The following is a 54,810-nucleotide window of genomic DNA, read 5'->3' on the forward strand; positions in this document are numbered from 1 at the left end:
CCGGACAGAACAACTTGAGGACAGCCCAGCAGGGCGTCAGTCAGTGCCCGAGCCACGGCCACCGGAACCTGAGTATCAGCATCAATGTCAGTGCCCGCAGGTAAGTTCGATCGTGTCCTGCCGTTGTGGCGCGGAAGTCGCCATGGTGCACATAGGAGTGGTGCGTTGTCAGACTGGGAGAGGTCGAGCACGGCACGGGTGACAGCACCCGCACGACCGCGCAAGCTTGCCAAGGTCCCGTTCGTCGAGCTGGCCGACGGACGCCTGCAGGGTGTGGTGTCCAGCGGCTCGGACATCGGGCGGGTCTATGTGTCGTCGGTCGCCGCCGGTACGTACACGTTCGCCTGCAGCACCAACAACAACCGGCCCTGCGGCGGCGCGCGGGGCTCGTTCTGCAACCACATACGGGCGCTGATCAACGAGGCGGTGCTGCAGTACGGTGCCGAGCGCGTCGCCCGCTACCTGAGAGTCGAGTCCGCGGACGGGGAGCCGAACGCGCACAGCATCACCGCCGGCATGAGCGACACACGTCCGCCGCAGGGTGACACCAAGGCCGCCGCACCCGTATTCAGCCGGTTCCTGCGCCACCTCGCCTACCTGGAACTCACCCCGACCACCTCACCGCTGCCGGAGATGCAGTGGTTCCCGAGCACCAGGGCGGTGGCCTGATGCGCGCCGGCCCGCTCTCGGAGACCATCGCCGGACTCGACGAGGCCCTGACGGCTGTCGACGCCTTCGACCAGGCGCTCGTCGCCGGTCTGCTCCGTCCACAACCCGCCCAGAACGCCGGGTTGACGGGACTCGCCCACGCGGTCGCCGGGACCCCGCTCGCAGCAAGGGTCGCCGAGGCGGCGGAGAAGGCGGCGGGCGGAGCCGCGAGCGAGGACCACTTCGTCGCCCTCGCAGCGGCCCGCACCGCACTCCTCGGCTCCGCCCATGACGCGCTGATGGCCCGCATCGAGGAGGCGACCGGCCGGCCCCGCCACGAGGAGACCGTCCCGCAGCCCGCCGGACAAGAAGCGGTGAACCTGCTCGCCGCTGCCCGCTCCTGGCTGTCCGACCTGGCGCGCTCCGGTTGGCAGGGCATCGACCACGATGTGGTCTCCGGGGCGTCGCCGGTCGTCTCCGCCATGCTCCTGGACCCCGCGCTGCGCCGCCTGGCGACGCTCCTCGACGGCTTCGCCGCCGAACTGGCCGCGTCCTGCCCGGGTGCTTCACTGGAGAGAATCCCGGCACGCCGCTGGGCCGACCTGTGGTCCCGCGCACTGCTGCTGACCCTGCCCGGTGCGGCCGATGTGCCCGTGGTGGGGACGGTCACCGGCCGTCTTCTGCCCCTCGGCGTCGACGTCCAAGAACACGCGACGGCCGTACAGGCCCAGGTTCACGCCGTCTTCGAGCCCGCGGACGGCGGCACGCCGCGCCTGGTGCGTGCCGGGGCCGCGGTGCCGAAGCCGGACACGGTCGTCGGAGCGGGTCTGTGGCAGCTGCTCCGCCCGCACATGTCGCTGCTGGCCGCCGTCGGCGAAGGCCGCTCGATGGACCTCACCGACATGCCGGTCACCGCCGAGGGTGACCTCGTCTGGGACGACGGGCACGCACGCCGGGGCAAGCCCGCCGACGCCTTCGCCACGGCCCGCGTCGCCCTGCCCACCGCCACCGCCGCGGCGACCGCACCTCTGGACCGGCATCCGGCGCGCATCGCCGTCCCTGTGTTCCTGGAGGGATACTCCTCCCACGAGGAAGGCGACGCACTGACGTTCACCCTCGCCGGAGGCCCGCTCGTCGTCGACACCGACCGCATACCGACCGCCGGCCCCCTCACTCCCGAGGCAGTCGCGGCATCCGGTGCGTGCATCGGACTGCTCCGCTGGGACGCCGGGACGTACCTCGTCCAGCCCCTGGCCGTCGAGACGACCGTACGGAAGAAGGCCGTCGCTGTTCACGCCGGGGGATGGGCCGGGGGCACGACCGACAAGGCCGGTGTGAAGGCCGAGAAGGCCGCCACCGATGCCGTGGCCGTGCTCCGGGAGCGTGCGGGAAGGCTGCTGCGGAAATGACGGAGCACACGACGGAACGAACCGCCGGGAACACCAACCCACAGAACCCGGACATCCAGCAGTGCCAGGAGGACGCGCAGAACCCGCAGAACCCGGAGATCCCGCTGAGCCGGGAGACTCCCCAGGCCCCGGAGGCGGACCCCGACGAGAACCGCCGACAGGTCCTGTACTGGCGGCTCCTCTCCCGCCTCTTCGACCAGGAGGAACAGGGCACGCTGGAATCCGCGAGCCTCGCCGTCGTCGAGAACATCGGCCTGCCCTCCGCGCTCCTGGACCCACAGGCATCCGTCGACTCGGTCGTCCAGCGCCACCCGGAGCTGGCTGCCGAGTTCGACGGGCTGATGGCACCCGCCCCGGATCCCGACGGAGACGGCACACGCGACCGGGCCGCTGAGGTACGACGGGCGGCGCTGGTGTCGAAGGTGCTGCTCAATGTCTTCGCCTCGGCCCCGGGCACGGTCACCGCCGGACAGCTGGCACGCTGGCAGTCCGACGCGGGCTGGCTGGAACGCGCGCTCGGCTGCAAGCCGGGCGAGCTGCGCGGCGGCCGTGCCGGGGGAAGGGCCGCAGGGCCGGGGGTCAGCCCGACGGGGACCGGCGGTGGCGGCACGAACCCCGACCTCGGCCGGCTGATTCCGGCAATCGGCCCGGAACTCGGCAGCATCGAGGCCGAGCTCGTCAAGCGGATGCGCCTGCGCGAAGTGCTGGCCGACCCCGCGCTCGCCGCGCAGCTGACCCCGAGCATGTCACTGATCGAACAGCTGCTGCGCGACAAGAACAACCTCTCGGGCGTGGCCCTCGCCAATGCCAAGGACCTCATCCGCCGCTTCGTCGACGAGGTCGCCGAAGTGCTGCGCACACAGGTGGAGAAGGCCACGGTGGGCGCCCTGGACCGCTCCGTCCCGCCCAAGCGGGTCTTCCGGAACCTCGACCTCGACCGCACGATCTGGAAGAACCTCACCAACTGGAGCCCGGAGGAGGAGCGGCTGTACGTCGACCGCCTCTACTACCGGCATACGGCCCGCAAGACGACACCCCAGCGGCTGATCGTCGTCGTCGACCAGTCGGGCTCGATGGTCGACTCCATGGTGAACTGCACCATCCTGGCGTCGATCTTCGCCGGGCTGCCGAAGGTGGACGTCCACCTCATCGCCTACGACACACAGGCCCTCGACCTCACACCGTGGGTGCACGACCCCTTCGAGACCCTGTTGCGCACCAACCTCGGGGGAGGCACCGACGGCACGGTGGCCATGGCACTGGCCCAGCCGAAGATCGCCGAGCCCCGCAACACCGTCGTGGTGTGGATCTCCGACTTCTATGAATGGCAGACCGAGCCGCTGTTCGAGAGCATGGCCGCCATCCACCGCTCGGGAGCCAAGTTCATACCGGTCGGCTCCGTCACCAGCTCCGGCCGCGGCAGTGTCAACCCGTGGTTCCGCGAACGCTTCAAGGACCTCGGTACGCCGGTGCTCTCCGGCCACATCCGCAAGCTCGTCCACGAGCTCAAGACCTTCCTCGCTTAGACGCTCAACGCTCATTCGCTCAGAAAGGCCCTGTCATGTCCGACTTGTTGCGCGCCCCCGCCGAGATCAAGTACGCCGAGGAACTGGAGTGGCTGGAGTCCATCGACGACAACCCCAAGCCCTTCTCCTGGCGGCTGTCCCCGAAGATGGTCCGCCTGTTCGTCCTGGGCTCCGAGCGCTCCGACGGCCTGGACCGGGAGATCTCGCAGAAGTGGTACGGCGACCGCAGTTTCGTCGAGCGCTCCATCGTCACGCTCGCCTCGGACCGCGGCCTGCTGCTCATAGGTGACCCCGGCACGGGCAAGAGCTGGCTGGCCGAGCTGCTGTCCGCCGCGATCTGCCGCAACTCGACACTGGTCGTGCAGGGCACGGCCGGCACGACCGAGGACCACATCAAGTACTCCTGGAACGTGTCGATGGTCATCGCCAAGGGCCAGTCGCGGGAATCGATGATCCCCTCGCCGATCATGACCGCGATGGAGTCCGGTGCCATCGGCCGCTTCGAGGAACTCACCCGCTCCACCAGCGACGTGCAGGACGCGCTGATCTCGATCCTGTCCGAGAAATACATCTCGGTTCCCGAACTGGACAGCGACAGCATCGTCTTCGCCAAGCCCGGCTTCTCGATCATCGCCACCGCGAACAGCCGTGACCGAGGCGTCAACGACCTGTCCTCGGCGCTCAAGCGCCGCTTCAACTTCGTCCGGATCCCGGTGGTGACGAACAAGAAGAGCGAGGTGGAGATCGTCCGCTTCCGCACCGAGGAACTGCTGCGCCGTCACCAGATCGAACTCGAAGTGCCGCCCACGCTCCTCGACGTACTGCTGCAGAGCTTCGCCGACCTGCGAGCCTCGGCCGCCGCGGCCGGCAGCGACGACGAGAAGCTGGAGTCCGCGCTGTCCACCGCGGAACAGATCGGTGTGCTCGAGGACGCGGTGCTGCACAGCAACTTCTTCGGTGAGCGCGCCCTGACCGCCCGCACGCTGGCCTCTTCACTTGTCGGGTCGCTGGCCCGGCGCGAGCCCGAGGACCTGGCCATCCTCAACAAGTACCTGCACGGTGTCGTCGAGCCGCGCAGCAAGGAAGAGGGCGGGTCCTGGCCGGAGTTCCTGGAGGGCGGCCGCGACGCGATCGCCACCCTGTCATGAGCGGCGGCGCCCACGAAGGAACCTTCGAGGGACTGCGTGCCCAGCTCCAGGAGGCCGCCGCGACATTCGCCGACGGGCCCGACGCCCTGGAGGGCATCCTTCTCGGTATCGTCGACGACGTGGACCACGCGGTCCGCGAGCCGCTCGAAATCTTCCCGGTCTGTCATCACTCGCCCGCCTCGGCGATCGCCATGGCCTGCCGCCTGCGGGAGAAACAGCCCAAGGTGGTGTACCTGGAGCTGTGCGAGGACATGGCACCGCTGCTGACCGAACTGCGCAACTGCAAGCTCCCGGTGGCGGTCCAGTCGTTCGCGACCGATGTCGACGGCTTCCCGGCCGAGTGGTCCCCGCTGTCGGTGGTCGCACCGATCACCGAGGCCTCCGCCGAATACCAGGCGATCGCCTACGCACTGGACACACCGGGCGTCGAGCTGGTCCTCGTCGACCGCTCCTCGGACCACGTCTTCCAGTGGGACACGCAAGGAACGGCGACGCCCGAGCCGGCCGATCCGGATGCCCCGCCCGTCGAGGAGGAGGCCGCGCTGCACGGCGACGCTGTCGGCGTGGAGATCGGCGACCTGCGACCGCGCTTCGCCGAACTGGAGGAGCACCTGCTGCGCCACGGCAAGGTGCGGCACTGGTCGGAATGGTGGCACCAGTACGTCGAGCTGCCGCTCGGCGACAGCGACCACGACACCTACCGCCAGGTCATGCTCCTGATCGGAAGCCTCTTCCGGCGACTGGCGCCCGGCGATCCCCAGCGGGTCCGCGTGGACGAGGACCGCGAACGCTACATGTGGACCAGGATGCGCGAACACCTGGCCGCCACCGGTGCCGACGCCGCGGACTGCCTCTACGTCTGCGGCGCGTTCCACGCGGCCAGCCGCGTCGCCGAGTTCGGCGTCCACGGTACCGACACCTTCGAGATCGGCCCGCCCACCGCCACCACCTGGCAGCACGGTCTGATTCCGTCCAGCCATGCGGCGATCGAGGCGCAATTCGGTCTCGCCGCAGGCTCGGTGTCGATCGCCGCGACCGTGTGGGCCAAGAACATCAAGCGCGCACGAGTGGAGCCGTACCGCCTGGCGGGACAGGCGGGTGCGAAGAAAACGAGGGCCAAGAAGGCCGTGGCCGCGGTGGATCCCGTACCGGATCTCCCGCCCTCGGACAAGCTGACCGGCTTCCTGCAGCAACCACCCGCCCTGGACCGGCTGGACGAGGCCGAACTGCTCGGCTGGTCGGTGGAGATCGTGCGCGCCGCGCGCCGCAACGGCTACCTCTCCTCCACCGCGGACGCCATCGCGGTGTTCGAGACGTCGATCCTGCTGGCCGGAATGCGCGATCGGGCCAGGCCCACGCCGTACGACTTCCAGGACGCCGCCGTCACCTGCATCGAGAAGGACACCGTGCCCGGCCGGCGCGATGTGCGGCGCCTCGTGGAGATCATGATGGGCGGCGACCGGGTCGGCCAGGTCGGCTACGACGCGCTGCCGCCCCTGGCCCGCGACGTGCACGACCGCCTCGCGCCGCTCGGCCTGAAGCTCCAGCAGAGCGGCGTCAAGCGAGCACTGCTGGACATCGCCTCCCAACCGGAACTGCAGCGCTGCTCCGACGTGTTGTGGATGCTGCGCCACCTGATGCCACAAGGCGCCGCACGCCCGATCATGGGCGAGCGGAAGCTGGGGGAGCGGCCGATCCAGGAATCGTGGGACCTCGCGCTCGGCACCCACCAGCGGGCGCTCATCGAGCTCGGTTACGAGGGCGTCAGCATCGAGCAGGTGCTGGAGCAGCGCCTGCGCCGTACGGCGTACGACCGGCGCGCCACCGCGGCGACCGTCCTGGAGACCGTCGAGGACGCGACGCTGTACCTGCGCAGCCGTCGTCTCGCCGACGAACTGGGCACACACGCCCTGGAGGTGCTGTCGGCCGAGCGCAGTGTCGACGGCGCGCCGGAAGTACTGCGCCGTGTACGGAGGCTGCTGGCGTACTACCGCACCAGCGAGCCGGTGCTGCCGCCCTGGATCGAGTCCTTCGTCAAGGCCGGGTACGCCCACTACTGCACCCTGCTGCCGACGGCGTTCACCGACGAGGACGCCACCGTTCGCCAAGTGGCTGCCATGCTGGGCTTCCTGTTCAGCATGGAGAGCCTCGCGCTGTCGCTGGGATGCGACCGGACCCAACTGGAACTGGCGGTGGGCCAGTCGCATCCGGAGGAGCCGGCGAAGACGGCTCTGCTGTGGGCGGCCCAGGTGCAGCTCGGGCGCCTCTCCCGTGCGGACCTCCGCGCGAGGTGCGACGAACTGCTGGGCAACCCTTTGGTAGTGCCTGCCTATCCGCGCTACCTCAGCGGCTTCGTACAGGCGCTGGATCCCGTCCCGGGCCTCACCGACTTCGTGGTGGAGACGGTGTCGAACGCGTTCGGACGGCTGCCGGACCCGGTGCTCCTGCCGTGGCTGCCCACCCTGATCACCACTTTGCGATCGGGCGGCTCGGAGCTGGCCCCCCTGCTGATCCGTGAGGCCGGGCGGACCTTTCCCGGCCGGCTCGCGGCGCTGGACTCGTGGGTGCCACCGTGGCGGGCGCGGCCGGAGCCGGAGGTGGTGCGTCCGTCACACCGGGCGGAAGGCGGCCACGGTTGCGCGCTGCTTGCCGCGCATCCTGCGACGTGCGATGCGGTGGCGAGTCTGCTGGGTTGCGAAGGGGAGTGGGAGACGACGGATTCCGGCCCGGCAGGCGTGGCACTGACCGGCCGCCATCCGGAGACGGCAGCCGCGCTGGAGGCGCTGCTGGCCGGCACATGAGCTGGGGCATCGAGGCCCACGCGGCGGCCCCGCTGACGATGGCAGCAGTCCGCGACACCCAAGGACAGCCGGCTGTGCAGCAGCCGGCTGCCCTCGGGCCGGCTCAGTGCACCTCGCCGCACCGAGCCGGGTGGATGACGGCACCCGCCGCGCAGGGACCCGAAAGGGACGTTCCTGCCAGCCGCAGACATGCTTCGCCGGTCTCGTGGTCCACGGGGTATTCGAGAGCGACCGACGCCAACCGTGCCGTTCCACCCGAATGATGAATCTCTCCGCCTGGCGGGGGCGTCGGGATCCGGCCGCCCAGCACACCGAGAGCGAGCGTGTCGTTCCCGGCCACGACTGCTTCGTGGACCTCGAAGCGCCAGTGCTCGTCGCTGTTCTCCATCAGGGACAGTCCAGGCCTGCCCAACGCCGAGACCGGTGCACGCCGCTGTCGAACGAGTACGGCGACGGCGCAGCACAGCGGGGTGGCAAGACGACCGTCAACAGCGGTGGTGCGGTCGAAGCCCGCGAACGGCAGCGATTCCATCATGTCGCCGAGCAGGGTCAACGCCGCCCGACGTGCCGGAGCGAAGTCGTGCCGCTCGGCAATGTCGAGCAGGAACGGCGCCGCCACCACGGCGGCCGGGAACACCGCCCCCATGTGACCCCACAGCACAGCACCGCCGGCCAGAAAGGATGTGGCGGCGGCGACCTGCGGCAGACTTCCGGCAGCGGCCAGGGCGAAGAGCCCATCGCGCGGGCTCGGAAGGTCACACCACTCGGCATGACCCCGATGCGCCCGTGTCATGCGCAATCCCGGTGTCGGGATCGAGCGCCAATCCACCGCATCCAACTCGTCGAGGAGCATGCCCACATGGTCGCACCCACGCACCCTCGGTCCCGGGAGTGCCCGCCTCCTACGGCCGTACCACGAACCGGTGGACCGTGGAATCGCGGGCCTGGAATCCCAGCCGCTCGTACAGTCGATTCGCCGCCTGCCGGGAAGGGCGCGAGGTGAGATCGACCGTCCGGACCCCGGCCGCCTCGGCCAGGCGCAGTGCCTCCTGCGTCAACACCGCTCCCACGCCGTGCCCCCGGGCCGTCTCGTCGACCACGACATCCTCGATGCGGCCCCGCAGTCCGGACGGCAACGGAAACACGATCAGAGTCAGCATGCCGATCGCTCGGCCATCGACCCTGGCCAGGAGCAGTGTGTTGGCGTCGCTGTGCAACAACCCGGTCACCGCCTCCCGGTCGGGCGCGCCGGCCGACCTCGAGAGCTGGGGCAGGAGGCGGGAGACTGCTTCGACCACTTCATCGGTCGCCTCGCGGACGACCTCCACTTCGACGCTCATGGACGTGACCCTACCGACGAGCCCCGCAAGGGCGGGGATGGCGGCCCATCGGTCACGGGCGCCAGTACAGCGACGGGTCGGGGTGGTCGGTGAAGCCGAGCTCGCGGTAGAGCGGTTCCCCTTCGGAGGAGGCGTGGAGGTCGACTCGGGCGACGTCGCTCTCCCGGAACCAGCCGAGCAGGCCACGCATGACAGAGCGGCTGTGACCGAGCCGCCGGTAACCCGGGTCGGTGATCACACCGATCACCTGTCCGATCCGGCCATTGCGCAGGTGGGGGCCTGGCAGCCGTTGCTCGATCGTGCCGATGCCACAGGCGGCGAGGCCGATCTCACCGTCCACGACCAGGATGCGTACGGCATCCGCGGTCAACTGCTCCTTCAGCACCACGGCCAGGGCGTCCAGCCAGTCGTCGCCGCCCGACACGGGGCTGAAGAACTCGCCGCCGAGGTTCTCGAAGAGCATCGCCCGCAGCCGTACGAGCTCCGGAATGTCGCTCTCCACCGCTTGCCGTGCTGCGTCGTGGTCTCCAGTGCGCTGTCTCATGCCGGCCACACTGATGTAATGACCTTATGCATCTCAACCCTTACGGCGAGGATGTGGTGAACCTCGCCGCGGATCTGGCCAACCGGCGCCCGGCCGACCCCGGGGAACTCGCGGACCGCTGCCGCGCGGCAGGCCTGGTGGTGGAACTCCCGGTCACGCCGCAGGACCTCGTGCGCACCGGAGAAGTCCTGGACGCGTGGGAGAGGGCCGTCGATGCCGACGACGAGCACGAGCGCGCCGAACTGCTCAACCGGATGCTGGCGGCCGCCGCCGCCTTCCCGCGGCTGACCGACCACGCCGGAGACGGCTGGCACCTGCACTTCCGCGACGACCGGCAGCCGCTCGGCTCCCTGCTGTTCTCGCTGATCTCCGTCGGCACCGCACTGCACCTGGCGGGGCGGGGCATGCACCGGCTGCGGCGCTGCGCCGTGACCGAGTGCACCACGATCTTCGCCGACACCTCCCGCACCGGGCGGCAGCGCTACTGCTCCCAGCGGTGCGCCAACCGCGACGCGGTACGTCGACACCGCGCGCGAGCCGCCCCCTGACCGTATGGGGGCCGCGACGGGGTACCCCCGGCCCCATCGGGGACGGGCCCGGGCGGCGGGGCCTGCCGCACCGCGTACGTTCCAGCCGGTCCGAAATCCGGTGGCCCGGGTGCGCCGACGCACGGACACTGACTGGTTATGCCTACCAAGCCCTCAACCGGCCCGATGTGTACCCGTGAATCGCTCGCCTCCGACCTCCGCACGCTGGGCCTGCGCCCCGGTGAGACCCTCCTGGTGCACTCCTCGCTACGCTCGCTCGGCTGGGTCTGCGGCGGTCCCGCCGTCGTCGTCACGGCGCTGCTCGACGTTCTCGGCGACGCCGGGACGCTGGTGGTGCCGACCCACTCCGGTGGCAATTCCGATCCGGCGGACTGGGGGAACCCACCCGTGCCCGAGGCGTGGTGGGCGGACATCCGGGCCTCGATGCCTCCCTTCGACGCCCGGATCACTCCCACCCTCGGCGTCGGCGTCATCCCGGAGACCGTCCGCAACTGGCCCGGCGCCGTCCGCAGTTGCCATCCGCAGACGTCCTTCGCGGCGGTGGGCCTGCGTGCCGCCGCGATCGTCGACGGCCACGCACTCGACTGCCGGCTCGGCGATCACAGTCCGCTCGCCCGGCTGGAGGCAGGCGGGGCGCGGGTACTTCTCCTGGGCGCAGGCTTCGACTCCTGTACGGCGTTCCACCTGGCCGAATACCGGATCTTGTCGCCGCAGGAGGACAACTCCTTCGCCGTCATGACCCCGCAGGGCCGCCAATGGGTGACCGTACGCGATGTCTCGATCTCTTCGGACCGTTTCGACGAGCTGGGTGCGGCCTTCGAGAAGGAACATCCGGTGGTACGCGGCGCGGTGGGTGGTGCGGCGGCCCGGCTGTTCGACCTGGCGGACGCCGTCGCCCACGCCGAGAGCTGGCTGCCCGAACACCGGCCGCACACTGCCACGACCTGATCGCAACGGCGCCGTTTCCGGGCGCCGTCAAGTCCTTTTGTTGCTGGTGAGGAGCGCTTCGGCCGGTGGCGGCGCGGGATCGGGCGCGAGGGATCGGGTGCTGAGATGCGGGGGAGAGCCCCGGGGTACACCGTTGGATCACGAACTCGACCCCGCCGATCGCCGTGCATCCGCGTCACCGGCCGGGGTACACCGTGCGACGCTCGGTCACGGGGACGGGGACGAGTCCGTCGGCCTGGCCCGTTCCGGCCTCGATGTGCTGCTCTTCACGGAGCGGGCCGACCCCGAAGAACCGGAGGCGATGCTCGGCCCGAGTATCAGAGGATCGCGGAACTCACGGCGGACCGTGGCTACGTGGGGAGCCGTTCGCGCAGGTCGAGGCGGAGCCGGTGAGCCAATGGCGGCGGGAAACCGAAGGAGCATCGAATGGCGGCCCTCGGAAGGATCAGGCCCGTGAGCGGAGCTCCCTGTTGGGTCAGTCTGCCGACAGGCGATCTGCGTGCGGCCCAGACCTTCTACGTTGACGTCATGGGCTGGGAGTTCGTTGCCAGCGCCCTCGGCAGCAACTTCTGCGTGGCCATGGAGCACGGTCGGCCCGTCGCCGGGATCGGCTGCTGCTCTCCCGCCGCCAGACCGCCCGCCGTCTGGATCCCGTACTTCGCGGTGGACGACGCCGACGAGACCGCGGACCGGATCAGGGAGCGCGGTGCCACGCTCGCCGTCGGGCCCGTGAAACTGGGCGTGGGCCGTGCGGCGATCGCCGCCGACCGTGACGGGGCCGTCTTCGGCTTCTGGGAAGGCACGACCCTTGCCTGGTCGGTGGGGCAGGGCAGCGCCCCCGCACGGCTGGACCTCCAGACCCGACATGCCTTCGAGGCCGCAATCTTCTACGCGGAGATCTTCGGCTGGGCCGAACCGCCCGGCAGCTGCACGGTCGACTACGCGCAGGAGCACGTACGCGTGCAAGCCGAAGGGCGCACGGTCGCCACCCTGCGCGGCGGAGGCATCGAAACCGCCGCGGACCCCAGAATCAGGCCCCGTTGGATCGTCGACTTCCGCGTCGAGGACAGCGCACGGGCTGCGGCCGCCGCCGTCGATGCCGGGGGCGAATCGTCATTGGTTCCCGCACGCGACGGGCCTTCCAAGGACGCCTTCATCATCCGTGACCCGGACGGCGCGCTCTTCACCGTGTCCGGCCCATGACACCGACCGCCGTGCCGCCGATCCCGGCCGGCGCGACGCACGCGGCCCGGGAACAACAGGGCGATTCCGGGGCCGTGGGAGACGCGCCCGGCACGCCGTCGGCCGCGCCCGAAGAAGCCGTCCGGTCTCGACCACGTCCGGGCGGATCCTTGGTGCCCGCTTCCCATTTCCCGCTCCCCGACCCCCTGCACACCTCTCCCCTCCCAAACCCTCACAATGCCTGCATAACCTCCTATACCTCGACCACGCTCCGAAGTCGCCCCTCTACACTGTGCTGAAATCTCGGCTGACATCTCGCGGAGAAGCGAGGTACTTGAGCATCACGGGGGCCCCATGGGATTCGGCTTCGGGCAGCGGCGCAGTGGGCAACCCCCTGGCGAGCGGACCAGTTTCGTCGGACGTGCCGAGGAGATCGCACTGATTCAGGCGGCCTTCCGCGAGGCGCGGCTCGTCACCCTGGTGGGCCCTGGTGGCGTCGGCAAGAGCCGCACCGCGCTGCGCGCGGCGGAGGGGCTGCGGGAACGGTTTCCGGATGGGGTGTGGCTGGCGGAGCTGTCGGCCCTGTCCGATCCGGAGCTGGTCCCCGCGACCCTCGCCACCGTGCTGGGGGTCCCGGAACACGCCGGGATGCAACCCCTGGACGCGGTCGTCGCCCACCTCCAGGGGCAGCAGCTGCTCATCGTGCTCGACACCTGCGAGCACATGGTCGACGCATGCGCCGTACTCTGTGACGTCCTCCTGCGCGAGGCCGCCGAGGTATGCGTCCTGGCCACCAGTCGGCAGCCGCTCGATCTGGCCGACGAGCAGACGATGCCGATCGCCCCGCTCGGAGTGGGCGACGCTCTGGAGCTGTTCGCACAGCGAGCCGCCCGCGTACTGCCGGGCTGGGCCGTCACCGAGTCCAACCGGGTGCAGACCCTGGCGCTGGTGGAACGGCTCGACAGGATTCCGCTCGCGCTCGAACTGGCCGCCGTGCGTCTGCGCGTCGCACCGCTGGGCGAGTTGGTGGCCCGGCTGGACCGCCGGTTCGAGGTGTTCACCGGCGGGCAGCGTGCCGCCTGTGCCCGCCATCAGACACTGCGTACGACCATCGGCTGGTCCTACGAGCTCTGCACCCCGGCGGAGCGGTTGCTGTGGGCGCGCCTGTCCGTCTTCGCCGGGCCTTTCGAGCTGTCGGCCGCGGAACGGGTCGGCGGGGGTGACGGACTTCCGTCGGACGCGGTCCTGGAGGCGCTGTTCGGCCTGGTGGACAAGTCGGTCGTACAGCGTGTCGGCGAGGACGGCGCGCGCTACCGGCTGCTGGACACGATCCGCGAATACGGTGCCGAGCGCCTCGACGAGGACAGCAGCGCGGCCTGCGTACGCGGACGGCACTTCGAACACCATCGCGATACGGCCGCCCGCCTGTGGAACCAGCTGATCACGCCCGCCCAGGCAGAGCTGCACCAGGTGGTGCGCAGTCAGATCGCCGACATCCGGGCCGCGATGAAGTACGCCTTCACTGCCGCGGGCAGCGCTGCGGAGGGGCTGAGCCTCGCTGTGCGGCTCGCCCCGCACTGGAGGGCGACCGGCACCCTCTCCGAGGGGCGGTACTGGATCGACAAGGGGCTCCGTCTGGTGCCCGAGGACTGCGCGGAGCGGGCCTGGGGTCTGTTCATGACCGGAGTGTTCGCGACCTGGACCGCCGATCTCGCAGAGGCGCCGACCTTCTTCCAGCAGGCGCGGGAGTCGGCGCTGAACTGCGACGAACAGCGCGTGGCGCTGTTCACGGAACCGTACATCGGAGCGATGCGGGCGCTGTGCGGCGAGATCGACGAGGGACTGGCCGAGCTGGAGCAGGGGCGTCGCAGGATCGTCGCCGTGGGCGACTTGCTGGGCATCAGCATGGTCCATTACGAAGGCGCGCTGCTGCGGGCGGTGCTCGGGGACACCGACGGGGCCCTGGAACTGTGCGAGTTGGGGCTGGCCCATCTGAACGGCACGGGTGACCGTCAGTTCTACGGCTCCACGCTCATGGCGCAGGGCCTCATTCTCTGGCTCGCCGGACGCCACGAGGAAGGTGCCGAGGCGCTGCGGCAGGCCCTGGACGCCATGAGCGAGATCGGTGACGTGCTGGTCGCGGCACTCTGCTGCCTGGGCCTGGCCTGGCATGCCGCACAGCAGGAACGCCATGCGAGGGCGGCGTGGCTGCTGGGGTACGCGGAAGGCGCACGGCGGCTGAGTGGCGACCCGGTGGCCATGCTGACATCCGTGCTGGAACAGCAGGAGGCAACCCGCGACGCCGTGCGGGAGGCGCTGGGAAACGCGGAGTACGAACGATGGCACGGTGTGGGTGCGCGGTTGTCGGGGACCGAGATCCTGGAGGCGGTGCGGGCGGACAGCGACAGACCGCCGACGGCACCGCGTCTGCCCCGCGGCCGGCGGGAGCCCATGGCAACCGAGGAGCTCACCCCGCGGGAACGGGAGGTCGCCGCACTGGTCGCGCAAGGACTGTCCAACCGGGAGGTCGCCGAGCATCTCGTGATCTCCAAGCGGACCGCGGACACACACGTCGAGCGCATTCTCACCAAGCTCGACATCGATTCGCGCACGGAGATCTCACCGGTGCTGAAAGCCCGGGCCACGGCTTCGCCGCAGCCGCGCCGCGGCGAGTGACCGCCCGTTTCGGAACCGCCCGGAGCACAAGGCGCCGACACGGCGGTACGTATGCCCGTCCGGCCTCCGGTACGTATGCCGACGCCGGGCGGGTGACGGGGGCCGACCGCACAGATACGTGTACCGACCTGCGATTCAACGCCCCTCGGGGGACCGTGCCGTGCGGCAGGCTGGGCGTGCCGCTGGGGGCATGGAGCATCTGCACAGCATGGGTGGGTGCGGCTGTCGTAGGCCCGAGTGCTCCCGACCCCAGCGGCGCCGGAACCATGTGCCCGCGCTGTCGGCGGTGCAGGCGCATGATTCCGGCCGCTGAGACCTACGCCCGGGCGGGAGAGCGGGGAGGCCCTGATGGAGGCGTGAAGGCAGGCGGCTCACCCTCGGGCGTATCCCGGCGGCCCGGCTCCGAGCCTCGCCTACTGTCGGCGGATCTCGACCATGAAACAGCCGAATTCCACTGCGCGGACGTGCACCAGGGCCACCGCCGGATCGGCGAACACCTCGTGCAACGCGTGGTCCACCTCGGTGGCCCGATCCCTGGGGATCTCGATCAGCCGCCCACCGAGGATGTGCCCCTGAGCGCTGTAGGCGCGCAGCACCCGGCGGGCACCGTGCAGTTCGACCGGATAGCCGGGGCCGGAAGCCGGCCCGCCGCACTCCTCGGCGTGAACGAACACCGGACCGCACTCGTCGTACGGGCCCGGCTCGGCACCGGCCTCCACCGCCCAGCGACGCAACGGCGCGTAGGAGACGAGGACAATCCGCTCACCTGCCTCGCTGTGCCGCAGACAGCAGCGCAGCGGGGCACCGCCTTCCGGATCGGTGACGGGTGTCCGGGTGCGACCGGCGTCGTCCTGTTCCCGCAGTTGCTTCAGCACGGCTGCGTCGATGGCCCGCGCCTCATATGTCGTGGTCATGGCTCCAGCATCCGCGGACGTGCGCTCCCGGGCTGGCGGAAATCCGACATCGCGCTGAGGGTGCCGGTGCCTCCATGGCCACCACCTGACACCGCCTCCGGTCCGGCTGCTGCTCCCGCTGCCCGCCGGCAACGCTCAGCCGGATCCCAGGGCGTCGCGGACGATGGCGGCGGAGGCACGGGCGGCGGTGTGGACCGGGGCCGTGTCGTGGGCCGCACGGGCGAGCATGAAGGCCCCTTCCAGCAGGGCGATCACCGAACCCGCGGTGTCCCGGGCGTCGTCCGCCTCCATGCCCGCACCGGCGTAGAAGCCGGCGAGGGCATCGATCCACGAGGCGAAGACCTCTGCCGTCGCGCTGCGCAGGCCCTCGTGCGTACTGGCGACCTCCAGGGCCACGGTGGCGATCGGGCACGGGTCCGTGAAGTCCAGCTCCCGGAGAGTCTCCGCGGCGCCCGCGAAGGCGGCGGCGGTCGCGGTGGCCGGATCGGCCTCCGGGTCGGCGAAAAGGCGGCCGATCAGCTCCAGGTAGCCGGCTCCGGAGGTGCGGACCACCTCCTCGCCGAGCTGGGCCTTGCCACCGGGAAAGAAGTGGTATGCCGAGCCGTAGGGAGCCCCGGCCTCCGAGACGATCTGCTTCATGCCGGTCGCCGCGTAACCCTGGCGCCGGAAGAGTTCGGTGGCGGCGGTGACGATCCGCTGCCTGGTGTCGCCGGTGGTCCTCATGCCGGATAGTCTCTCACTAGATCGGTCTATCAAGTAGCGGTCACGGGGAGGCCACGCGATGCCGGAGATCGAACTGGGCGCCGGAACCATCGAATACACCGACACCGGGAACGGCACGGGCGGGACCGTGGTGCTCGTCCATGGGCTCGCCTTCGACGAGTCGGTCTGGGACACCCTCGTGGAAGACCTGCGCGAGGATTTCCGTGTGGTGGTTCCCGTACTGCCGCTCGGCAGCCACCGCCGCCCGATGCGGCCGTCCGCGGACCTGTCGGCCCAGGGCGTGGCGGACCTGCTCGCCGAGTTCCTGGAACGGCTGGACCTGCGCGAGGTCACGCTGGTGCAGAACGACGCGGGCACGGCCCAGCTCCTGCCCGGCGTGCGCGACGAACGCATCGCCCGACTGGTGCTCACCTCCTGCGAGGCGCTCGACAACTACCCGCCGGGTGTCCAGGGCCGCACCCTGGTGGCCGCGAGCCGCGTGCCGGGCGGCCTGTTCCTGCTCCTCCAGTCCTTCCGGGTCCCTTTCCTGGCCGCCATGGGCAGCTCGCTGGGCGGCATGACAGCGCGCGGGATCCCGTACGAGCGGGTGCGCCGCTGGTACCGGCCGCTGCTGACCGACCGGGCGATCCGCCGGGACCTCGCCCGCTTCCTGCGCTCCACGCAGAAGGACACCTATCTGCGGGCCGCCGAACGGCTGCGGCACTTCGACCGGCCCGCGCTGGTGGCCTGGGGTGCGGAGGACCGGATGATGCCGTCCGAGACCGGCCGACGCCTCGCCGGACTGCTGCCGCAGGGGCGATACGTCGAGATCCCCGGGGCCGGAACGCTGGTCCCCCTGGACAACCCGGCGGCACTCGCCCGCGAACTGCGGAGGTTCATCGGGGAGAGCGGCTGAGGGCAGGAGGCCGTGGGTCCCTGCCGGTGCCGTTTCCTCGTGCCGTCCGGTGCGGCGCCGATTCACTAGGCTGTACGGAGCTTCACCGCGGCGGGGAGGAGCCGCCACCCCGCAACCGCTTCGTCGGTACGCCCCAGCCCGAAAAGAGGAAGCACCGTGTCCTTCGCTCCCCTCGGCCGGCACAACGGCGAGCACAGCGACTACTGCAACACCAGTCTGTGCTGCCGCTGCCAGCAGCGGAACTGGACGACCCAGCAGGGCAACGAGCGGCTCTGCGGCCTGTGCGCGGCCTGCTGCCGTGAATGCGGCAGGGCGCCGGCACCCCACCTGGACGGGCTCAACGACGGGATCTGTGTGGACTGCCGCGGACTCTGCATCCGCTGCCACAACCCACTGCCCGACGGAGGCGTCTGTCACTGCCAGCAGTGGAAACAGAGTCCGGGCAGCGACCCGATGCGCTTCATCATGCAGGGCTTCCCCCAGCCACTGCTCCAGGCCCTAGGACACCGGGTACCCCGCACCCTCCCCGACATCCTGTTCGAGGAGCTCGCGCACCGGACGGCCGCCCAGCTCCTCGACCGCGTCGAAAGGCGCTGGAGCAACCGCTGGTCCCACGCGATCCACGAACGCGACGAGGAGAACCGCCGCCGCTGGGCACCCCAGGAGATCGCCGAGGCCCTGGTGAGCCCCGGCGCCTGCTCGAACCGGGCGTGCGAGGACGGCTACCTCCTCGCCGACGGCGCGCCCTGCCCGTACTGCCGGCAGCCGGCCCACCGCTTCGTACCCGCCACCGCCGACGCGGTCTCCACCTCGGAGCATGCGCGAGCGACCGCCGCGCAGATCCGGCAGGCGCTCATCGGCAACCGTTCCGCCGGGAGGAAACCCGAGCGAGGGGCGCAGCCGGGCTCCCGGCCGGCTGCGCCCGCGGGCTGAACCGGAGAAGGACGCAGGCCGCCGTGCGCGGCACGTCCTCACGCGTACGCCTCGTCCTGCGCGTCCGCGGAGTCCGGCCGGTCACAGCGGCCTGTGTCCTTCTCCGCGTACCCTCCGGGCTCAGTGCGCCGGGGTGGCCGGGGTCTTCGCCGCGGCGGCGTTCTCCTGAGCGAGCCGTTCCATGCCGCTCTGCGTCTTGAGCGGCTTCTCCTTGATGAACAGCACCGCGACCAGGGCGAGCAGCGCGAAGGGGGCTCCGATCAGGAAGACGTCCGCGGTCGCGACCCCGTACGCGTGCTCGACCACCTGCCGGGCCGGTTCGGGAAGGGTGGACAGGTCGGGGACACCGTGGCCGGCGCCTCCGTTGTCCGCCGCACCGCCGAAGCCCTTCGCCATCTCGCTCGCCACCCGGTGGCTGAGCACGGCGCCGAGCGCGCTCGTGCCGATCGCCCCGCCGAGGCTGCGGAAGAACGACAGCACCGAGGTCGCCGCGCCGAGCTCCGCGGCGGGTACGTCGTTCTGGGCCGCCAGCACCAGGTTCTGCATCAGCATGCCGACGCCGACGCCGAGCACCACCATGTAGACGCTGAGCAGCCCGAACGAGGAGTCCGCGCTGATCGTGGAGAGCAGGCCCATGCCCGCGGTCATGATGATGCCGCCCGCGATCAGGAAGCCCTTCCACTTGCCCCGGGCGGAGATGATCTGCCCCGCAACGGTCGTGGAGATCATCAGACCGAGGATCATCGGCAGGCTCATCAGGCCCGCGACGGTCGGCGTCTTGCCGAGCGAGATCTGGAAGTACTGGGAGAGGAACACCGTGCCGCCGAACATGGCCACGCCGACCAGGAGGCTCGCCACGGTCGTCAGCGTCACGGTGCGGTTGCGGAAGATGTCCAGCGGGATGATCGGTTCCTGGACCCTGGACTCGACCAGCACCGCGACCGCCAGCAGGACCACACCCGTGGTGACCAGGGCGGCGGTCTGCCACGAAGCCCAGTCGAAGCGGTTGCCCGCGAGGGTCACCCACAGCAGCAGTGCGCTGACCCCGCTCATGATGAGGAGGGCGCCGAGGTAGTCGATCTTCACTTCCCTGCGGACCGTGGGCAGCTTCAGGGTCAGCTGGAGCAGCACGATCGCGAGCAGCGCGAACGGCACACCGATGAAGAAGCACCAGCGCCAACCGAGCCAGGAGGTGTCCACGAGTACACCGCCGATGAGCGGTCCCGCGACGGTGCCGACGGCGAACACGGCGCCGAAGATGCCGGAGTACCGGCCGAGTTCACGCGGCGGAATGATCGCCGCCATCACGACCTGGGCGAGCGCCGTGAGACCGCCCGCGCCGATGCCCTGCACCACACGGCTCACGATGAGCAGGCCGACGCTGTGCGAGAAGCCGGCGACGAGCGAGCCGACGATGAACATCGAGAGGGACAGCTGGATGAGCAGCTTCTTGTCGTAGAGGTCGGACAGCTTGCCCCAGATCGGGACGGTCGCCGTCATCGCCAGCAGCTCGGCGGTGACCACCCAGGTGTACGAGGACTGGCTGCCGTGCAGGTCGGCGATGATCCTGGGAAGTGCGTTGGAGACCACGGTGGACGCCAGGATGGCCACGAACATGCCGGCCATCAGGCCCGACATGGCCTGGAGTATGTGACGACGCGTCATGGCTGGTGCGGCCCCCTCGGGCGCACCGGCGGTACCGGATTCGGGTGTGACGGCAGCGCTCATCGGCTGGCGTTCCTCATTCTCTGGATTCTCGGTCGACCGGATGGTCGGGATGATTCGGTGATCGGGTGCGAGCCCGGTGGAGGCCCGGGGGCAGCCTTCAGTCGTTCAGACCGGCGGCCAGCGAGGCGAAAGCCTCGTGATAGATGCTCTGGAACGTACGGGTACGGCCGGAGGCCACCCAGAGCTCGACGGCGGCGCGCACGGCGGCGATCGCCACGTGCGCGAGCAGCCTCGGGTAGAGATCGGACTCGGGATCCTGGCCGAGTCGCTCCGCCACGGCAGCGATCAGTGCGCGCTCGTCCGCACCCTGGGCGGCCAGGAAGCCGGACAGCAGAGAGGGGCTCGTCCTGAGCACCGCCATCTGGAGTTCCCAGCGTTCGTGGTCCTCCTCGATGTGGGCCAGCTCCTGGCCGATCGCCTCGCGCAGGGCGATGAGCGCCGTGAGTTCGTCCGGCGCGTTGAGTACCGCCCGACGGGTCCGCTCGGCGTTGTCCTGGGCGGGGCGGGTGATCGCGTCCTCAAGGCACGGGAAGTAGTTGAAGAAGGTGCGCACGGATACGCCGACCGCGTCGGTGACCGCTTCCACGGTCACGTTCTCGATACCGCGGTCCGCGGCCATGCGCAGCGCGGCGTCGGCCAGGGCGTCACGCGTCGCGCGCTTCTTGCGTTCACGCAGCCCGAGAGGCGGGTCGGGGGCACTCATGAAGTGCATGCTATGCAAGTTTGCGTGTAGTGCAAAATTCTGGGGGCGGCGGGGGCCACCCCCGCCGCCCGCTCCGGCCCGATGAGCCGCTCAGGGCGTCTCGTGCGCCGAGGCCGGGTACATCATCCCTTCCACGGAGAGGAGTTCGGTGATCCGCTCGGTGAGGTCCTGCCCGAGCAGCGGCCCGCCGTCCGCCGAGCGGATACCCGGGGTCTCACCCGTCAGTACCCGGCCCACGCGGCCGCGCCCCGCGCTCAGCACCTCGCCCGTGACCGGCACGTCGTCGGCGAGCAGCGCGGCCACCACCGGCGCGACCGCCTCGGGCGGTGCCTCCTCCCGCATCCGCTCCAGCACCTCGGGCTCCACACCCTCGGTCGCCGCCGACATCCGCGACCACGCCACCGGAGCCACGGCGTTGACCCGGATGCCGTGCGGGGCCCCCTCGGCGGCCAGCGTCCGCGTCAGGCCCACGATCCCCGCCTTGAGCAGGGAGTATGCGGCGTTCCCCGCCATCCCGTACAGACCGGCCGCCGAGGTGACCAGGACGACCCGGCCCCGGCCGCGCTCCGTGAAGCGGGGCCAGGCCGCGCGCACCAGACGCCAGGCGCCGAAGGCGTGGATGGCCGTCATCCGCTCCAGCAGGCCCTCGTCGATCTCGGTGAAGTCCAGCCCCGGCCGGTAGATCCCGGCGTTCGCCACGACCCCGTCGACCGAACCGAACTCGGCACACGCCAGGTCGATCAGGGACCGGGTCCCCCCGAGACTGCTCGCGTCCGCGGTACTGGCCACCGCCGTCCCACCCGCCGCCCGGATCTCCTCGGCCACCCGCGCCGCCGGGCCCGAGTCCCGCCTCCCGGAGCCGTCCGTCGCCGTCCCGAGGTCGTTCACGACGACCCGGGCGCCGCGCCCGGCCAGGTCGAGGGCATAGGCCCGGCCGAGACCCCGGCCGGCGCCGGTGACGACGACGGAGCGCCCGTCCAGCCTCAGGGTGTCCCGCGTCATGCCGACACCTCCGGGCCCAGCGCGAAGCCCCGGTAGCCCGACCGCGCGACCTCCTCGCACCGCTCCCGGTAGTGGTTGAGGCCGCCCGCGTACGGCATGAACACCCGCGCCTTTCCGTCCACGTTGGCACCCACGTACCAGGAGTCGGCACGCGGGTAGAGGGTCGAGTCGGCGACCTCGTTGACATGGGCGACCCAGGAGTCCTGCGCCTCGGGCCTCGCCTCGATCCGGTCCGCCCCGTCCTCGCGGAGCCGTCGCAGACAGTCCACGATCCAGTCGACGTGCTGCTCGACCGCCCGCACCATGTTGACCAGCACTGAGGGGCTGCCCGGCCCGGTGACCGTCAGCAGATTGGGGAAGCCGGCCACGGCGAGGCCCAGGTACGTGCGCGGTCCCGAGGACCACTGCTCCTTCAGGGACCGGCCGTCCGTCCCGCGGATGTCGATCCGGGTGAGCGGCCCGGTCATGGCGTCGTAGCCGGTGGCCAGCACCAGCACCTCGGCCGGGTACGTACCGCCTTCGGTGCGGATGCCGTCCTCGGTGATCTCCACGAGCGGCTCGGCCCGCAGGTCGACGAGGTCGACGTTCTCCCGGTTGTACGTGGTGAAGTAGCCCGAGTCGACACAGATGCGCTTGGTGCCGATGGGGTAGTCCAGCGGAACGAGCTTCCGCGCCGTCGCAGGGTCGTCCACGGCCTCCCGGATCTTCTCGCGGACGAACACCGCGAGGTGCTCATTGGCCTTCCCGTCCGTCAGCACATCGGTGAAGACCGACATGATCTCGGTCCCGCCGATGGCCCACTTGCGCTCGAAGGCGGCCCGGCGCTCCTCCTCGCCCACGTCCAGGGCCGAACTGCCGGTGGAGGCGATGTAGAAGCCGGAGAAGCCGGTACGGGCATAGGTGCGCAGCTCCTCCAGTTCCGTCCTGGCGCGCCAGCTCTCCCGACCCGAGAGCGGCCGGTTGCGGGCCGGAAGGCTGTAGTTGGGGGTGCGTTGAAAGACCGTCAGATGACGTGCGTGGGCGGCGAGTTCCGGAATCGCCTGGATTCCGGAGGAGCCGGTGCCTATGACGGCGACGCGCTTGCCCGCCAGGTCCACGCCCCCGTGCGGCCAGCGGCCGGTGTGGTGCACCTCGCCGCGGAAGGCGTCGAGGCCGGGCAGGTCGGGGACGCGGGATGCGGACAGGCAGCCCACGGCGGTGACGAGGAACCGCGCGCGTGCGCGGCGGCCGTCGTCGGTCGTCAGCAGCCATGTCCTGCTCCCCTCCTCCCAGACGGCGGAGGCCACCCGCGTCTCGAAGGAGATCAGCGGCCGCAGGTCGAAGCGGTCCGCGACATGCCTGGCGTACCGCAGGATCTCGGGCTGGGTGGCGAAGCGCTCGGTCCAGTCCCATTCGGCGTGCAGCTCGGGGGAGAAGGAGTAGCAGTAGTCCAGGCTCTCGACGTCGCAGCGGGCTCCGGGATACCGGTTCCAATACCACGTGCCGCCGACGTCGTCGCCCGTCTCGAAGGCATGGCAGCTGAATCCGTGCGCGCGCAGCTGGTGCAGGGCGTAGAGGCCACCGAATCCGGCGCCGACGACGAGCGCGTCGTACGCCGGTACGGGGGTTGTTTGATCGGTCATGTGCGGCTCCTTGCGGGGGAGTGGGTTTTCAGACGGCGAGGCCGCGGCGCAGCGCGTCCAGCGCGCCCTCGCTCATGCGGCGGGTCACGGCCGTGTCGGGCACGAACCCCGCCGCGCCGTGGAAGGTGCCGGGGAAGAGGCGCAGTTCCGTGGGGACGCCGGCCTGCACGAGGCGCTGCGCGTAGTCCAGTCCCTCGTCGCGCAACGGGTCGAGGTCGCTGACGGCGACGTATGCGGGCGGCAGCCCGGACAGGTCCTCGGCGCGGGCGGGCGCGGCATAGGCGGGGACCGGCGCGGCCGGGTCGCGGTCCGCCCCGAGGTAGGCCCGCCAGCTGTGTACGGCGTTGGGGCGGTTCCACACCGGGGTGTCGGTGAACTCCCGCATGGAGGGGGTCTCCAGGCGGTCGTCCAGCTCCGGGATGTCGAGCAGCTGGAAGCACAGCGCCGGGCCGCCCCGGTCCCTGGCGAGCAGGGCGAGGGCGGCGGCGAGACCGCCCCCGGCACTGATCCCGGCGACGGCGATCCGCGCCGGGTCCGCCCCGAGGCCGTCGGCGTTCGAGGCGAGCCACTCCAGGGCCGCGTAGCAGTCGTCGGTGGCCGCCGGATAGGGGTGCTCGGGTGCCAGCCGGTAGCGCACACAGACGACGACGGCACCGAGCTCGGCCGCCCAGCGCGCCGCGAGCGCCCGGTCCCCGTCCCCCTCCTCCAGGACGAACCCGCCGCCGTGCACATACAGCACGGCGGGCAGCGTGGTCCCGGTCCCCGCCGGGCGGAAGACCGCCACCGGCACCTCGGGGGCGCCCTCGGCCCCCGGAGCGCGGTGCTCGCTCAGCTCGACGCCCTCGGGGACGGCGAAGGGCGGTGCGGCGGCGCCCATGGTCTCAACGGTGGCGCGCGCGGCGGCGGCGTCGCCGACATCGAGGGCGGGCAACAGGGAGAGCCACGGGGCGAGTTCGGGATCGACGGGCAGAGGAAGGGGCACGGGGGCCTCCGGTGGACGACACGGTGCGGCCCCGGACGGAGCGGAGGCCGCCCGGGATCGCCGCTGCTGACGTCCGTCAGTCTGTGTCCGCGGCCGCACGCGAGGCATGCGCCGGGTGGCTCGGGAACGGCCCCCGTCCGCGCCGCTTGGCGCCTTGCGCCCGGCGTACGGCCCGGACAGGGACGGGTCCACCCGAGGGCGCCGGTCACTCCCCGATCGCCTCTCCACCGCCTCCCGCGCCGGCGGGTCCTACGCCGGGTTGTCCCGCAGGCGGCGCAGGGCGAGGGCCAGCGCCAGCCTGAAGCGGCCCACGGTCTCGCCCAGCCCGTAGCCGAGTGCCGCCTCCGCCCGCGCGACCCGCACCGCCACCGAGTTGTGGTGCAGGTGCAGCTCCCGCGCCGCGGCGCGCAGCGACCCCGCCTGCACCAGCACCTCCAGCGTGGTCAGCAGCTCCGTACCGCTGCCCGGCTCCGCCGCGAGCGCGTCCAGCACGTCCAGGTCGCCGATGCCGGCGATGGCCGGGCCGGACAGTTCTCTCGCGAGCACTTCGAAGGCGCCGAGCGAGGAGTGGTAGATCGCGGGCTCCTCAACCACCGGCGCCAGGCCCACGTCCGAGCGCGAGGTCCCCGCGAACCGGAGTGCCCGCAACGCGCCCTCCCATGAGCGCGGCGCCTCCGTCGCGGTGGCCTCGGGCCCGACTCCGATCCGGAAACCCGCCGGGGCGAGCAGCCGCTCCGGCAGCGGGCCCGCCACGGCCACCGCGTGCACGGAGCCGAGCGCCGCCGTACGGCGCCGGCCAGCCGAGGCGGGCGGGAGCCGGTCCAGGACCGGCGCCATCCCCTGCGGGCCCCGCCCGCCGTCGACGGCCAGCAGCGTGAGCATGCCCGAGGGCGCGAAACCCAGCAGCCGCAGCGCACGCACCCGTTCGGGCAGCGGGGCGGTGGAGCTGATGGATGTCTCCAGCAGTGCCGGGTCGAGCGGTACCGTCTCGCTCCCGCGACGGCTCAGCACGGCGTCACAGGCCAGCGCGAGCCGCTCCAGGAGCAGTTGGTCGAAGGGCTGAGGAGCACCCTCTCGTGCCAGCCACGCCCGCTGCCCGCCACGCAGCTCCCGGACGGCCGCGCCCGGGGGAGGTCCGCCCGGCCGCGTACTGCCGTCCGGCCGGGCCGCGAGACCGTCGGGACCGGCCCCCGCCAGACCGACCGGACACTCGGCGACCCGGGCAGCCATGCCCAGTACCCCGTCGAGGCCGAGCCGTTGCTCGACGAGGGTGTCGAAGAAGCCGATGAGCCGCATGGCGCTCTCCGCCCCGGCGTTGAGACCGGCCAGCCGCAGCACGAGACCCCGCATATGCCTACCCCGATCTCCCCCGTCGCAGAGGTGCTGTGATCTTGCGACGAGTGTCGTCCACCGCGGCGGACCGGGGAAGAGGGGCGGCCGGGCTCCGCGCACGGACCTCGGCGGAGCCTCAGCGAGCGGACCCGCTCCGTGGCAAAGTGCTGGTGTGATCACGGTGACGGTGGAGCCTTTCCTGCCGCGGCACGCGGCGGCAGCTGATCTCGCTGCCTGGTGTGGGGTGTTCAGCGACGGCTACCGGGAGTCGTCCGGCAGCTCGGTGCCGCGATCCGCTCTGGCCGGGCGGCTTCTGGACGAGGAGCCACCGGCGATGCGCTGGGCCGCTCGTGGCGATTGCGGCGAAGCGGTCAGCGGGGTCGCGGAGCTGCGGTCGCAGCCGCACCGGCCAGGTACTGGCTTCCTCCGCCTGTTCGTTGCGCCGCCGGCCCGCCGCAACGGCATCGGCACCGCGCTGCTCCTCGAAGCCGTGCGGGCTGCCGGCAAGGCCGGGATGGACGGGTTGCAGAGCACGGCACTGGCCGGTGCCGCCGGCGAGTCCTTCACCCGTAACGTTCCGGGCCTGCGCGTCGTGCTGAGTCTGGAACTCCAAGAACAGCGGCTCGACCAGGAGCGGGTGCTGGCACGCTGCCGGGACCTGGTGGCGAGCCGGCCTTCCGCCTACCGGCCGGCGCATTGGATCGGACCGGCCCCCGAGCGACTGGCCGCCTCTTTCGGGCGGGTGATGGGCCATGTGCTCGATGCCCCGGGCGCCGAGCTGCAGATGTCCTCCCGGACGTGGGACACCGCTGCGGTACGCGCGTGGGAGGCGTCGATGACCACAGGTGGTGAGCGACTGATGGTGAGCGCTGCCGTGGACTCGGCCTCCGGCGAGGCCGTCGCTGCCACGGTGGCCACCGTTCCGGCGAGCGGTGGGCCCGTGGCCGACCAGCACGACACCGCCGTCCTCCCCGGACATCGACGACAGGGACTGGCCCGATGGATCAAGGCTGAACAAGCCGTCCGGCTCCACGAGTACTTCCCCGGAGTCCGCGCCGTCACCTCGACCGTGAACCAGGAGAACCTGCCCATGACAGCGGTCAACCGATCGCTGGGATACCGACGGCTCTCCGGAAGACTGCTGGTGGAAGCACCGGTATCGGCCGGACAGGCCAACCCGTGATCCATACGGAAGACCCTGGTTCTCCGGGAGTCGGCGCGCGGCGTGGTTGCGGTCTGCGGAGTCGATTCCAGACGTAGATGTTGATGGTCCGCACAGGTAGAGTCGTCGTGTGCCTGAACTGATAGCGCCGACTGCCCTCCTCCATTCCGCCTGGCTGGAGGCCCATGAGGAGTGGGGGCCCGGTGCCCACGAGGACGGGTTCGGGCTGATGACCTCCGACGAGGTCCACTCGTCGGCGGGATTCGAGGCCTGGGTGGCGCGGCTGACAGCCGAGCCGAATCCGGCGGGGCCGCTGGAGGCCCACCGGATGAGCTGCACGTACCGATGGATCGTCGAGGACGACACGGTGCTCGGCGGGATCGCGCTGAGGCATGGGCCCGGCATCGTGCTGGAGACCGGCCACATCGGCTACGGCATCCGGCCCTCTGCGCGCCGACGCGGACTGGGCACCTGGGCGCTGGGCCGCATGCTCGACGAGGCTCGGGTGCTCGGGCTGGACCGGGTACTGCTGATCTGCGCGAAGGACAACACCGCCTCGGCAAAGACGATCGAGCGTCACGGTGGCGTCCTGGAAGGCATCAGTGACACCGGGTCCGGGGCCGCACGACGCTACTGGATCGAGATTCAGTAGCCTCACCGCCGAGCGCGAGACCAGGTCTGTCAGCTGTGGTCGCTGCGGGCGCCCGCAGCGAGAAGCACGGCGATCGTCTCGGGGTAGGGCCCGGTCATCGCCCACTGGAGCGGTGAATGACCCGTGCCGTGGTCTTCGCGGAGATCGGGATCGGCGCCGTGGGCGAGGAGGGCGCGCACCGTTTCGGTATGGCCCCAGCATGCGGCCGCGCACAGGGGAGTTCCTTCCGTGCCGTGTCCGCTTTCGGTGTCGGGCAGGGCCCCGGCTGCCAGTAGGCAGCGGACGTTGTCGGCGGCTCCATGGACCGATGCGGCGTACAGCGGTGTGGTGCCTTCGGCATTGCGGGCCTCCGGGCAGGCCCCGGCTCTCAGCAGGGCGTTGATCTGAGCGCGGTCGCCGAATGTGGCCGCCCTGACGAGACGCGTTGACAGTTTCTTCAGCCGTCGTCTGTTCACAATCGCCCAGACTAACCAGGACCCGGTGAAGGGCTCGGAACCGGCCTGTGCCGATCGCACCGCCCTTGAGCGCCGCACCACGAGCGTTGCGGGACTCGATTCCGCACCGCTCGACGATGGCGGCGAAGCCATTGCGACGGCACCCGGCCGGGACCGGGCGCGGCTGACCGTGTCGGTCGCCCGAGGCAAGCGTGGGGAGTCGGCGGCGTTTCGGCCAAGATCGCTCCGAGTGGCCTCCGTGCGCGGCAACGGTCGGTGCATCCCGCATGCTCCGTTTCTCGCTCTGCCATGCGGATTCCATCGCGTCTCAAACACATGTGTTCGAAAGGGCTGCCGGGTCGTTGAGCTCCACGACAGGCCCGAACGACCTTCCAGGGAGCCCAGTTGACCTCGACCGACACAGAGAAGCAGCAGCTCACAGAGGTACCGTCACCACCACCTCCGGCGCAGTTCAGCTACAGCGGGCAGTACGCGGTCAATCCGCTCGCCGAGGTCTCCTTCCGGAAGATGTGCGGGCAGATCCCGAAGGTCCTGCACCGGATCGCCCGGCTGTCCTGGCGGACCGACCGCAGCGCGGTGCGGCTGCTGGTCGGGTGCCAACTGCTGACGGGCCTGTCCGCAGCAGTCCTCCTGACGGCGACGGCGCGGGCGATGAAGCCCGTCCTCGGAACCGGCGCCGTGGCCGAACGGCTGCGCGACGCCCTGCCGGCGCTCCTCCTCGTGGCCGTCGCGGCGGCCCTCGCACGAGCGGCGGGTGCGACGGCCATGTACGCCGAGCGGCGGATCACCCCGAGGCTGACCACCGAGACGGACACCGCCCTGGTCGAGGCGGTCTGCCGGGTCGAGGCCGCGGCCTATTCGGAACACGGCTTCGCGGACCGCCAGGAGGCTGCGGAGATGGGTGTGCTGCGCACCCAGGTGATGGTGACCGATGCCCAGAGACTCATGTCCGCGCTGATCCGCATGATCACCGCCGGCGGCGTCCTGTCGGTACTGAACCCGGCGATGCTGCCGCTGCTGTTGCTCGCTGTCCTGCCCGCCGGGATCGGAGCCGTCCTCACCGCGCGCGTGGACTACGAGATCCACTACGCCAACGTCTCCGACCGCAACGTGCGGGGCATGATGCGGTGGTGGTCCACCACACCCAAGTACGGTGACGAGGTCCGCGCCAACGGAATGACCGACTACCTGCTGTTCTGGTACCGGTCACTGTCCGAGCGGTGCGACCGGCGGACCCTGGCCGCTGCCCCGCGCACCCTGCGCATCGCACTGCTCTCCTCACTGGCCGGCGGCGCCTTCCTCGTCCTCACCTGGGCGGTCCTGGCCTGGCTCGCCGTGACCGGGCGGATCGCGCTCGCGATCGCCGCGACCGCGGTCCTGGCCGTACAGACCATGCTGGCCTCCCTGTCGCAGGTCGTCGTCAACGGAGCCGCGGTCTTCCACACCAGCCTCTACCTCGGCGACATGCAGGCTTTCCTCGACGCCGCGGCCGAACGGGCGCCCAAGCGCGGGAAACGCGAAGTCACCGGTCCGGTCGACGAGATCCGGCTCGACGAAGTCGTCTACCAGTACCCGGGAAAGAAGTCACCGGCCGTCGCGGGCGTCTCCCTGACGCTGCGGCGCGGTCAGATCCTCGCGATCGTCGGAACGAACGGCTCCGGGAAATCGACCCTGACCCGACTGCTCACCGGCATCAACCTGCCCGACAAGGGCAAGGTGACCTGGAACGGATCGGATCTCGCCGAGGTCGACCCGGCCACCGTCTGGCGGCACACGGGACTGGTCCCGCAGATCTTCGCTCAGTGGCCGCTGCGTGTACGGGAGAACGTCACCCTCGGCCAGCCCCGCACCGTCGACGACGGACCCGTCTGGGAGGCGATCGACGCGGTCGGGATGCGCGAGGCGGTCGAGGAACTGCCGGACCGCCTGGATGCCCTCCTCGCCCGCGAGATCTTCGGCGGTGCGGAGCTGTCCGGCGGGCAGTGGCAGAGGCTCGCCTGTTCCCGCGCGCTCTACCGCCGGCCGTCGCTGCTGATCCTCGACGAGCCCACCTCACAGATGGATCCGCGCGGCGAGCACGGCATCTTCGAGCGGATCAGGGCCATTGCGGGCGACCGCATCACGGTCGTCGTCACCCACCGGCTGGAGAACACCAGGATCGCCGACCACATCGTGGTGATGGAGGACGGCCGCATCACCGAACAGGGTCGCTACGAGGACCTGGTCCACGCCGGGGGCACCTTCGCCGAACTCCTGGAGCTTTCGCAGGACCGTTGACCGGCCCGCACCGCACCTCGGATCACACCGTGTGATCCGAGGCCAGTTCCACCACGGCATGACCGAGCCGGGGGCGGATCCACTCACCGTCGCGGGTGATGCCGAGCACGCCCCCCAGAAAGGCCATCGGGACAGTGCCGGACGGCGTCTCCCAGCGGAACGGGACACGCGAGAGATGCGAGGGGAAGTCCTCCTCCACAGTGGTCCCGGGACCGAACGACCTCTTGGGAACAGGTCCCTCTTCGGTGTACCGGTGGGCGAAGAAGGTGGTGATCCAGCCGGTGACACGATCGCCGCCGGACGCCGACTCCCACTTGTACAGCGAACGCCAGAAGTCCGGGTCCGCTCCCCACCCCGAGGCCGTCGCGCAGATCGTGTCCAGCACGGGGTGCAGGGACTTGAACCACGGCCGCAGGCCTTCGAACCACCCCTCCAGTTCACGTACGCGGGCGGCCAGCAGGCGCCAGTCCCGGCCCGAGCCCTCCAGCCTGATCCTGGGGATTCCGCAGAGCGAGACCCACTGGAAGCGGTAGTACGGACTGACCACGTCCATCAGCGCCACCAGCGCGGCCGTGGCATCGTCGGTGGTGGTGGTGGAGAACGTGGGCTGGAACAGATCGGCCACGTCGTCGCCGATCCGGGCGCGCAGCGGCTGCTGGACGAGATGGATCGATCGGCCCCAGTCCAGCGCCGCGAGGTCGTCGCGGACGCAGATGAGCTGCTGCTGCCCCGGCGTTTCGGTGAACAACCCTTCGTATGCGGGGGAGTTGAGGCGGATGTGTACGGCTGTCTCGTGCACGACGGCGTACCAGAGCAGGTCGGGCGACAGGCTCAGGGGCAAGTGGGCCGTGAAGCACAGGTGGATGGCGCGCAGAAGGAGGCTGGAAGCGGGCTCGTCGGCCTCCCGGGAGGCCGACGGCCAACCGATGAGCCGGTCGGTGCTGCGGTGGTGGAAGCGTGCTGTGCCGGGCAGCGCCGCACGCAGGAAGCGTTCGTTCCCCAGTTCGGTGAGCTCGGCGGCGAGCCGGGCGGCCCGGGTCTCGGAATCGGCACCGAGGCCGGCATCGGCGCTCTCGCCGAGCGGCAGGTCCATCTCGACAGCCATCCCGATCCCCGGCAGCATCCCTCGGCAACAACGTCCGGCCACAACAGCGACGACCGGCTGCGATTCTATCGAGCTGCTCCGGGAAGCATGGCGCGTCGCCCGGGGGCCGCGGACGACTGCATGCTCATGCCGCCGTCGACCACCAGGAGTTGGCCGGTGAGGTAGCGGGACTCGTCGGAGGCGAGGAACACCATGGTGTGCCCGATGTCCTCGGGAGAACCGAGGTACGGGAGGGCGTTGCCCTGCTTGAGTGCTTCGATGACGTCCTCGGGCAGGTTGTTCTCCAGGGCTGGCGTCATCACCGCACCGGGCGCGACGGCGTTGCAGCGAACGTTCTGCGGCCCGTACTGGACGGCGATCGACTTGGTGATACTGACCACCGCGGCCTTGACGGCGCCGTAGGAGGTCTGCAGGACGTCGCCGACGAGCGCGGCCACGGACGCCGTGTTGATGATGGAGCCGCCGCCCGCGCGGATCATGTGGGGCACCGCGTGCCGGGCGCCCAGGAGGGTGCTGCGCATGTTGAGCGCGACGGCCCGGTCGAATTCGTCCATGCCCATGCGCAGCAGGTCCAGGTCCTTGCGCGGGTTCGTGCCACCGACGTGGTTGCACAGGACGTGCAGAGCGCCGAACTCACCGACGGCCGCGGCGACCATGCCGGCGACCGAATCCTCGTCGGTGACATCCACGGTGACCGGCAGCGCCCGGCCGCCCGCGGCCTCGATCAGCCCGGCGGTCTCCTCGGCACCGCTGGTGTTGTAATCGGCGACCACGACCCGGGCGCCTTCCCGGCTCATCAGTTCGGCGGCGGACCTTCCGATTCCGCTGCCTGCGCCGGTGATGACCGCGACCTTGTCCTTGAGGCGTTCCATGGTCATGTCCTTTCGTCGTGCCTGGTGGTTCGGTGTGCTCTGTGGGCGTGCCGGATCCGCCCAGGCGTCCTGCCCCGTGGCGGAGCGCGGGACAGCCGGGTGAGCGGGAGTCCGAGGACCGTGGCGAGTACTGCGACGACGTGGGTCCACGGATTCCGCCCCGGCCGGCAGGACGTCGTCGTCGGATCCATGCCCTCTCCCCGACGCAGGTGTCGAGTTTGCACACAGCATGCAATGTGGTCGATGCATGCAATATTCACAATACATATTATATGCATGATGCACAAAGCCTCGAACGCCTCCAGCCATCGGTCGACGCCGCGCGCGCCTGGTGGGCTGGCGTCAATTCCGAACGGCATATTCACCGGTTCGGGTATTCGCCCGGTGGGCCTCACCGCTGTCGGGCAGGGTGGTGGCCGGGCCGGCCGGGCCCGCGAACGGAGCGGCGCCTCGGGTGCGTCGTCCGGGCCGGCCGTCGAGACTCACCGGAGTCCCGGTGGGGGAGGAGTTCGGCATGTGGGAGTTCGAGGAGTTCGGCGCCGACCACGAGGGCCGGCCCGGTGTCCTCCTGGCCGACGGCACCGAGCCCGGCCCGGTGTACTTCGACGCCGGGAGCGGTCCGACGGTCCACCGGAGCACCGACTGGTGGATCTACGACGGCACCCTCAGGGCGCCGCTCGCCACCGAGATGCGCGGCGCGTGCTCGTGCGGCTGGCGCGGCACGCCCCGGTACCCGCTGGACTGGGAGGCCGTCGACCGGCGCCGCCCGTACCTGTTCGACACCAGCGGTCCGGAGGGCGACTGGGACGTCCATATGGCCGATGTCCAGGACCGCGCCGTTGCCGTACCCGAAGACCTCACCACCCTGCTCGACCGGCTCGAAACACGTCTCACCGTCCTGACCGCGGACGAACCACTGGCCGCACTCCGCGCCGCCGCGACCCTGGAGCGCCTGACCCAGCGCATGGCGGCGGATGCCGTGTGCCATGTCGACGGCGTGGACGGGCCCCAGTGGGACACCATCGCCCAGGCGCTCGGTGTCAGCAGGCAGACCGCCCGCTCCCGCCTGACCCGCTACGCACTCCGTCGCTGACCGGCGCGCGAGAGCGCGGTCGCTCAGATCTCGCGACCGGCTCGCAAGGTCTTCTCGAGGAGCGTGAACGACTTGGACATGCCGCCCGGCTGCGGCTTGCCCGTCTTGCGGCCGACGGGCCGATAGCCGTCGTTCACGTAGTAGGCGTTCAGCCGCGCGTTCCCGGCCAGGCAGTCCAGCCGGACGAACGCCCGCCCCGCCGCGGCCACACGGCGCTCCGCAGCCCGGAGCAGCAGCCTGCCAGTCCCCGGCGGGGCGGTGTCGCGGTCCACCATCAGCCGGTGCACATAACCGGCCACCGGTGGCTGCGGGCCCCAGGCGTCATCGTCCGTCCACCACAGCTCCCAGGCCCCGGCCACGCGGCCACGGGCCTCGGCGATCCAGACCTCGCCACTCGCCATGATCCGGCGGAAGTGGTCCTCGTCCAGCTCGCCGGGCTGCCACTGGCCGGTGACGCCCTGGGTGAGCATCCAGCGGGCGGCGCCGTCGCGCAGGCGGACGAGAGCGGAAAGGTCGGTCTCGTCGGCGAGGCGGAAGCGCAGATCGTTCACGTCGTTCACGCCGCGATCCTCGCACGGCCCATGCGCTGTCACGGACTTGCCGAAATCGTGCAGGAACTACGCACTCCGGCCGACGCTGCTCAGGGGGAGCGGAATGGGTGGACCAGCTGGATCCCGCCGACGATATGGGTGTTGAAATCGTCGAGCTCCTCGGCGGGAACCCACAGTTCGAGAATCGTTCGCCCGCCGACCTGCCGGACGGGACAGCGGCGCAGGAAATCCGCCTCGACCTCGAAACGCGTGACGAACCCGGCCCCGTCGTGCTTCACGTTCCAGTCCCTCGCGATCCTGATCGCATAGTCCTTGTTGAGGACGGGGTAGAAGATGGGCTGCTCGGGAAGACGGGGCGGCCACGCGAGCCAGTTCAGTTCCCGGACCAGATCCAGCTCCTTGGGACCACTCGGGCGCCACAGGGTCGTCGTCGTTCGACGGCCGGTCAGGGGAATCGCTCTCTGGCATGGCGGAGGCCGCTGATGCGGCCGGTCGGAGGGGTGGACGACACCCGCACCGTCTGCCTGCGGGCCACGAGGTTTCCGTTCCCGGGCCGAGGGGCGCGGACCGGCGGGACGGGTACGGCGGGTGCCCGCCGAGTCCGCCTTCGCGCTCCGGCGAATGGCGTAACCGCCGCTGGGCCGCGCACTCCATGATCAATAACGTGACGCCCGGCGCGTGACCTCGCGTCTGTCGGACAGAGAAGGCGAGCGACTCCCAGTGAAACTCCCGATGGTGCAGCGCATGGCTTGGATCACCGCGGCGGCCGCGCTGCTGACGGTGCTCGGCGGCGCCCCGGCCGGTGCGGCCGGCGAATGGCAGAAGGTCGGTGACGACGCCCGCAGCGGGGTCAGCGGGCTCGCGTACGAGGGCCGTTCCGCGGACGGAGCCGGGGTGCACACCCTGGTCGTGCACGACAACAAGAAGTCCGGGCAGCGGCGTCTGTCGCGGATCACGCACCGGGACGGTCACGACGGGGTTCGCTGAGGTCAAGGGCAGCCTGGCTGTCCTCGTCGAGCGGTCCACGCGTAACGAGCAGGACCTCGTACGCCTCCGCACCGACACGCAGAAGTCCCTGAACGAGCTGGGGGCTGAGGTCGACGCGCTCAAGGCCCGGCGGTGGCCGCTCGGCATGGTCGGTGCGATGGCCGGCGTCGTGGGCGCCGCGACGGGGGCGATCGCACTGTTCCGGTGATCTGCCCTTCGGGACTGAGCGCCCGCCCTCCCGCTCCGGGGCGGGCGCTCTGCCATGCTGGCGGTCACGGACGACAACCAAGAATTCGTGCAGGGGAACGACCGTGACGGATGCACTGGTTCGACTGGACGAGGCGTACACGTTCTGTGTCGAGCGCCTGAGCGACGACGAGCGCCGCTACTACAGCGACACGCACTGGGTGCGATTCACCGCAGACGCCCACTTCGGCGCCTGACAGACATGGAGCCCTTGACCGCACCTCCGGAGCGGGTCACTTGTCGGGGTTCAGGACCTCGTCCTCCTTGATGATGATGTGCTCCTCACCTTCGATGATCACTACCTCACCATTAGCGAAGGCGCCCTCCTTGGGGTCCGTGCTTCCGTCGTTCGTCGGGTCGACCGCCATGCTTGCCTCCGGAGCTCACTACCGTGAATGGCCACCCTGCCGGGCAACTGGTCGGATTCTTGGCCATGTTCGATATGTGCGGCAAGTCCGAGATCGGTCACGAAGCGGAGGTGCGCGCGTGGGTCTCCCTTAAAGACATGCCTGGCACCTGTGGGGGCCAATCTGATTGCGAGGGCGAGGAGCGGGCGCGGAGCTGGTCGAGGAAGACCGGCTTCACGCCATCACGGACCACTTTGCCGAGGCGCATCCTGGCCGCTGACCCGGCAGGGCCGATGTCCGTGCCCGTCTCTACGGTGGGTGTGTCCTTTTCCGAATGGCTGCTGGCTGCTTGCTCTCGACTGGATCTGACGCCCCCGCTCGACACTGAGCGGGGGCGTTGCACGTCCTGCTGTCTGATCGACGTCGCCCCGTACGAGCCTGGCCCATGCGGCGAGGAGATGCCGGTACTCCTCCGTGCGCTCCGGGGTGGAGGGCTGGTCCATGAGGCGGCGGATCCGGGCGTTGACGTCGTCGAGGTCAGGGGGCACCTGGCCGTCAGGCCGGGGAGGGGTGGGCATACCTGAACCGTACGGGCCACCACGGAACGAAGTCAGTGGAAGGCGCACCAGCCGCACCCTTGCCGCTGCTACTCCAGGATTCCGAGTTCGGTGTCTGGGCGGCAGTGGATGCAGGCCCGGACGCCATCGACGGGGGCCTGGAGAGCCTGCTCCCTGGTGACGGGCCGGGTGTTCCGTGCCATGTGGCAGCCGCCTACGTGGACCTCGGTGGGCGGGGCGCCCTGGCCTATGCCGCGCTCGACCACCCAGTCAGGGGTGGGCGGGCGCCGTTCCTCGCCGCGTTGCTGTTCGGCTGCCCGCTGCTCGGCCGTTGCGATCGCTGCGTCCACGGCACGCAGGCACATTGCATGCCAGGCCCGGAGTGTCCGGAGACGTGCCAGATCAGGTGGAAGGTCGATCACGTGTTCGATAATAGGCGCGCCCGGCAGGAGGCGCCTCTTCGGACGTGGTGCGTGCCAGACTGCGGACGGCCCCGCTGCATCCCCGCTGGCGGGGTTACCCCGTTCCGCGCTGCTGTCGGCCCGCGCCCCGCCCGGCCTGCACCAGGGGCGGGGTGCTCGTTCGTATCTCCGGGCTAGGACTCTTCGCCCGGGGTTGTCTCTGGCTACAAGGCGGCCCTCTTCGCGGCCATCTCTAGTGCCACATCAAGCAACGTTCGCCCTGCCGTCCTCTATCTCGCGAACGCATACCCACCCCGCCACGACCCCGAAAGTAGCGAGCGTGGGTACGTAGGCTGCGGACGGTGACCTACGACATCTTGTTCCTAAGGGTTCTCCCGGGCCGCACCTTCGACGAGACCCTGGAGGAGATCAACTCCGGCTACAACCCGGATGCCGACCTCAAGCCTATGAACCTGACTGGTGAGCAACGTGCCGATTGGGGCAGGCTCATGCAGCGGATATCGCGAGAGGTCGGTCCGGTGGCCTCCGAGGAGTTCCCCTACAGCCTGACCCTGTGGCGTGACGGGCCTGCTGGCCATCTGCAGCTGGACTACGACGGGGACTCAGCCCACATCGAGATCCCCTACCGCTACCCGGGAAGCGAAGCACTGCCGATCATGGCGGAGGCGTATCGTCTCGGGCGGATGGTTGAGGAGGAGTGCGGCCTCGAAGGCTACGACTACGAAGTCGAGCAGCCTGTCCGAACCGGCGATATCGACGTAGCGGCAGCCAGACTCGGTGGCATTGCCCGCTGGGCGCAGGAGACTCTCACCTGACCGGTGAGAGACCCTAGCCACGGCGGCATGAAGGGGCGAACGTTGCCTGATGCGGCACTAGCTCGTACCGGTTCTCTCCGGCCGCCTCGGCCGTCGCGGCGTCCATGAAGCGCTGCGCAGCTTCCCGCCACGGGGCCCACGCCTCCGCGCGGTACGGGCCGCTGAGTGCCTGCTCCTTCCCCGCTGCGGTAGCGCGCGCCAGTCTGATCAGTTCATCGCTCGGTTTTGCCACGGTGCGGATCGTAAGCCTTGCCGTGGGTCGCCCCCTGGCGGGTCCGTCGTGTGACGCGCGTCTCCGGGATGTGCCCTCGTCCGGAGGTCTTGAGTCCAGCGGTGGACAGCAGATCGGGGGCGGGCGCCCCAAACCATTGCGCGCAATGAGACAACCGGGCCTGAGATCAGCAATCTGCTGCAATCTCCACGCGCTCGTCGGCTATCCGCCGCATCCTGGTCGTCCACTCAGCGCAGATGGAGGGCGATATGACGCTCAGGTTCATCGGCACCACCAGCGACGACGGTGAATGCCCCACTCTCTACGAGGTCGAGGAGACCGGCGACATCGTGGTCCAGGGCGACAGGCTCACCGACCCGGAGCACCTGGAGCAGCTCCGAGACGTGAAGGATTCGGAGACGTTCGTGGTGATTCCTCGGGAGCTGCTGACCCGCTTCGCGCCCAAGGAGTGACGTGTCGGACCTGATTCCGTTCAAGAAAGCCTCTCACCTCTTCCAGGACTTCGAGCACACCGCTTGGCGGCTGGAGACGCGCCGCGGGTACGCGTCCGACAGGAACGGGCCGAACTGGGGCCGCTGGCAGAGTGGTGAGGACGTCAGTAAAGACCCGCCGGACGCCTGGCGTCGGAACGTGGCAGCGAAGACAGCGGCCGGGGCGCGGTTTGAGCGGGTGCGCCTGGTCGACGACCCGCTCACGCAGGGGCAGCAGTTCCTTCTTGCACGAGCTCCCAGGAACGTCGCGGCCGGCGAGGACATCCGCAACCTCTACCGCACGGCTGCCGACCGGCTCGGCCTCCCGGACTTCGATTTCTGGCTGTTCGACTCCCGCATCGTGATGCGGTTCGTGTTCGACGACGACGACACCACCCTCGGCGTGATCCTTACGGAGGACCCGGCTGAGGTTGCGGCAGCGTGCCAGGCCCGGGACGCCGCTTGGCATCATGCAATCCGTACCGCAGACTTCGCCAGGGCGGTACGTTCCAGCGTGTGAGCACCGACTTTCAATCTGCCAGGGCCGCCCTCGGCGCACGGCTCCGCGAACTGCGTGCCGAGGCCGGCCATGACGGCAAGGGTGTGGCCGCACTGCTCGGCTGGCAGCGCTCGAAGGTGTCGCGCCTGGAGAACGGGAAGCAGACCCCGTCGGTCGCTGATCTCGCAGCGTGGTCACAAGCGGTCGGCCGTCCCGAGATGTCGAAGGAACTGGCGGGCCGTCTGGCCGGCCTGGAGACCCAGTACCGTTCGTGGCGCCGACAGTTGGCTGGCGGGCATCGAGCCCGACAGGAACTGGCTATTGCCGAAACCGCAGTGACTCAGATGATTCGCGGGGTGGAAGTTGCCCGCATCCCCGGCCTGCTCCAGACAGCGGACTATGCCCGGCACGTGTTTCAGACGAACGCAGAGTTCCGGCAGACCCCTCGGGATGTTGACGAGGCGGTGCGGGCCCGTATCCGTCGGCAGGATGCCTTGTACGAGCGAGGCCGACTGTTCCGGTTCATTGTCTGGGAAGGCGCCCTCCACAAGTCACCTGCCCGCGCGACGTCATGGCCGCACAGCTCGAACGGCTTGCAGGGCTGATCGGCCTGGACACCGTCGAGATCGGCGTCATCCCGTTCGGCGCACAGCTACGACGAGCACCGACCCACGGGTTCTGGATCTATGACCAGCGGCTCGTCACCGTCGAGACGATCAACGCGGAGATGTGGCTCGATGACGAGGAGAACATCGCCTTGTACGAGAAGGCATGGAACTGGCTGAGCGAAGCCGCGGTCTACGGGCAGCAGGCGCGGAGGTTGATCACCCGCGCAAGGGCCTCGCTGGACCTCACGTAGGCAACCGGCGCCAATCCGCTGGCCCGTGCGCGCAATCCGGAGCAATTGGCGCGCGGGATCGGAATCGGCGGTTCTACGGTGCTGGTCATGCCCCCACGGACACGCAATCCGGGTTCGGAGTGGCTGGCTCTGTCTGCCCCGGACCCGGAGGAGATTCACCGGGTATGGGCGCAGGATCAGCTCGCTCATCTTCCTTCAGGTCGGCTCTGGCTGGCGGTCGAATCTGATCTCTCGCGATCTGTCGACGCGATGCAGCGCATAGGGCCGGACCGTCTGGGTCCGGTGCTCGTCTACCCGTCGGCCGATCTGGCGTGGTGGCTCGTCCCCCGCGGGGCCGAGGTGTCACTGGCCGACCTCGGACGGCTCACCGTCCAGCCCGAAGGATGGGCCCTGCGCTGCCCGCCGACCGACCGCTGTATGGATGGCCGGGGGTGGATGGAGCGGCCCGACGGCTCCGGTGACCTCACGGACCCGGTCGTCCTCGGCGCAGCGTTCGGACCGGGCGGTCCGATGCGTCTGTCCGTTTCGGCGTTCGTATGAAGGGGCCTGGGTCTTCGGACCTGCCCGACGTCGGCACCCTGAGCGCATACCAGCAACGGGGAGTGACCTGTGTGTTCTGCGGTACCAGCCTGCGCCCGGGGTTCCTCCGTGACCTGGGGGAGCGCGTGCGAGAGGTGCACGGCAACCGTGTCCGCTGGTTCCCCCGGTCCTGTCTCACCTGCACGAAGAAAGGAAAGCCGTGACGAGCCTGACGACTGGAGCCGGGCGGCTCCTCGTTGTTCAGCACTGGTTTCTATCGACGGTGGCGGACCGTCGCCGTGTGCGCGAGGAGTGGGAGGAACGCTTACTCGCACTGCTGCCGTGCGGGGCGCTGTTCGAGGCCGTACGTATCCCGTCCTTCCTCGGACAGGCCGCGGCCGGCACCGACGAGCAGGCCGCGGTGGACCGGTACCTTGCCGAGGCCCTGATGGGCCCCGTGATCTGCGACCGGCATGCGGGCCAGTACTACGCCCTGGTCCCGGCTAGCACGGCGCGGCGGTGGGGCGTACCGGGCTCCGTGTGCCCGGGGCGTGGGGCAGGATCTGGGTGCGCCCCGTCCTGGCCTGCTCTTCGAGGAGGGGGCGCGGGTGTACTGGTCGGTGCCCATGGGGTCTGCCGGTGAGCTGTGCTCTCCTGGCGCTGTCGCTCAGATGGTGATGGCGGGCCGGAGCATGGTGGTGGCCCGTGGATAGGGCGATCATCCGGCAGGACTGCACCGAGGCCATCGACCTGGTGTTCACCTCCTTGACTGACCGGGTGGAGCCGGAGGATGGGCAGGTGGACCGGCTGCGGACCGCGCTGACCGGCCACGTGCGGGAGCTGGTCCGTGCGGTCGGGAAGGACGTCGCTGATGCGACCCCCGGGCGGCCGCATGAAGCTGTCGCCAGGGGGCTCGCCCTCTCTGAGAGAGCCCTGGCCCAGCCGGTGCGCGGCGACGTGGTGGATCTGGTGGCCCTGCCACAGATAGCCCGGATCCTGCTGCTGATGTACGAGGAGTCGACGGTGTTCGGCGCCGTGCCGAAGCAGGCTGCCCTGCCCGGTGACTCATGGGGGTCTGCTGATGCTGGGTGACTACCGCGAGCGGCCGGTGGGCGCCGAGGAGCTGACCGCCGCCGAATCACCCGCCTTCCCTTCGCTGCTGTCGTACCTGCCAGAAGGGGCCAACGTGTCCATCGCCTTGAACAAACCCACCCGTACCCAGGGCGAAGAGGCCTATCGCGCGTATTTGGGCCACACCTACCAGTGCACCAAGTGCGTCCAGGGCGCTCCTTGCGCCGACGCGGCCCGGCTGAACCGGGTATGGAAGGCGACCCGCTGATGATGTGCGACCGCTGCCATCAGCCCATGAAGGCCGAGCAGTCCGAGCGGTACGAGATCCCCGGAGCGTCCGGCTCCGGCACCACGATCCTCGTGCACAAGCGGCTGTGCTCGATGCCCACCTGGTCCCAGCCGAGGCCGTACCCGCACGAGCGTCGCTACTGATCTCCCGCGTGCGGCTGTAGCTCGCGCAGAGCAGCCCCAGGCGGGCCCCCGCCCGCGCCCGAGGCAGTCGGCGGCCGAAGGCGCGGGTGGGCCTTTCACCCACCACCACGCGGTGACCGGCCTGGACGAGCTCGACAATGAGACGGCGCTCTCCCCATGACTCCCGCCCGTGGCTACGCCGATGGCCATGGGCGGGTCCTTACTGCCACGAGAAGGCTAGGGAGTGTCCCGCCACGGGCGGGAGTGCGCACGGTGGAGGACTGTTCTAGCGTCGAAAGGAGAAGGGGCGGTCCTGCCGAGCCGACGGGAGCGGGGCCCCAGACCACACATGCACACCGGCCGCGTCCGCTGCTCGGCGCCCTGGAATCCGTAAGTCCCCGGCCAATCCTTGAGAGCAGGTGGCTCCCATGCGCACGTCAGCCCGTACAGTCGGAGTCCTCACCGGTCTGACCCTCGCACTGGGCGGCGTGGCCTTCGCCGCCCCCGCCGCGTACGCGGACATCCCGGCCTGCACGAACATGGTCCAGCAGACGGGCGTCGAAGTTTCGGACACCGTCAGAACGGCGTGCACCCAAGGTGTGCACGCTGACCTGCAAGGCTGTGTGAGTGCCCTGACCGGGGCCGGCGTGCCGGGCGGCGCCGCGAACGGTGCCTGCCGGATGGCCGCCAACCCGCCGTCGTGACCGCCTCCCTACCGGCGTACGTCACCGCGGCCGCCGCACATGCCGCTGACGCTGTCACGTGAGGCGAGCCAGGCCCGATCCGGCACGCCGTCGACCGCTCATCACCGCAGGGGTCGTGCTCGTGCTCTTCTACGCGACGATCACGTTCGCTGCCATGCACCGCCCGATCTGATGGGGCAGAGGCGTGAGACTCCCGCGCGTACCCGAGGCTTTCGGTCAGCTTGGTGGCTGGTCGGGCTGGCGGAGCCTGGGACTGGATACTCGCAGGTTAAGACTTGTCCCGTAAGTGATGGTCGAGGCAGGTGGGTCATGACTGGCCCGGAGTCGGCTGCGGCGAAGGTCCAGTGGCAGGATGGCGGCTTCGACCATCTTGAGAGGCCATCCTCGTGCCGACGCCTGCCGACTACCTCGCACTGGCACGTGCCGAGAGAGACAGCTTTGTCCTGCAGCGTCTCGCGAAATGTCCGTACCCTTTTGTCTGGCAAGCCCTGGCCACCAATCCCCACACGCCGCCCGAAGCCCTCCAGGAACTGAGCGCGGCCCGCGACAGCGTCTGGAACGACAACAAGCTTCTTCGCCTGCTCGCAGACCATCCCAGTGCGAACCCTGTCGTTCTTCGAGCTGTCCTCGAAGCCGTTGCAGCGAAGCTCGATGAGGGCGAGCGGCCCTACGCCGCCGTACTCGCTCTCGCCGACCGGCTGGAGCTTGAGGTGGATGAGGTAAGGAGGCTCGGAACCCTTCGTGGCGCCTCTGCTCGTCTACGCCATCTGCTTGACCTGCGGCTGAGCGCCCGCATCTGAGGCGCCCCCTCTGACCGCGGGTGAGATGATCTTGTTGTGGCTGGTGTGATCACGGCGTCTGAGCCGTCCTGGATAGCCCCATTCACCGGGCTGAGCCCGCGTTCGTTCGGCAAGCTGGTGAACGCTCTGCGTCGCGGAGGTGCAGATCCGGTCCGCAAGGGCCGCCCGTGGTCTCTTTCCCTGGAGGACCGGGTGCTGCTCGTGGCGGCCTACTGGCGCACGAACTTGACGATGCGCCAACTCGCACCGCTCTTCGGCGTTTCGAAGTCCGCGGCCGACCGCATCATCGACCACCTCGGCCCGTCTCTCGCGCTGCAGCCCCGCAAGCGGTTCGCCAAGGACACCGTGCTCATCGTGGACGGCACCCTGGTGCCCACCCGCGACCACACCATCGCCGAGCAGTCCAAGAACTACCGATACTCCACCAACCACCAGGTCGTCATCGACGCCGACACCCGGCTCGTCGTGGTGGTCGGCCGGCCCCTGCCAGGCAACCGCAACGACTGCAAGGCATGGAAGGAGTCCGGCGCGAAGGCCGCCGTCGGCAAGACCATGACCATCGCCGACGGCGGCTATCCGGGCACAGGACTCGTGATGCCCCACCGCCGCCGCAAAGGCGAAGAACTGCCCGCCTGGAAACAGGCCCACAACACGTCCCACAAACAGGTCCGCGCCCGTGTCGAGCACGTCTTCGCCCGCATGAAGACCTGGAAGATCCTCCGCGACTGCCGCCTCAAAGGCGCCGGCGTCCACCACGCCATGCTCGGCATCGCCCGCCTCCACAACCTCAACCTCGCCGGATAGGCGAGCAGCCGGACTGGCCAACAACCACGTCCACACCCAACCGGAGATCATTTACGGGACAGCCCTTAGGCAACGCGGTTCCCATGGTTTTCCCTTGGGAAAACCATGGCGTGCTGGAGCGGCTTAGATCGGGCCCGGACGGGTTGATGCGGGCCGAAGCGCTTAGCGTTCGTGCAGGTCAGGTGGAAACCGCAGGTCAGAGCGCTGCGAGGGGCCCACACCGGGAGGGCTCCGACGGGGTCTCCCCGGTCACCTGGGACGGGCCGGAACCCGTCGACCTGGAGGCCATCGAGGCCATTCCCGGGATGCCGGGGGAGTATCTGGCACTCAGCAGCCGCGGCATCGTCTACCGCCTGAAGGTCGGCGGCGCCACGGCGACGGTCGTCGACTACTCGCCGCTGCCGGGCATCGGAGAGGGCGACGACTTCGAGAGCTTCGCACTTGTCGCCAGGGACGGGAAACTCGCCGCCCTGTGGGCGGACCGGGGAGCCGGCGCGGACCGGCCCGCCACGCTGTACGCGGCACAGTTGTCGTTCGCCCCGTGGGGGCAGCCGCAGTTCGCCGCAGTGACGCGTCGGGCCTACCTGGCGCCGTACCCGGCCGGCGAGGGCGCGCGGCACATCTCCGACATCTCGGTGACCGACTCGGGCCGGATCCTTGTGAGTTCGGCCTCGGACGCCGGTGACGACGGCCCGTTCGACTCCGCGGTCAGCGACGCGGGCCGTGTGACCGTGTCGGCCGCCGGCCGGGTGCGGGTCACGCTCGCGGCGCAGCCGACCGTGCTCGGCACGTTCCCGCAGTACAAGATCGAAGCCGTTGAGTGCCTGCCCGGCTCGGCCGATGCCCTCCTGGGGACCGACGACGAGAACCTCGGCGGCTACGTACGGACCATGCCGCTCTGCGGAACCTGACACCGCCGCCAGGTGCTGCGGGCCCGGACGGCGGACCGCTGTCCTTCGCGTGACGCGCGATCGAGGTCACCGCCCGGATCGGGCCCGGCGCGGTCCCGGCCGCGCGGATCGAACGCCGCCTCGTCGGAGAAGAGCGGTATCCCGGTGCCGATGGTCGTCGGGCGCAGCTTGACGATCAGTGCGCCGGTCTCGGCGTGCAGCGCACCGGAGAGCTCCGCACCGCCGATCAGCCGGATGTCCTTGCAGTCCTGCTGCTTCGACTCCCGTACGGTCGCCACCGGATCGTCGGCAACCAGTTCCACGGCCGGGTCCGGGCTCGCGCCCGGCGTGCGGTCGGCCGGGCGAGTGGCGTCACTCTCGCCGGCGGGGGAGGCCGGAGACCCCCCACAGCTCCGTGATCCGTCCGCCGTCCACGCGGAAGATCTCCATCATGGTCGGGCCCGTGTCCGGTGTGCCGCCGCCCGGAACTCCGTGCATCACCGAGCGAACGGCGACCTTGTCGCCGTCCACGAGCATGTCCTCGACTGCGACACGGACCTCGGGGTACGCCGCGAAGAGCCCGGACCAGGCACGGGAGACGGCAGCGACGCCTGTCGTCCCCAGCGGGTGGCTCACGAAGTCCTCCGCGAGGATCTCTTCGAGAGCCGTGAGGTCGCGTGCGTTGAAGGCCGTGTACATGCGTCGGCCGACAGCTCTGGCGTCATCTGTCACAAGAGTTTCCCCTGTTCTCGGGACTCGACTTTTCCGGAACCCGACCGGGTCCGGACCGATGCGACGGGCTACTGGATGCTCCAGCGGTGCGGGTGGCCGGGATCGATGGGGCATGCGAAGACGTTGAGTTCGCCGGCACGGCCCACGACGACCTCGGTGGGCCTGGCGGAAAGGAACGCGGGCAGGCCTCCTTCTACCGGCCACGGCTCGTCCGCCGGCCACAGCATCGGCCCACCCACGGAACTGTCCGACGCCTCCGGATTCCCCGGCCTCGGGTGCAGCCGGGTGGTGGTGCCCCGGTACGCGGCGAGCTCCGGGAAGAGCGCTTCGACGTCCAGTGGCCGCGCCGGTGTGGTCCTCGTCATGGGATCGACCCTAAACACCAGACATCTTCGCCGACTTGGCACCCCCATGCTGCGCCGCCGCTCCCGCTGTTCACCGGCAGCACAGCTGCTCGGGTCCGTCACTGAGTGACGGCGTACCAGGTCGTCTGCCGCACCACGAACAGCGTGGGCGAGCCCACCACGGTCGGCCAACTTCTCGTGCTGCCCAGGACCACCGCCCGCCGCCTGCCGACCGTCTCCTGGCTGCACGGCACCACCGTCTACCTCAAGGACGTCGCCTCGGAGAACCCTGATGCCGCCGACCGACTCGCCGCGTACCTGTTCGCGTCGACCGGACGCGCGGTCTCGGCCCCCGACACCGACTCACGGACGTGGGCGACTACGACCGCAACGACTCGGTGGGGCAGGCTCTTCCACGCATCGTCCGCTTCTTCGACGAGGTCCCCCACGCCGGCTGACAGGCCTTGCCCCGCTCGGCGTCGCAGGTCCCGGTCCCGGGAGAAAGGCTGGGACCGGGGTCGGAGGCCGACGGTCCGCACCGCGTTTCGCACCCCCTTTCGTGCACCGGACGCCTTGACCCTTCCGGTTCCCCACCTGCTTGAATCGGCGGATGACCGAGACCGATCCCGATCCGGAGGCCTGGGCCGCGCTTCCCGAGGACTCCCATCCCTCCGAGCGCCTCACCGATGCGTGGCTGCGCGGTCTGGGAGCCAACCGGGCTGCCCCGGCGGAGGTACTGATCAGTCTCTTCGACGTGAGGAAGAAGCCCCTCGTGCACTTCCTCTACCGCGATGACCTTCCCGACGGTGTCCGGGACGCGGCAGTCGTCCACCACTCCAGGACCGTCCGCGGCACGGCGGCGGAATCGGGGAGGCTCTCGCCCCAGCAGTGGAACAGCCTCCTCGACGCCACCGCGGACCTGCCGTTCCGCGAGGCTCTGCAGGAGGTGGCGGCGGAGCAGGCGGCGCGGCAGGGCGAGTGCCCGGGGGCCGGTGTACGAAGGGGTGTCGACCCGGCCCCGGACCCCGGGTCCCGACCGCCTTCGGGTCCCGCCGAGATCGAGGCGATGGCGGCCACCGTTCCTGACATCACGCCCGACGACCGCACCTACGCGCTGTGGTGGATCGCCGCACTTCACGACGACGTCGACGCGATGCGCCGGCTCGCCGTGTCGCCGAACCTCCGGATCCGCCGCAGTGTGGCCCGCGCCCGGCACCTTCCGCCGGACGTCGTGGACCTCCTCGCCCACGACGAGGACCGCATCGTCCGCCTCTTCCTCACCGAGTCCTGCGAAGACGCCCCGGTGGAGCTGCTCCTGGAAGTGTGGAGCTGGTGGTCGGGCAGCTTCTCGTTCCCCGGGCGTCCCCGCAATCACCCCAACTTTCCCCGTCACGACCTGCTCCGCTTCGCCCAGGACCCACAGCCCCGGCTCCGCCTTCTGGCGCTCGACGACCCCGCATCGGGCCCGGCGCTCGTCGAACGGTTCAGCCACGACCCCGACGCCGAAGTGCGCGGCCGTGCGGCCGGTGACCCGCGCCTGTCGCCCGAATCCGCTGCCAGGCTGGCCGGCGACACCGAATACCGCGTCCACAGCAAGGCGCGGCAGAACTTTGCCCTGCCGCCGGACGTCCTGATCCCGTTTCTCCTCGATGAGCACAGCGCGGAGGAAGCCGCCCGCAACCCGTCGATTCCGGTGGCGGTCATGCGCCGCATGATCTCCCTGGCCGCAGCGCGAGCCTGACGGCCCGGCAGTCCGCACCGCCCCCGGGGATCCCGGAGTCCCACGGCCGGGGGAGGGACAGCGTGTCCGCGCCAATTCTCACAACATCTCTTTCGAAACAACTGTTGTAGGTCTATCTTCGGCGCATGGCCGCTTCCTCATCCGACGGGTCCTCGGAACGGGACATCGAACTGGACACCGCCGCCCTGCGCGTACTCGCCCACCCATTGCGCCTGAACGTGCTCACCCTGCTGCGCGAGCGAGGCCCCTCCACCGCCACCCGCGTCGCGGAGGAGCTGGGCATCAACCCCGGCGCGGCCAGCTACCACCTGCGACGCCTCGCATCCGGCGGACTCATCGTGGACGAGCCCGGCCGGGGCACCGGACGGGAGCGATGGTGGAGGTCCGTCCATCGTCAGTCGGTCCACGACCCTGCTGCCGCGCCCGCGGAGCAGCGCGAGGCCGGGCGCGCGTACACGCAGGCAGTCGCCGTGGCAGCCGCGGACCGACTGCGCAGAGCGGCGCAGGAGGTGGCGCTGCTTCCGCGGGAGTGGCTCGACGTCACTGCCTACAGCGACTTCCTGCTGCATCTGACTCCCGGCGACGTGGACCGGATGCGGACCGAGATCTTCGAGGTGGTCTGCCGCTACCGGCACGCAGCGAGCGAAGCGCCCGAGGGCTCCGCTCCGGTGGTGCTGCAGGTGCAGGCGTTTCCGGTGCCCGGTACGGCCCTGCCGCCGGCCGGTGAGGCGTGAGCGCTCACGACATCGCCCTGTCCGCGCGGCCCGCGTACCGGGATGCCAACGTTCTGCGCTGGCTCACCGCGTACACGGCTTCGGTCACGGGTGACGTAGTGTACTTCCTCGCGTTGTCCTGGGCCGCCACCCGCGTCGGCGGTCCGTCGCAGGTGGGCCTGGTGGTCGCGGCGGGGGCGCTTCCCCGGGCGGTGCTCATGCTCGGTGGGGGTGTGGTGGCCGACCGGTTCGGGCCGCGCCGGGTCGCCGTCGTCAGCGACGCGATCCGCTGCGTGGTGATTCTCGCCGTGGCCGCGGCAGTTGTGCCGACGTCCCCGAGCGTGTGGCTGCTGGTCGCCGTCGCGCTGGTCTTCGGCGTGGTCGACGCGGTGTTCGTGCCGGCCGTGGGGGCGCTCCCGCCGCGCATGACGGCGCCTGGGCAACTGGCCAGGGTCCAGGGACTTCGTGGTCTGTCGATCCGGCTGAGCAACGCCGTCGGTCCCGTTCTGGCGGGATCCGTGCTGGTGATCGGCGGCGCGGCCGGTGCGTTCACGGTCGCGGGTGTTCTCTTCGCCGCCTCGCTCGTCGTCCTGCTCACCGTACGGACCACCGATCCGGCCGAGGCGGAGTCACGGCGCACCTCCGCCTGGCGTGAGTTGGGGGACGGCCTGCGTCATGTCCGCAGCAACCGGATGCTCGCGCCCCTGGTCGTGGTGATCGGGCTGAGCGAGATGTGCTTCAGCGGTCCGGTCGCCACCGGTCTGGTGCTCCTCGCGGACGAGCGTGGCTGGGGCGCCTCGGGCATGGGATGGGTCGCGAGCGCGTTCAGTGCCGGAGCCGCGGCCGCGGCGCTGCTGCTCACCGTGGCGCCGGGGATACCGCGCGCCGGACCGGTGATGTCCGGCGCCCTGCTCATCACAGCTGCGGGCGCGGTCGCCCTGGGGCGCGCGCCCTCACTGCCCGCCGCTGTGATGTTCGGTGCCTTGATCGGCCTGACCAGCGGGTTCACCACCACCGTGACCGCTGCCCTGATCCAGACGGAGACCGACCCTCGATACCTGGGACGGGTCACCGCGGTCACGACCCTGTGCACACTCGGCCTGGCACCCGCACTCTTCCCGGTCGCCGGCGTCACGGCGGCCCTGTGGGGAGCGGACGTGTTCTTCGCCGGATGCGGTGCGATCTGCCTGCTCGCCGCAGCGCTCGGCCTGTCCGTCCCCGTGCTGCGACGTGCCGAACTCCGGCCGGCCGGGCCCGCCGGGCGCGCCGGAGGATGACGGCCCTGCGGTTCGGCGGGATCCTGCTGGTGAACGCCTGGCGCATGGGTTCTGGGGGTGGTCCGCGAAGCGCTTCAGCGCCGCACCTGACATGCGGTGGACGTTGTCGGCGTGGTCGCCGTGGCCGAGGTGAAGTCGCCCGGCCGGGCCAGGAAGAGGGCGGCCTCGTCGTGTGCGGTGACGGCAGTGATCAGCGAGTGCATGCGTCGCACCCCGGGCCGCCTCGTCCGGCCTCCTCGATCTCGGCGGTCGGATACGGTGTCCGCTTGCTCTCGCAGAGCAGACGGCGGTGGAACCCGGCCAGGACAACGGAGGTCCGGGCATGCCGGTCGATGATCGCGGCGATCGCCGGCGGAATCCTCTCGGATCTTTCGCCCGCGATCCAGTTGCCCAGGAACGCCTCGTGATCCACGTTGCCGCGCAGACCGTCGGGCAGATGGTGGCGGATCAGATGGTTTGCGATGTAGTGGCGGTCGTACGAGAGATGGCCGGAGAGGAACTCGGTCTCGACCCGGGACAGTTCGAACTCCGAACTCACGGCGAGACCGAAGTCCGTGAAGTAGACCAGCCGGCCGTCGGTCAGCACGTTGCTGAAGTGGGCGTCGAAGTGGACGAGCCCGCGGGATCTCATGAAGTCGGCCCCGTGCAGCAGTGCTTCCTCCGCCCACGCGTACGCCGGGCCGTAGCCGCCGCCCGGCGCGGCCTCCCTCTGGTCGCCCAGCCACGCGGCGAGCGTCTGCGGCACGTGTTCCAGGAAGACCACAAGACTGAAGGAGGAGCGGCTGATGGCCTCCAGACGCTCACGCACGGCTGACGAGCCGTCCCAGTAGGCGACCGCCCCGTCGATGCCTCCGAATTCGTCGGCGAATCCCGAGGGGGGCGAGTCCGGCAGGACCCGCCAGTGGTACATCAACGGAAAACTCTCGTACTCGCCGCCAAGGACCCAGCCCGTGGTCATGGTGTGCGCGGCCAGCTCGCGCCAGGCCCCGAACCCGGTAGAGCCCGCGCCGTACTGGTAGAACGTCGGCAGCCCGAAGACGTTCGCCGTCGACCGTACGTTCTCCGGCCGCGTCTCGGCGTACGTCAGCGGGATCCGTTTGACGAAGACCCGGGCCCCACCGGCCTCCAGCTCAGCGGACCTGCCTCCGATGCCGGAAGCGAGAGGGGTGGCCGCGGCCACCACTTCGCCGAGCCGACGGTCGCTCAGCAGCGACAGGTGCGTGGAGACGGATCCGTAGGTGGCCAGGCGAGCGGCATGCTGCGGGCCCGAATGGTTCATGAACGACTCCTCTGATGCCCGACCGCCGACACCGGTGATTCTGTGCGATCGATCGATCCTAGAGGGCCTGCCACGGCGAGTGATCTCGCGGCCCTGGAGGGCGTACACCCGAATTCGTCGGCTGTCGCGTTCCAGACCCCGGTCGATGGCGTCGCCACGGTCCTCGAGTCATTCGATCTCGCGGGGCAGCCAGGACCCGGGGCTTCCGACACGTCCGGTGCGTGCATGGAAGTCGCGCTCGTCCTCGGCCCCGGGCCGCGACGGGCTCACCGAAACCCCGACGGTCCTCGTGCGGGAGGCCGTAGCAGTCGAGGAACGCGCGCAGAAGGGCCGGTTGGCGGTCAAGGCGACCGTCGATGTCGGCGCCGAGCAGCCAGAGCCAGGCAGCGTGGGCGGGGTCCTGGACACATGGGCGACAGCGGCCCGCTGCCGCTGTCGCCCACCGGGTGCCGAGTGGCCGCCGGATCAGGCGGAGTAGCCCTTCGGCGGTATCAGGGTGGCGAGTTGGTCGAAGGAGAGGCGCCTCAGCTTCCTTGTGTGCCCATGACAGGTGCAAGTCCCGGAAGCCCAGACTTACCGCCCCGCACCCGGCGTTCCGCCGCGCTCACAACTGCGCAGCAGGGCAAGCCCGTCCGCGGTCGCGACGTGCAGGGACCTCCCGTCCCGGCGGACCGTGGTCACCAGACCGGCCGCCCGTAGCACCTTCATGTGCTGGCTGATCGCCGGGTGGGTCACGCCGAGGAGACGGGCCAGTCCGACCGTGGAGGACCCGGTCCGGACCCTCCGGAGGACGGCTGCACGCGTATGCCCGAGCAGTGCCCCCAGCGCGTCGCCGGCGGGTCGTTCCAGGGGTGCGGGACGGATCCAGTCCACGGCGTGCTCGATCGGATACACCAGGACGGGAGGCAGTGCGCCGTCGGCGAGTGTGATGGGCGTGGGCCAGCAGAAGAACGAGGGCTGAAGCGTGAGCCCGCGGCCGTCGAGGTGGAGGTGGTGGTCCACGGGGTAGTCGGCCTCGAGCACCGGCGGCCGCCAGCGCAGCCGCGGCCCGAGACCGGCCAGCAGACCCTCCGTACCGCCGTCGAGGAGTCTGTGCAGACGGACGATGCGGTCGGCGTCGATGTGCGCATGGACGCGCGGCCAGAACGGCGCGACCGCCTCCTGGTGGTACGTGCGCAGTGCGCCCCCCAGTCGCAGCAGGACGTCACCGTCCCCGCCCGCCAACGCATCCGTCCAGCCCGGAAGCCGGCGCGAGGCCGCGACCCGTGCCAGATCCCCGCGCAGGCGCGGACCAGGCGTACGTACGAGGGCGCCGATCGCGGACTCGAACGTCTCGCCGCCGCCACGGGTAGGAGTGAGGAAATCCGGAGAACAGCCGTGCGGCGGCAGCAGCGGCGAGAGGAACCGGCAGCTGTCCGAGAGACGTGGCAGCACCCAACGCCGCCACTCACCGAACACGGCTTCCCCGTCGCGCCGTTGAAGCGTCTGCACACTGTTGCTGATCTCCCACAGATGATCCGGCCCCGAGGCGACACGTACCCGCCCCAGGTCCTCGGGCGTGAAGTACACCCGCAACATGACCAGTCCACCCCCGTACCCGAACGACTCGGCACTCCGACCGGCGCGGAGCCGCGTTCCAGACGATCCCCGCGCGGCAGTCGCTGTCAAGACGCTCGTGCGCACGCGTGGGCCGTCCCGCGTCCGGCCGCTGTTGTCGGTGGCATCGGGCAGACTCACGATCATGTTCACAGGGATCGACGACCTCGACTGGGCGTCAATGAACCATGCGTACGGTGACGCGTCCGACGTGCCGCGGCTGCTGCGGGGACTGGCATCCGCCGACGAGGACGAACGGGAGATCGCGCTCGACGGCATGCACGGTGCGGTGCACCATCAGGGGGACGTGTACGACAGCACGGTCGCGTGCATCCCGTTCCTGTTCGAACTGGTCACGACGGCCGGCCTGCCGGGACGGGGCGGGATAGTCGACCTCCTCCGCAGCATCGACGGCGACGGCCGCGACGTGGAGAAGATGGACTTCTGGTCCGACGACGAGGAGGAGTACGAGGACTGGGCCCGGAATTTCGCCAGGGCGGAATCGGACATCCGGGCGCGCAGCGGACTGCTGCTGGACCTCTTCGACGACCCGGACGCAAGCCTGAGGAAGGAACTGCCCGGCGCGCTGGTCCAGTTGCACGACGACCCGGAAGCGGTGCTCGCGATCCTGCGCCGGCGCGGCACGACCGAACCGGACCCTCGTGTGCTGCCGGCGATAGCAACGGCACTGGGAGACCTGGGCGTCCGCCACCAGGAGCTCGCACCGCAGGTGGCGGAGGTCTTGACCGCCCTCACCCTTCCCGCCACCGACCGGACCGACGACCCGGGCCTGCTGCTGGCGGCCCTGGCGCAGCTCGCGCGCTGTGCTCCCGGCCGGCTGCCGGAACGCACCGTGGAGATGGCCATCGGCGTGATGCGGGAGGCACGGGAGGCGGAGGAAGAAGGGACGGCGCGAGAGGACGCGGCGCCCGCCCGGGAGACACCGACGATGATCTCGTATCTGCGCCGGCTCGAAGCATCGCATCGAGACTCGGTGAAGGCTCCCTGGGCGACCGACCTGCTCAAGGAACTGCACTACGCCCTGGACGACCGGGTCGCCGAACGTTTCGCGCTGCTGGAGGACCAATTGCGCAGCCCCGACTGGGGCCAGCGGCGCGAGGCGATCGACATGAGCGGCCTGCTCCTGTCGGGATGGCGGGGCCCGCACGAGGAGTCCGTACGGCTCCTGGGCGAGCAGCTCCGGGAAGCCGAACCCCGCATCGTCCGTTGGGCGGCCGGAGAGCTGGAGTGGCTGTACGCCATCGGCGCCCCGGCGGCAGATGCCCTGGCCGACCGGGTGGCGGCCGGACCGAACCACCCTGCCCAGGCACAGTGGAACGAGACCTCTTACGGGGCGGCGCTCAGCGCCCTCGCTGCACAGGGGGACGCACGCGCCGTACCCGGCCTCGTCGAAGTGCTGCGCTTTGGACATGTACCGGAGGAACTCGGCGGCTGGATCGCCCGGATGTGCCCGGACGAGGCTGCGGCGCTGCTGCCCGTGCTGGTCCGACGGCTGTCCCTGATCGACCCCGAGAATCAGCCCGAACGCACCGGGTTCCTGCTGGATGCCGTGGCCGCCGTCGGGCCGGACGAGGTGGTGGAGCCGGTCCTCCGCCTCCTACGGGCCCCCGGGCGCAGAGGGACCGCGGTGCGCACTGCCGTGGCACGGGCGCTGCCACGGCTCGGCGCGACGGCGCGGGCGGCACTGCCGGAGCTGCGAGAACTCGCCAGGAAGAGCGATCCGGGCCACCGCGTCGACGTGGCCGGCGCGTTGTGGTCGGCAGGAGGCGAGACGGATGTCGTGTTGTCCGCGCTGTCCAGAGGCCTCGTGGCCGAGCACTGGTTCGAGCGGTACGACGCGCTGCGGACGATCGCCCGCATGGGCGCCGAGGCGGCCGAGCTGCTGCCCGGCCTGCGCAGACTCCGGGAGTCGCCCGAGGACAACGGCGGGTGGGTCGCGGGCACCCTCGCGGTGGCGCTGTGGCAGGTGGGAAGGGACCCGGAGGAGTCCATGCCGGCGCTGCTGCACGCTTGGTCGGAGCATCGGGACAACCGCCCCGACGTGGCCGAGGCATGGGCGCAGATGGGACCGTCGGCCACCCCAGCGGTCCCGCTGCTCCGCCAGGAGCTGGCTGCCGCCCGACGCTACGACAACACGGGCGGCAGGGGCCGGATCCGCTACCGGTGCGCCAACGACGAACAACTCCTGCGGCACGGCCGCGCCGTGCTCGCGGAGTGCGGAGACCGATAGGGCACGGGCGGGGCCCACGGCTGCAATCAGCGCACCGGGAGCGTCCGGAGGCCGGCGGCGAAGTCGGCCGGAGGTGGCGTTCGACTGCCTCAAGGCGGTGCCAGGAGGCCCGTACGGCGTCGAACTCGCCGGCTGCTGCTCCGACGGGCAGCACGACCACCACTGCCCCGGCTTCCTCACCCGTGACGGGGTGCCGGCCTACAGCGGCGTCGAGTTGGTCGAGATCACTGCCTGAACGGCCCGTCCCGGTCGGCCCGCTCCTGCCGGCCACCCGCCCGTCCGCCTGGACGGGCGGGTGGCCGGCAGGACGCGTATTGACACTGGAGCGGAGCGACCTAGGCGGGGTCAACGCATCATGAGTGCCCGGCCCGGTCCATGCCGCCTCGCCCCGGCTTCCCTCGTGTGGCCGGAGCTACCGGACGCCGCTGAGGATGCGCCGAAGGGCGTGAAGGAGGGCCGGTTCGGCGGACAGG

Annotated in this window: 60 protein-coding genes and 1 pseudogene (1 of these 61 only partly in view); 34 read left to right on the top strand and 27 right to left on the bottom strand. The window is 70.3% G+C overall.

Features of this window, described 5'->3' with window-relative positions:
• The first annotated feature begins 165 nt into the window (after positions 1 to 165).
• From ACWCPY_RS26655 to ACWCPY_RS26675, 5 genes are read left to right on the top strand one after another with little or no spacing between them, the layout of a single operon-like run.
• Positions 166 to 669 (top strand): hypothetical protein, encoded by a 504-nt coding sequence (locus tag ACWCPY_RS26655; protein WP_451269011.1) that lies wholly within the window; start codon positions 166 to 168, stop codon positions 667 to 669.
• A complete protein-coding gene (locus ACWCPY_RS26660) occupies positions 639 to 2,057 on the top strand; it encodes a hypothetical protein (protein ID WP_451269013.1) in 1,419 nt (472 codons plus the stop codon). Before ACWCPY_RS26655 ends, ACWCPY_RS26660 begins: the two co-directional genes overlap by 31 nt.
• Positions 2,054 to 3,583: a VWA domain-containing protein gene (locus ACWCPY_RS26665; protein WP_451269015.1), complete on the top strand. Its 1,530-nt coding sequence runs from the start codon at positions 2,054 to 2,056 to the stop codon at positions 3,581 to 3,583. The genes ACWCPY_RS26660 and ACWCPY_RS26665 overlap by 4 nt, the downstream gene beginning before the upstream one ends.
• Before the next feature lie 35 nt (positions 3,584 to 3,618).
• Entirely contained in the window at positions 3,619 to 4,731 is a 1,113-nt protein-coding gene (locus tag ACWCPY_RS26670) for an ATP-binding protein (protein ID WP_266734547.1), read from the top strand.
• Positions 4,728 to 7,532, top strand: a complete 2,805-nt coding sequence (locus tag ACWCPY_RS26675) for a hypothetical protein (protein WP_451269017.1) — start codon at positions 4,728 to 4,730, stop codon at positions 7,530 to 7,532. Before ACWCPY_RS26670 ends, ACWCPY_RS26675 begins: the two co-directional genes overlap by 4 nt.
• Positions 7,533 to 7,635: 103 nt before the next feature.
• Here the strand turns inward: ACWCPY_RS26675 and ACWCPY_RS26680 are convergent, their stop codons facing one another.
• The 3 genes from ACWCPY_RS26680 to ACWCPY_RS26690 are packed head-to-tail and all read right to left on the bottom strand — an operon-like array spanning position 7,636 to position 9,416.
• Positions 7,636 to 8,385, bottom strand: coding sequence for a hypothetical protein (locus tag ACWCPY_RS26680; protein WP_451269019.1), 750 nt, complete (start codon positions 8,383 to 8,385; stop codon positions 7,636 to 7,638).
• A gap of 49 nt (positions 8,386 to 8,434) precedes the next feature.
• Positions 8,435 to 8,872 carry a GNAT family N-acetyltransferase gene (locus ACWCPY_RS26685; protein ID WP_451269021.1) on the bottom strand — a complete coding sequence of 146 codons (438 nt, stop codon included), beginning with the start codon at positions 8,870 to 8,872 and terminating at the stop codon, positions 8,435 to 8,437.
• 52 nt (positions 8,873 to 8,924) lie between these two features.
• On the bottom strand, positions 8,925 to 9,416 hold the full coding sequence (locus ACWCPY_RS26690; RefSeq protein ID WP_451269023.1) for a GNAT family N-acetyltransferase: 492 nt from the start codon (positions 9,414 to 9,416) through the stop codon (positions 8,925 to 8,927).
• A gap of 26 nt (positions 9,417 to 9,442) precedes the next feature.
• Between ACWCPY_RS26690 and ACWCPY_RS26695 the strand changes: the two genes are divergently transcribed.
• The 4 genes from ACWCPY_RS26695 (at position 9,443) to ACWCPY_RS26710 (ending at position 14,770) form a co-directional block, all read left to right on the top strand.
• Positions 9,443 to 9,964, top strand: a complete 522-nt coding sequence (locus tag ACWCPY_RS26695) for a CGNR zinc finger domain-containing protein (RefSeq protein WP_451269025.1) — start codon at positions 9,443 to 9,445, stop codon at positions 9,962 to 9,964.
• 138 nt (positions 9,965 to 10,102) lie between these two features.
• Positions 10,103 to 10,912: an aminoglycoside N(3)-acetyltransferase gene (locus ACWCPY_RS26700; protein ID WP_451269027.1), complete on the top strand. Its 810-nt coding sequence runs from the start codon at positions 10,103 to 10,105 to the stop codon at positions 10,910 to 10,912.
• Between the two features lie 426 nt (positions 10,913 to 11,338).
• Positions 11,339 to 12,115: a VOC family protein gene (locus tag ACWCPY_RS26705; protein ID WP_451269029.1), complete on the top strand. Its 777-nt coding sequence runs from the start codon at positions 11,339 to 11,341 to the stop codon at positions 12,113 to 12,115.
• 333 nt (positions 12,116 to 12,448) lie between these two features.
• Positions 12,449 to 14,770, top strand: coding sequence for an ATP-binding protein (locus ACWCPY_RS26710; RefSeq protein ID WP_451269031.1), 2,322 nt, complete (start codon positions 12,449 to 12,451; stop codon positions 14,768 to 14,770).
• Positions 14,771 to 15,183: 413 nt separating this feature from the next.
• Here ACWCPY_RS26710 and ACWCPY_RS26715 read toward each other — a convergent pair whose 3' ends face one another.
• Positions 15,184 to 15,684 (bottom strand): DUF1203 domain-containing protein, encoded by a 501-nt coding sequence (locus ACWCPY_RS26715; RefSeq protein WP_451269033.1) that lies wholly within the window; start codon positions 15,682 to 15,684, stop codon positions 15,184 to 15,186.
• Positions 15,685 to 15,819: 135 nt separating this feature from the next.
• On the bottom strand, positions 15,820 to 16,407 hold the full coding sequence (locus ACWCPY_RS26720; protein WP_451269035.1) for a TetR/AcrR family transcriptional regulator: 588 nt from the start codon (positions 16,405 to 16,407) through the stop codon (positions 15,820 to 15,822).
• Positions 16,408 to 16,465: 58 nt separating this feature from the next.
• Between ACWCPY_RS26720 and ACWCPY_RS26725 the strand changes: the two genes are divergently transcribed.
• Together ACWCPY_RS26725 and ACWCPY_RS26730 are read left to right on the top strand one after the other, a co-directional pair.
• Positions 16,466 to 17,302: an alpha/beta fold hydrolase gene (locus ACWCPY_RS26725; RefSeq protein ID WP_451269037.1), complete on the top strand. Its 837-nt coding sequence runs from the start codon at positions 16,466 to 16,468 to the stop codon at positions 17,300 to 17,302.
• A gap of 156 nt (positions 17,303 to 17,458) precedes the next feature.
• Positions 17,459 to 18,235: a hypothetical protein gene (locus ACWCPY_RS26730; protein WP_451269039.1), complete on the top strand. Its 777-nt coding sequence runs from the start codon at positions 17,459 to 17,461 to the stop codon at positions 18,233 to 18,235.
• Positions 18,236 to 18,355: 120 nt separating this feature from the next.
• On the opposite strand, the gene ACWCPY_RS26735 is transcribed toward ACWCPY_RS26730, so the two are convergent.
• From ACWCPY_RS26735 to ACWCPY_RS26760, 6 genes are all read right to left on the bottom strand, one after another.
• Positions 18,356 to 19,963 carry an MDR family MFS transporter gene (locus ACWCPY_RS26735; protein WP_451269041.1) on the bottom strand — a complete coding sequence of 536 codons (1,608 nt, stop codon included), beginning with the start codon at positions 19,961 to 19,963 and terminating at the stop codon, positions 18,356 to 18,358.
• Positions 19,964 to 20,060: 97 nt separating this feature from the next.
• On the bottom strand, positions 20,061 to 20,666 hold the full coding sequence (locus ACWCPY_RS26740; RefSeq protein WP_451269043.1) for an acyl-CoA-like ligand-binding transcription factor: 606 nt from the start codon (positions 20,664 to 20,666) through the stop codon (positions 20,061 to 20,063).
• A gap of 90 nt (positions 20,667 to 20,756) precedes the next feature.
• Positions 20,757 to 21,668 (bottom strand): SDR family NAD(P)-dependent oxidoreductase, encoded by a 912-nt coding sequence (locus ACWCPY_RS26745; RefSeq protein WP_451269045.1) that lies wholly within the window; start codon positions 21,666 to 21,668, stop codon positions 20,757 to 20,759.
• Positions 21,665 to 23,290, bottom strand: coding sequence for a flavin-containing monooxygenase (locus ACWCPY_RS26750; protein WP_451269047.1), 1,626 nt, complete (start codon positions 23,288 to 23,290; stop codon positions 21,665 to 21,667). Before ACWCPY_RS26750 ends, ACWCPY_RS26745 begins: the two co-directional genes overlap by 4 nt.
• Before the next feature lie 28 nt (positions 23,291 to 23,318).
• Positions 23,319 to 24,272, bottom strand: coding sequence for an alpha/beta hydrolase (locus tag ACWCPY_RS26755; RefSeq protein ID WP_451269049.1), 954 nt, complete (start codon positions 24,270 to 24,272; stop codon positions 23,319 to 23,321).
• 249 nt (positions 24,273 to 24,521) lie between these two features.
• Positions 24,522 to 25,622 (bottom strand): helix-turn-helix domain-containing protein, encoded by a 1,101-nt coding sequence (locus ACWCPY_RS26760; protein WP_451269051.1) that lies wholly within the window; start codon positions 25,620 to 25,622, stop codon positions 24,522 to 24,524.
• Between the two features lie 154 nt (positions 25,623 to 25,776).
• Between ACWCPY_RS26760 and ACWCPY_RS26765 the strand changes: the two genes are divergently transcribed.
• Positions 25,777 to 26,787: a GNAT family N-acetyltransferase gene (locus ACWCPY_RS26765; RefSeq protein WP_451269053.1), complete on the top strand. Its 1,011-nt coding sequence runs from the start codon at positions 25,777 to 25,779 to the stop codon at positions 26,785 to 26,787.
• Positions 26,788 to 26,896: 109 nt separating this feature from the next.
• Entirely contained in the window at positions 26,897 to 27,418 is a 522-nt protein-coding gene (locus ACWCPY_RS26770; protein ID WP_451269055.1) for a GNAT family N-acetyltransferase, read from the top strand.
• Positions 27,419 to 27,447: 29 nt separating this feature from the next.
• Here ACWCPY_RS26770 and ACWCPY_RS26775 read toward each other — a convergent pair whose 3' ends face one another.
• Positions 27,448 to 27,873, bottom strand: coding sequence for an ankyrin repeat domain-containing protein (locus ACWCPY_RS26775; RefSeq protein ID WP_451269057.1), 426 nt, complete (start codon positions 27,871 to 27,873; stop codon positions 27,448 to 27,450).
• 384 nt (positions 27,874 to 28,257) lie between these two features.
• Here ACWCPY_RS26775 and ACWCPY_RS26780 point away from each other — a divergent pair, with 384 nt between their 5' ends.
• Positions 28,258 to 30,150, top strand: a complete 1,893-nt coding sequence (locus tag ACWCPY_RS26780; protein ID WP_451269059.1) for an ABC transporter ATP-binding protein — start codon at positions 28,258 to 28,260, stop codon at positions 30,148 to 30,150.
• Between the two features lie 22 nt (positions 30,151 to 30,172).
• Here ACWCPY_RS26780 and ACWCPY_RS26785 read toward each other — a convergent pair whose 3' ends face one another.
• Positions 30,173 to 31,255 (bottom strand): DUF4419 domain-containing protein, encoded by a 1,083-nt coding sequence (locus tag ACWCPY_RS26785; RefSeq protein WP_451269061.1) that lies wholly within the window; start codon positions 31,253 to 31,255, stop codon positions 30,173 to 30,175.
• Positions 31,256 to 31,320: 65 nt separating this feature from the next.
• Positions 31,321 to 32,127: an SDR family NAD(P)-dependent oxidoreductase gene (locus tag ACWCPY_RS26790; RefSeq protein ID WP_451269063.1), complete on the bottom strand. Its 807-nt coding sequence runs from the start codon at positions 32,125 to 32,127 to the stop codon at positions 31,321 to 31,323.
• 514 nt (positions 32,128 to 32,641) lie between these two features.
• Between ACWCPY_RS26790 and ACWCPY_RS26795 the strand changes: the two genes are divergently transcribed.
• The gene (locus ACWCPY_RS26795) at positions 32,642 to 33,220 is read left to right on the top strand and encodes a hypothetical protein (RefSeq protein WP_451269065.1); all 579 of its coding nucleotides are present in this window, start codon (positions 32,642 to 32,644) and stop codon (positions 33,218 to 33,220) included.
• 23 nt (positions 33,221 to 33,243) lie between these two features.
• On the opposite strand, the gene ACWCPY_RS26800 is transcribed toward ACWCPY_RS26795, so the two are convergent.
• Together ACWCPY_RS26800 and ACWCPY_RS26805 are read right to left on the bottom strand one after the other, a co-directional pair.
• A complete protein-coding gene (locus ACWCPY_RS26800; protein ID WP_451269185.1) occupies positions 33,244 to 33,771 on the bottom strand; it encodes a GNAT family N-acetyltransferase in 528 nt (175 codons plus the stop codon).
• A gap of 89 nt (positions 33,772 to 33,860) precedes the next feature.
• Positions 33,861 to 34,220 carry a hypothetical protein gene (locus ACWCPY_RS26805; protein WP_451269187.1) on the bottom strand — a complete coding sequence of 120 codons (360 nt, stop codon included), beginning with the start codon at positions 34,218 to 34,220 and terminating at the stop codon, positions 33,861 to 33,863.
• A 295-nt stretch (positions 34,221 to 34,515) separates the two neighbouring features.
• Here ACWCPY_RS26805 and ACWCPY_RS26810 point away from each other — a divergent pair, with 295 nt between their 5' ends.
• Both ACWCPY_RS26810 and ACWCPY_RS26815 read left to right on the top strand, forming a co-directional pair.
• Positions 34,516 to 34,758, top strand: a complete 243-nt coding sequence (locus ACWCPY_RS26810) for a hypothetical protein (RefSeq protein WP_451269066.1) — start codon at positions 34,516 to 34,518, stop codon at positions 34,756 to 34,758.
• Between the two features lie 311 nt (positions 34,759 to 35,069).
• Entirely contained in the window at positions 35,070 to 35,201 is a 132-nt protein-coding gene (locus ACWCPY_RS26815; RefSeq protein ID WP_451269068.1) for a hypothetical protein, read from the top strand.
• Positions 35,202 to 35,237: 36 nt separating this feature from the next.
• Here ACWCPY_RS26815 and ACWCPY_RS26820 read toward each other — a convergent pair whose 3' ends face one another.
• Together ACWCPY_RS26820 and ACWCPY_RS26825 are read right to left on the bottom strand one after the other, a co-directional pair.
• A complete protein-coding gene (locus tag ACWCPY_RS26820; RefSeq protein ID WP_451269070.1) occupies positions 35,238 to 35,372 on the bottom strand; it encodes a hypothetical protein in 135 nt (44 codons plus the stop codon).
• Positions 35,373 to 35,997: 625 nt separating this feature from the next.
• Positions 35,998 to 36,258, bottom strand: a complete 261-nt coding sequence (locus tag ACWCPY_RS26825) for a DUF6233 domain-containing protein (RefSeq protein ID WP_451269072.1) — start codon at positions 36,256 to 36,258, stop codon at positions 35,998 to 36,000.
• A 413-nt stretch (positions 36,259 to 36,671) separates the two neighbouring features.
• Between ACWCPY_RS26825 and ACWCPY_RS26830 the strand changes: the two genes are divergently transcribed.
• The 5 genes and pseudogenes from ACWCPY_RS26830 (at position 36,672) to ACWCPY_RS26850 (ending at position 39,745) form a co-directional block, all read left to right on the top strand.
• Positions 36,672 to 37,145 carry a hypothetical protein gene (locus ACWCPY_RS26830; RefSeq protein ID WP_451269074.1) on the top strand — a complete coding sequence of 158 codons (474 nt, stop codon included), beginning with the start codon at positions 36,672 to 36,674 and terminating at the stop codon, positions 37,143 to 37,145.
• 480 nt (positions 37,146 to 37,625) lie between these two features.
• Positions 37,626 to 37,829 (top strand): hypothetical protein, encoded by a 204-nt coding sequence (locus ACWCPY_RS26835; protein WP_451269076.1) that lies wholly within the window; start codon positions 37,626 to 37,628, stop codon positions 37,827 to 37,829.
• 1 nt (position 37,830) lies between these two features.
• A complete protein-coding gene (locus ACWCPY_RS26840) occupies positions 37,831 to 38,367 on the top strand; it encodes a DUF6879 family protein (protein WP_451269078.1) in 537 nt (178 codons plus the stop codon).
• Positions 38,364 to 39,205, top strand: a pseudogene (locus tag ACWCPY_RS26845) (helix-turn-helix domain-containing protein). Before ACWCPY_RS26840 ends, ACWCPY_RS26845 begins: the two are co-directional and overlap by 4 nt.
• Positions 39,206 to 39,454: 249 nt before the next feature.
• Positions 39,455 to 39,745 (top strand): hypothetical protein, encoded by a 291-nt coding sequence (locus ACWCPY_RS26850; protein WP_451269080.1) that lies wholly within the window; start codon positions 39,455 to 39,457, stop codon positions 39,743 to 39,745.
• Between the two features lie 304 nt (positions 39,746 to 40,049).
• On the opposite strand, the gene ACWCPY_RS26855 is transcribed toward ACWCPY_RS26850, so the two are convergent.
• The gene (locus ACWCPY_RS26855; protein WP_451269082.1) at positions 40,050 to 40,199 is read right to left on the bottom strand and encodes a hypothetical protein; all 150 of its coding nucleotides are present in this window, start codon (positions 40,197 to 40,199) and stop codon (positions 40,050 to 40,052) included.
• A gap of 230 nt (positions 40,200 to 40,429) precedes the next feature.
• Between ACWCPY_RS26855 and ACWCPY_RS26860 the strand changes: the two genes are divergently transcribed.
• The 7 genes from ACWCPY_RS26860 (at position 40,430) to ACWCPY_RS26890 (ending at position 44,425) form a co-directional block, all read left to right on the top strand.
• Complete coding sequence (locus ACWCPY_RS26860; protein ID WP_451269084.1) at positions 40,430 to 40,816, top strand: hypothetical protein; 387 nt, start codon at positions 40,430 to 40,432, stop codon at positions 40,814 to 40,816.
• Positions 40,806 to 41,063, top strand: coding sequence for a hypothetical protein (locus ACWCPY_RS26865; protein WP_451269085.1), 258 nt, complete (start codon positions 40,806 to 40,808; stop codon positions 41,061 to 41,063). The genes ACWCPY_RS26860 and ACWCPY_RS26865 overlap by 11 nt, the downstream gene beginning before the upstream one ends.
• A 26-nt stretch (positions 41,064 to 41,089) precedes the next feature.
• On the top strand, positions 41,090 to 41,227 hold the full coding sequence (locus tag ACWCPY_RS26870; protein WP_358945900.1) for a hypothetical protein: 138 nt from the start codon (positions 41,090 to 41,092) through the stop codon (positions 41,225 to 41,227).
• A gap of 407 nt (positions 41,228 to 41,634) precedes the next feature.
• On the top strand, positions 41,635 to 41,910 hold the full coding sequence (locus tag ACWCPY_RS26875; protein ID WP_356088104.1) for a hypothetical protein: 276 nt from the start codon (positions 41,635 to 41,637) through the stop codon (positions 41,908 to 41,910).
• A 386-nt stretch (positions 41,911 to 42,296) separates the two neighbouring features.
• Positions 42,297 to 42,710: a hypothetical protein gene (locus ACWCPY_RS26880; RefSeq protein ID WP_451269088.1), complete on the top strand. Its 414-nt coding sequence runs from the start codon at positions 42,297 to 42,299 to the stop codon at positions 42,708 to 42,710.
• Positions 42,711 to 42,746: 36 nt separating this feature from the next.
• Positions 42,747 to 43,514, top strand: a complete 768-nt coding sequence (locus tag ACWCPY_RS26885) for a transposase (protein ID WP_451269089.1) — start codon at positions 42,747 to 42,749, stop codon at positions 43,512 to 43,514.
• A gap of 182 nt (positions 43,515 to 43,696) precedes the next feature.
• Positions 43,697 to 44,425 (top strand): hypothetical protein, encoded by a 729-nt coding sequence (locus ACWCPY_RS26890; RefSeq protein ID WP_451269091.1) that lies wholly within the window; start codon positions 43,697 to 43,699, stop codon positions 44,423 to 44,425.
• Here ACWCPY_RS26890 and ACWCPY_RS26895 read toward each other — a convergent pair.
• The 4 genes from ACWCPY_RS26895 to ACWCPY_RS26910 form a co-directional block, all read right to left on the bottom strand.
• Positions 44,392 to 44,727: a hypothetical protein gene (locus ACWCPY_RS26895; protein ID WP_451269093.1), complete on the bottom strand. Its 336-nt coding sequence runs from the start codon at positions 44,725 to 44,727 to the stop codon at positions 44,392 to 44,394. The genes ACWCPY_RS26890 and ACWCPY_RS26895 overlap by 34 nt on opposite strands.
• A 49-nt stretch (positions 44,728 to 44,776) precedes the next feature.
• On the bottom strand, positions 44,777 to 45,136 hold the full coding sequence (locus ACWCPY_RS26900; protein ID WP_451269095.1) for an ester cyclase: 360 nt from the start codon (positions 45,134 to 45,136) through the stop codon (positions 44,777 to 44,779).
• Positions 45,137 to 45,204: 68 nt separating this feature from the next.
• Complete coding sequence (locus tag ACWCPY_RS26905) at positions 45,205 to 45,501, bottom strand: hypothetical protein (protein WP_451269198.1); 297 nt, start codon at positions 45,499 to 45,501, stop codon at positions 45,205 to 45,207.
• Between the two features lie 98 nt (positions 45,502 to 45,599).
• The gene (locus tag ACWCPY_RS26910) at positions 45,600 to 45,734 is read right to left on the bottom strand and encodes a hypothetical protein (RefSeq protein ID WP_451269097.1); all 135 of its coding nucleotides are present in this window, start codon (positions 45,732 to 45,734) and stop codon (positions 45,600 to 45,602) included.
• 356 nt (positions 45,735 to 46,090) lie between these two features.
• Between ACWCPY_RS26910 and ACWCPY_RS26915 the strand changes: the two genes are divergently transcribed.
• The 3 genes from ACWCPY_RS26915 to ACWCPY_RS26925 all read left to right on the top strand — a co-directional run bounded on the left by ACWCPY_RS26915 (position 46,091) and on the right by ACWCPY_RS26925 (position 49,211).
• Complete coding sequence (locus tag ACWCPY_RS26915) at positions 46,091 to 47,221, top strand: hypothetical protein (protein ID WP_451269099.1); 1,131 nt, start codon at positions 46,091 to 46,093, stop codon at positions 47,219 to 47,221.
• 125 nt (positions 47,222 to 47,346) lie between these two features.
• A complete protein-coding gene (locus ACWCPY_RS26920) occupies positions 47,347 to 47,955 on the top strand; it encodes an ArsR/SmtB family transcription factor (RefSeq protein WP_451269101.1) in 609 nt (202 codons plus the stop codon).
• Complete coding sequence (locus tag ACWCPY_RS26925) at positions 47,952 to 49,211, top strand: MFS transporter (RefSeq protein WP_451269103.1); 1,260 nt, start codon at positions 47,952 to 47,954, stop codon at positions 49,209 to 49,211. Before ACWCPY_RS26920 ends, ACWCPY_RS26925 begins: the two co-directional genes overlap by 4 nt.
• 74 nt (positions 49,212 to 49,285) lie before the next feature.
• Here the strand turns inward: ACWCPY_RS26925 and ACWCPY_RS26930 are convergent, their stop codons facing one another.
• The 3 genes from ACWCPY_RS26930 to ACWCPY_RS26940 all read right to left on the bottom strand — a co-directional run bounded on the left by ACWCPY_RS26930 (position 49,286) and on the right by ACWCPY_RS26940 (position 52,068).
• The gene (locus ACWCPY_RS26930; RefSeq protein ID WP_451269105.1) at positions 49,286 to 49,414 is read right to left on the bottom strand and encodes a hypothetical protein; all 129 of its coding nucleotides are present in this window, start codon (positions 49,412 to 49,414) and stop codon (positions 49,286 to 49,288) included.
• Complete coding sequence (locus ACWCPY_RS26935) at positions 49,402 to 50,490, bottom strand: protein kinase family protein (RefSeq protein ID WP_451269107.1); 1,089 nt, start codon at positions 50,488 to 50,490, stop codon at positions 49,402 to 49,404. Before ACWCPY_RS26935 ends, ACWCPY_RS26930 begins: the two co-directional genes overlap by 13 nt.
• 573 nt (positions 50,491 to 51,063) lie before the next feature.
• Positions 51,064 to 52,068 carry an ArsR/SmtB family transcription factor gene (locus ACWCPY_RS26940; RefSeq protein WP_451269109.1) on the bottom strand — a complete coding sequence of 335 codons (1,005 nt, stop codon included), beginning with the start codon at positions 52,066 to 52,068 and terminating at the stop codon, positions 51,064 to 51,066.
• A gap of 163 nt (positions 52,069 to 52,231) precedes the next feature.
• Here ACWCPY_RS26940 and ACWCPY_RS26945 point away from each other — a divergent pair, with 163 nt between their 5' ends.
• Both ACWCPY_RS26945 and ACWCPY_RS26950 read left to right on the top strand, forming a co-directional pair.
• Complete coding sequence (locus ACWCPY_RS26945) at positions 52,232 to 54,337, top strand: PBS lyase (RefSeq protein WP_451269111.1); 2,106 nt, start codon at positions 52,232 to 52,234, stop codon at positions 54,335 to 54,337.
• Between the two features lie 73 nt (positions 54,338 to 54,410).
• On the top strand, positions 54,411 to 54,572 hold the full coding sequence (locus ACWCPY_RS26950) for a hypothetical protein (RefSeq protein WP_451269113.1): 162 nt from the start codon (positions 54,411 to 54,413) through the stop codon (positions 54,570 to 54,572).
• Between the two features lie 177 nt (positions 54,573 to 54,749).
• On the opposite strand, the gene ACWCPY_RS26955 is transcribed toward ACWCPY_RS26950, so the two are convergent.
• On the bottom strand, positions 54,750 to 54,810 hold the final stretch of the coding sequence (locus ACWCPY_RS26955; protein WP_451269115.1) for an FAD-dependent monooxygenase. 1,529 nt of this gene lie beyond the right edge of the window; the window shows 61 of its 1,590 coding nt (coding positions 1,530–1,590); its start codon lies off the right edge, out of view; its stop codon occupies positions 54,750 to 54,752.

It is taken from the genome of Streptomyces sp. NPDC002403 (assembly GCF_053593015.1).

Bases quoted from the DNA above. Each gene is read 5' to 3' on its own strand.
- ACWCPY_RS26735 (WP_451269041.1), bottom strand. From the start codon at position 19,963: ATGAGCGCTGCCGTCACACCCGAATCCGGTACCGCCGGTGCGCCCGAG.
- ACWCPY_RS26850 (WP_451269080.1), top strand. From the start codon at position 39,455: ATGCAGCGCATAGGGCCGGACCGTCTGGGTCCGGTGCTCGTCTACCCG.
- ACWCPY_RS26855 (WP_451269082.1), bottom strand. From the start codon at position 40,199: ATGCCGGTCGCAGATCACGGGGCCCATCAGGGCCTCGGCAAGGTACCG.
- ACWCPY_RS26710 (WP_451269031.1), top strand. From the start codon at position 12,449: ATGGGATTCGGCTTCGGGCAGCGGCGCAGTGGGCAACCCCCTGGCGAG.
- ACWCPY_RS26750 (WP_451269047.1), bottom strand. From the start codon at position 23,290: ATGACCGATCAAACAACCCCCGTACCGGCGTACGACGCGCTCGTCGTC.
- ACWCPY_RS26690 (WP_451269023.1), bottom strand. From the start codon at position 9,416: ATGAGACAGCGCACTGGAGACCACGACGCAGCACGGCAAGCGGTGGAG.
- ACWCPY_RS26785 (WP_451269061.1), bottom strand. From the start codon at position 31,255: ATGGCTGTCGAGATGGACCTGCCGCTCGGCGAGAGCGCCGATGCCGGC.
- ACWCPY_RS26870 (WP_358945900.1), top strand. From the start codon at position 41,090: ATGAAGGCCGAGCAGTCCGAGCGGTACGAGATCCCCGGAGCGTCCGGC.
- ACWCPY_RS26700 (WP_451269027.1), top strand. From the start codon at position 10,103: ATGCCTACCAAGCCCTCAACCGGCCCGATGTGTACCCGTGAATCGCTC.
- ACWCPY_RS26915 (WP_451269099.1), top strand. From the start codon at position 46,091: ATGACCGAGACCGATCCCGATCCGGAGGCCTGGGCCGCGCTTCCCGAG.
- ACWCPY_RS26790 (WP_451269063.1), bottom strand. From the start codon at position 32,127: ATGGAACGCCTCAAGGACAAGGTCGCGGTCATCACCGGCGCAGGCAGC.
- ACWCPY_RS26760 (WP_451269051.1), bottom strand. From the start codon at position 25,622: ATGCGGGGTCTCGTGCTGCGGCTGGCCGGTCTCAACGCCGGGGCGGAG.
- ACWCPY_RS26665 (WP_451269015.1), top strand. From the start codon at position 2,054: ATGACGGAGCACACGACGGAACGAACCGCCGGGAACACCAACCCACAG.
- ACWCPY_RS26875 (WP_356088104.1), top strand. From the start codon at position 41,635: ATGCGCACGTCAGCCCGTACAGTCGGAGTCCTCACCGGTCTGACCCTC.
- ACWCPY_RS26920 (WP_451269101.1), top strand. From the start codon at position 47,347: ATGGCCGCTTCCTCATCCGACGGGTCCTCGGAACGGGACATCGAACTG.
- ACWCPY_RS26905 (WP_451269198.1), bottom strand. From the start codon at position 45,501: ATGACGAGGACCACACCGGCGCGGCCACTGGACGTCGAAGCGCTCTTC.
- ACWCPY_RS26865 (WP_451269085.1), top strand. From the start codon at position 40,806: ATGCTGGGTGACTACCGCGAGCGGCCGGTGGGCGCCGAGGAGCTGACC.
- ACWCPY_RS26695 (WP_451269025.1), top strand. From the start codon at position 9,443: ATGCATCTCAACCCTTACGGCGAGGATGTGGTGAACCTCGCCGCGGAT.
- ACWCPY_RS26810 (WP_451269066.1), top strand. From the start codon at position 34,516: ATGGCTTGGATCACCGCGGCGGCCGCGCTGCTGACGGTGCTCGGCGGC.
- ACWCPY_RS26795 (WP_451269065.1), top strand. From the start codon at position 32,642: ATGTGGGAGTTCGAGGAGTTCGGCGCCGACCACGAGGGCCGGCCCGGT.
- ACWCPY_RS26685 (WP_451269021.1), bottom strand. From the start codon at position 8,872: ATGAGCGTCGAAGTGGAGGTCGTCCGCGAGGCGACCGATGAAGTGGTC.
- ACWCPY_RS26740 (WP_451269043.1), bottom strand. From the start codon at position 20,666: ATGAGTGCCCCCGACCCGCCTCTCGGGCTGCGTGAACGCAAGAAGCGC.
- ACWCPY_RS26930 (WP_451269105.1), bottom strand. From the start codon at position 49,414: ATGCACTCGCTGATCACTGCCGTCACCGCACACGACGAGGCCGCCCTC.
- ACWCPY_RS26745 (WP_451269045.1), bottom strand. From the start codon at position 21,668: ATGACGCGGGACACCCTGAGGCTGGACGGGCGCTCCGTCGTCGTCACC.
- ACWCPY_RS26720 (WP_451269035.1), bottom strand. From the start codon at position 16,407: ATGAGGACCACCGGCGACACCAGGCAGCGGATCGTCACCGCCGCCACC.
- ACWCPY_RS26820 (WP_451269070.1), bottom strand. From the start codon at position 35,372: ATGGCGGTCGACCCGACGAACGACGGAAGCACGGACCCCAAGGAGGGC.
- ACWCPY_RS26670 (WP_266734547.1), top strand. From the start codon at position 3,619: ATGTCCGACTTGTTGCGCGCCCCCGCCGAGATCAAGTACGCCGAGGAA.
- ACWCPY_RS26725 (WP_451269037.1), top strand. From the start codon at position 16,466: ATGCCGGAGATCGAACTGGGCGCCGGAACCATCGAATACACCGACACC.
- ACWCPY_RS26945 (WP_451269111.1), top strand. From the start codon at position 52,232: ATGTTCACAGGGATCGACGACCTCGACTGGGCGTCAATGAACCATGCG.
- ACWCPY_RS26675 (WP_451269017.1), top strand. From the start codon at position 4,728: ATGAGCGGCGGCGCCCACGAAGGAACCTTCGAGGGACTGCGTGCCCAG.
- ACWCPY_RS26940 (WP_451269109.1), bottom strand. From the start codon at position 52,068: ATGTTGCGGGTGTACTTCACGCCCGAGGACCTGGGGCGGGTACGTGTC.
- ACWCPY_RS26835 (WP_451269076.1), top strand. From the start codon at position 37,626: ATGACGCTCAGGTTCATCGGCACCACCAGCGACGACGGTGAATGCCCC.
- ACWCPY_RS26935 (WP_451269107.1), bottom strand. From the start codon at position 50,490: ATGAACCATTCGGGCCCGCAGCATGCCGCTCGCCTGGCCACCTACGGA.
- ACWCPY_RS26715 (WP_451269033.1), bottom strand. From the start codon at position 15,684: ATGACCACGACATATGAGGCGCGGGCCATCGACGCAGCCGTGCTGAAG.
- ACWCPY_RS26680 (WP_451269019.1), bottom strand. From the start codon at position 8,385: ATGCTCCTCGACGAGTTGGATGCGGTGGATTGGCGCTCGATCCCGACA.
- ACWCPY_RS26705 (WP_451269029.1), top strand. From the start codon at position 11,339: ATGGCGGCCCTCGGAAGGATCAGGCCCGTGAGCGGAGCTCCCTGTTGG.